Here is a 56522-nt window from a genome sequence, read left to right on the forward strand (position 1 = left end):
AGCGTGCCGGTGCCGAGCCAGTCGCTCATGCCCCGGCGGGCACGCGGTGCCCGGGTGGTGCGTCGTCGGGTTCGGACGAGGGTGCGTCGGCGGGGTCCGGTCGTCGGCCGATCGAGGCGAGCGGTTCGCGCAGACCCGCGCTGACGAAGGCACCGATGAGATAGACCAGCACCACCGCGTGCACCCACACGCCGAGGTTGACCCCGGCCATCACCCACCACTTCATCGGCTCACCGGACACATAGATGCCGAACAACCGGAAGATGGTGGTGTCGAGGATGAAATCGGCGATCAGATACGTCACGATGACCGGCCACCGTACCCGCAGCAGCACGAAAAACGGCAGAATCCACAGCGTGTACTGCGGCGAATGCACCTTGTGGAACACCATGAAACCGGCGAGCATCGCCGCACTGACGCCGATCCACGGGTAGAGCCCGGTCCGGTTGTACTGCCGCCGGCCGAGATACACCGCGATGACAAAAGCGCACACGATGAGAGTCGGCGACAGCACGCCGACGATCGAGTTGTAGGTGCCGTTCTGGCCGCCGGTGAGATGGCGTAGGCCCCAGTACCAGATGGAGTTGGTGTCCAGATCGGCGCGACGTTTGCCCTGAAAAGTCAGTGCCGCGCGCCACCCGTCATATCCCAGCACGATGAAGGGCAACTGGATGACGGCGACGGTGAGCGCAGCGGTCACGGCCACCCACACGGCGCCGACCCAGTCGAGTGCGCGGCGCCCGCCGGCTCCTCCGGTCAGCACGTAGATCGCCAGTGGCAGCACGAAGAACCCGGGATAGAGCTTCAGACAGAAGCCGATGGCCAGCAGGATCGACGCGAGTATCGCGCTGGTACGCAGGTTCATTCGCCGTTCGCCCGTCGACGGCTTGATACTCGCCCCCCACGCCATGACGGCGACGGCACCGACGGCCGTCGCCACCACCGGCAGCTCCCAGTTATGGAAGGCGTAGAGGACCAGCGGCGGGGTCATCGCCCACCACAACACATTCCAGCGGGTGAGCACGGCGAGCATCGCGGTGATCCCCACACCGAACGGCGCGAGCAGCGCTGCCGAATGGCGGAAGAAATCGACGTCAGTGTGCGCGCCGATCGCACCGAGCCACATCAGGATTCCCGAGAGCACCGGGTACTCCACGGAACCACCGAAGAGTTGGCCGTTGGCGCCGATACCGCCGTGGATGTAAGGAAAGACGTGGTTGTTGATGTCGCGGCCCACCCACAGGTACGCCAGATCCGAGTAGCAGGGGATGATCGAGTGCGGATCGCCGACCGGCCACTTGTGGCTGCGCCCGTCCGGGAAGAACGGTGGACCGACGCACGCGATCTTGGCCTCGTAGCTCCAATACATGAGCAGCAAGGTCAACAGCAGGGACACGGTCAGGATCAGGATCAGATCCCCTCGACGCGACAGGGCGACGCGCCCGTAGCGGAACGTCGTGCTCAGGCGGTCGGACATGCGCTACAGGGTAAGCGGAGCGCCCCGCGCATCATGAAATCGACCAGCCAACGGTGACCTGGCTCACTCCCAATCCCGACGGATCGGTCAGCGGCGGGATCGGTGCCGCTCCGACCCGGGGTCAGTCCGGTCGGTGAGAGACGTGGACGTTCACGAGGTGTCCGCCGGGATCGCGCAGGAGCAACGAGCGACTGCCCCGGCATACCGGTGGGCACATCTTTGACGAATCCGTCGACGGCGTCGCCCGCTGCCTTGATGGTCGTCGACGACGTGATGGCCAGGGGGCGGTAATCGGTGGTGAACCCGGCGAACAAACGAGGGCTGGCGGTCCGCGCGTAGGCCGGCGATCGCGTCGTAAAGCCGACCAGACCGTCGGCGTCGTGGGTGAGGAGGCGGGTGGCCGCGAAGTGCATGAGAGGGTGCGCCGGTTCTTGGATGTGATGTCGCCAGGTCTGGAGCGCGATTTCCCTGGTCAGGGGTACCTCGTGTATCTTAGGGCGGTTGCCGACGCAGGCGACCCTCCTGCCACGGACAGTCCGTGGCCGATGAGCCCATAGGAGGTGATGTGGTCACATGCGTCATTACGAATTGATGGTCATCCTCGACCCGAGTCTCGACGAGCGCACCGTTGCTCCGTCCCTGGACACGTTCCTGAACGTCGTCCGCAAGGACGGCGGCAAGGTCGACAACGTCGACATCTGGGGCAAGCGCCGTCTCGCCTACGAGATCGCCAAGCACAGTGAGGGCATCTACGCCGTCATCGACCTGAACGCCGAGCCGAATACCGTCAGCGAGCTGGATCGTCAGCTGAAGCTGAACGAGTCGGTGCTCCGCACCAAGGTTCTCCGGAAGTAGTACACAGGCTTTCTCCGATGTCCCGAGATAGTCGGTACCGGACCCTAGGGTGAATCACTAGTCCGGTGCACATCGACCATCGAGTGCCCAGCCACGACCAAGGGGAGACACATGGCAGGCGAAACCGTCATCACCGTTGTAGGCAATCTGACTGCTGAGCCCGAACTGCGGTTCACCCCCTCGGGTGCCGCGGTCGCCAGCTTCACGGTGGCCTCCACTCCGCGCACCTTTGATCGTCAATCCAATGAATGGAAAGACGGCGAGGCACTGTTCTTACGGTGCAGCATCTGGCGCGAAGCTGCGGAGAACGTGACCGAGAGCCTGACCAAGGGAACCCGCGTCATCGTGCAGGGTCGCCTCAAGCAGCGTTCCTACGAAACCCGCGAGGGTGAGAAGCGCACGGTTGTGGAACTCGATGTCGAAGAGATCGGCCCCTCGCTGAAATTCGCCACTGCGTCGGTCAATCGCGCCTCGCGTGGTGGATCGTCCGGCGGTGGAAGCTTCGGTTCGTCCGGTGGCGGCGCAAGCCGCGGCGGCGGATCGGGCCAGTCCGCACCCGACGATCCGTGGGGCAGTGCGCCCGCGAGCGGTTCCTCGTTCGGTGGTGGCGGCGGGGACGACGAACCACCTTTCTAAGAAACATTTTGACTGGAGCATCACATGGCTAAGCAAAAGAGCAGCCGGAAGGTGCGCGTCGAAAAGGTCACCAAGACCAAGGCGTGCTCCTTCTGCAAGGACAAGAACACCAGCACCATCGACTACAAGGACACCGCGCTGCTGCGCCGCTTCCTGTCCGACCGCGGCAAGATCCGTTCGCGTCGCGTGACCGGCAACTGCGTTCAGCACCAGCGCGACGTCGCCGTGGCCGTCAAGAACTCGCGTGAGGTGGCGCTTCTGCCGTTCACCTCGACCAGCCGATAAGCCGAAGGGAGAGAACACGATATGAAGCTCATCCTGACTGCTGCCGTGGAAAACCTCGGTGAAGCCGGCGATTCCGTCGAGGTCAAGGACGGCTACGGCCGTAACTACCTGCTGCCCCGCGGTCTGGCCATCAAGGCCACCCGTGGCGCCGAGAAGCAGGTCGAGACCATCCGTCGGGCGCAGGCTGCCCGCGAGGTCCGCGGCCTCGAGCACGCCAACGAACTCAAGCAGGCACTCGAGAACCTCTCCGAGGTCTCGCTGTCGGTGAAGACCCATGACTCGGGCAAGCTGTTCGGTTCGGTCACCGCCGCTGACGTCGCCGGTGCCATCCGTTCGGCCGGCGGCCCCGTCGTCGACAAGCGCAGTGTGGAGCTACCCAAGGGTCACATCAAGGCCACCGGTAGCTTCCCGGTCGTGGTGAACCTGCACCCCGACGTCGCCGCGACCGTGTCGCTGGCGGTCGTCGCCGGCTGATCAGGCTCGCGCGCAACAACTTTCGGCCCGCTGATCACGCTATAGGCGTGATCGGCGGGCCGAAGTGTATGTGGAACGATGGTCGAGGCGTCCCAGGCGCCGTGCCTTGAGACCGCGTAACCCTTACGCGGCAACGCAACTCACGCCGGAGCTACCGGCTCCGCCGGCAGTTGACTCGAACCCCGAAGCGCCGCAGGGAGATACTGCGACGCCGGATTGCCGTCGTGTGCCTGATCCCATGCGGGATAGAAGAACTTGTGCCACTCGGGCGCGAAGATCAGTGCGCGCGAGCCGGTTCGGCAGGCGACCTCGTTCGGCGCCGGCACCGTGCAGGTGACTCCGGCAATCGTCACCCGCTGGCCGACATGCAGGATCGGTGGACGAAAACCGGTCGTGGAGCCGAAACGATAGGTCGGTGCGAACGGCCAGTTGGTGCGCACCCAGGACGGCCCCTGCTGATCGCCGGCAATGGTCGCGCCGAGGGTCCGCGACGCCGGGGTGTCGGCGGGTGCGGTAGCCGGGCTGCCTGCACAGCCGACGTAGCGGTCCTGCGGGCCGACCTGACACATGTAGCGCCCGGTGGTGAAGTACGACCGCCCGTTGTCCTCGTAGGCCAGCGAACGGAACGCGTCGGGGTTCACCGGGGTGTAGCGGCTCAGGTCGAATTCTATGGGCAATGGGGGCGGCGGAGCGGCCGACGCCTCCGATGCCAGCGTGGAGGGCGCGGCGAGGGCGATGGTCATGGCAACACCGACCGTGGCGAGCGCGCGCGAGAACGTACCGAACGTGCGAATCCTGGACACGGCCTTCATTGCATCACAGTCGTGCGAAGGCGGGGGAGTGTTTGACCTCCGCCAGGGCCGACGCTCACTCGCGGGCGGTTCGAGAACCCCCCATCGTCGTGTCATGGCCGGCTCATGGACTGTTCACGGGCTGGTAAACGCCCAGTGGTTGCCGCCTCTCGCAACACGCCCGGCCGCCACATTGCAGCGACACGCCGAGGAAGGAGAGATCTCGTCTCTGTGGAAATCGTGCACATGGTCTGAAATGGGGCGATGAGACAAATCGCGTCAACTTTCCCCATCTTGTCCACAGGCCGTGGCCAGTGAACCACAGGCCGCGCGCCACGCGTCCACAATTGCTGCACAGATCGGTCCACAGGCGGGTTTGAACGTGCGCCGGTCTCCTCCTAGGGTCACCTCTCAGGGTGAATCGTCACCGGTGTCGGCGACGTGATCGCGGGTTCTGTCGGTGGCCGCGGGTAGTGAGTACGTCGGGTACGGGGTATGTCGGCTACTGAATACGGCAGAGATATCAAGAGGTGGATCCGTGGTGCGGATCTGCCGTGATCGGCGCGAGAGGTTGGGCATCGGTGGCGGTTGTCGATGATCGCGGGCACGGCGCCCGGAGTGATTCCGGACGCGGGGGGACCGGGGGTTTTGACGACGAAGCGCCGATCCCGACCGAAGAGTTCGGTCGCCAACCACCGCAAGACATGGCCGCCGAGCAATCGGTGCTTGGCGGCATGCTGTTGTCGAAGGACGCCATCGCCGACGTCGTCGAGAAGATCCGGCCGGCTGACTTCTACCGGCCTGCACATCAGGCCGTCTACGACGCCATCTTGGAGCTCTACGGCAAGGGTGAGCCTGCCGACGCCGTGACCGTCTCCGCCGAGCTGGAACGCGCCGGAGAGCTGCGCCGCGTGGGCGGTGCACCTTATCTGCATACCCTCATCTCCACGGTGCCCACGGCCGCCAACGCCGGCTACTACGCCGAGATCGTCGCCGAGAAGGCCATCCTGCGGCGACTGGTGGAGGCCGGGACCCGCATCGTGCAGTTTGGTTACTCCGGTGCCGACGGCCAGGACGTCGCGGAGGTCGTCGACCGCGCGCAGGCCGAGGTGTACGAGGTCACCGAGCGCCGTACCGCCGAGGACTACGTCCCCCTGGAGGAACTCCTGCAGCCGACGATGGACGAGATCGACTCGATCGCCTCGCGAGGCGGACTGTCGCTCGGTGTGCCGACGGGTTTCGCCGATCTCGACAAGCTCACCAATGGCTTGCATCCGGGGCAGATGATCATCGTGGCTGCGCGTCCTGGTGTCGGCAAGGCGCTGTCGCTGGATACGCCGCTACCCACGCCCACGGGCTGGACAACGATGGGCCGCGTCGCCGTCGGCGACAAACTGCTTGACGCCCACGGCCGCCCCACCACTGTCGTGGCTGCGACCGATGTCATGACCGAACGGCCTTGCTATGAGGTCGAGTTCGCCGACGGCAACACCATCGTCGCCGACGCCTGGCACGAGTGGGCCATCGAGGTCGACGGCAGCAGTCAGGTCGTCACCACCGAGGGCATGTGCGCCCACGTCGGCAGCGCGTTCATCCGCAACACCACGCCACTGGAACTGCCGCGCAAGCGATTTGCTTACGGTCCGTACACTGTCGCCGCGTTGGCCGGGATGGCTTTCGACGATCCCGAGATCGGGATGCGCATCGACGCCGAGGGGCCCGTCGATGTGATGACGTTGATGGCCGACCTCGGCGGGCACATTCCCTACGAGTACTTGCGCGGTTCCATCGCGCAGCGCCGCGCACTGCTCGCGGGTTTGCTGGACGCGCGCGCGACCGTCGACGACGACGGCTGGATCACGGTGCCCGCCGCCACCCGACACATGACCGCCGTGGTGGCCGACCTCGTCGCCGGACTCGGCTACACCTACCGGCGTTCGGCCACCGGGTGGCTGCGCGTCGACGCCGACGACGATGTGTTCACCGTTCATCACAAAGCGTTGCGGCACAAAGAACTCCGACGCCCGGCAGGCGTGCGACGCATCGTCGCGGTGCGTCCCGTCGACAGCGTCCCGGTGCGGTGCGTGCAGGTCGACAACGAGGATCACCTGTTCCTCGCCGGTGAGGCGATGGTGCCCACCCACAACTCAACGCTCGCCATGGACTTCCTGCGGTCGTGCTCGATTCACCACCACATGACCGGCGCCATGTTTTCCTTGGAAATGAGCAAGGTCGAGATCGTCATGCGACTCCTCTCGGCCGAGGCGAAGGTGAAGCTCGGTGACATGCGTGGCGGTTCGATGACCGACGACGACTGGACCCGACTGGCCCGACGTATGGGGGAGATCTCCGAGGCCCCGCTGTTCATCGACGACTCGCCCAATCTCACCATGATGGAGATCCGCGCCAAGGCCCGACGGCTCAAGCAGCGAAACGACCTCAAACTCGTTGTGGTGGACTACATGCAGCTGATGACCTCTGGAAAGAAGGTCGAGTCACGTCAGCAGGAGGTCTCGGAGTTCTCCCGCCAATTAAAGCTTCTCGCAAAAGAACTCGAAGTTCCCGTGGTCGCGATCAGCCAGCTGAACCGTGGTCCCGAGCAGCGGACCGACAAGAAGCCGCAGGTGTCAGATCTGCGCGAGTCGGGATCACTGGAGCAGGATGCCGACATGGTTATTCTGCTTCATCGGCCCGACGCATTCGAGCGCGACGACCCCCGTGCTGGTGAGGCCGACATCATCGTCGGCAAGCATCGTAACGGGCCGACCGCCACGATTACCGTTGCGCACCAACTACATTTGAGCAGATTCGTGGATATGGCGAGGGGCTGACGACTGCTGTAGGTTCTCTGTAGGTTCCACGTGAAATTGTCAGTTTCCGAGCTCGTGTCAGTGGAAATGCTAATAAATTCGGACTTTCCCAAGATCCGTGTCAGTAAGTCTGGGGAGAGTTCCAGGGGGTGGCGGGGTTTCGGTCCTGACGTCAGGCGAGTCGGTCGTGACTGGTCCGGCATGTTGTGGGACTTGGGGTGGGCTATCGCGTAGTGGTCAGTGAGTTGCCGGCCACAGTGACAGTCCGATCCTCCGCTGTTAACATCCCGCGACCCACCACAACCCCTGTCCACCAAAGTCTCTCAGCTACCGTTGTTTCGAGGGTGTGACACCGCCGCAACTTTCCTACACAGAGAACTTGACAAGCTCCCGGATGGGCAAAACCACGCCCATGAATTCAGCAGGTGAGTGCTGCACGAGACCCTGTATAGCGTTGACATTGGCGTTGTTGAAGTTCGGTGTCGACGGACTCGACTGGCGTGACAGCACGAAAGTCGTGAGCGCCGCGGCAATGATGAGGATGGCACCGAGTCCCAGCCCGAGTTGGACAGATCGTTTATGCAAATATCGAGTCATAAAAATGTGCCCCCGCACTGTAAGCCACCATATTCTCCATCCTGAAGGCTATGGACGTCTGGGTGAATCCGCCGTCCAGATCGCCGTACCACCCGGTGCCGTCGTTTCGGGCAGGATCGAGCGCGACCACTGGTCCGCGGTCAGCGACCACGACGAGTTCATGCAGATCCGGCGGCTGCTTCGTAGGAGAGCCATCTGCTTCACGGAACGTTGTCGGGTCTGGACGGTCCCAGTGGTCATACGCGGAGTGAAACCCCTGGATCGGAATGAGGCATGGGAAGTCGGTGCCGTAAAACCCGTTGTGCAGGCCGGTCACGAGATCGCCGGTTGCCGCGGCCATTGATTCCCAGTAGTCGGGCAGATCCCCCGTCCAGGGCGGTCCGCCGGACATGACCACCGTTGCCGCGTGATCATCGAGGTCGAGGCCATCAGGGACCACATACTTCAGGGTGATCACATTCGCGACGTCGGTGAGTGGGTCACCGATCATGGGGTCGACGACAGGCATTCTGGTGCGTGCCAAGAAGACACCGATCAGGCTGCGGTCCAGCCACTGCGGAATCCGCGGCATGGTTGGCGCATGTGCCCGCCACAGATCCGACACGACCGACAGATCGGACAACGCGTCAGACCATGCGGCAGGCACCATCGACGTCTCCTCACCGGTCAACTCTTCCGGTTCAACCCGGGTGGGACCGATATCGCGCAACCGTTCAGCGCTCAAACTCCTGAACCATTGCCGCCGATCCTCGATGTTCAATGAAGAATCCACGTCACCGCTCTCCCTTTGTCGTTCACCCCGCCGCCGCACCAACCGCAGCAATACCCAAGCATTCTGGGCAAACTATCGCGGTGCCAACACCGAGCACTGCAAGTCCACCGACAACGCCCACCTTGCACCATGTCCCGCACGACGTTGAGGACCCCTGCGGAGCAGGTGGGGTCTGTCTGGTGACATGCGAAAATGGAACCTACAAGGAGGAACGAGTGGCAGAAAATGCAGAGTCTCCCAGCATCGAAGAGTTGGTTCGGCGGGCAGTAGCCGCCGGAGCCGGCGTGGGTCTCGGGGCCGCGCCGGAACAGATCGCTGCAGCCGAGCAGCGTCTCGGAGTGCGGTTCGACCGCTCCTACCGGCAGCTAATGCGCATGTGCAACGGTATTGAGCGACTCGGCCCGATCAGCCTATTCACCCTTGACGAGCTCGGAACGTCACAGCGATGGCGAGATGCCCATCAATTCATGTACTTCGAGTACTTTCTGCATTACACGCCGACCTTCGAGATGCGCGGAGAGACCATGGTCGAGCCAGAGTTCTATCCGCCACCGGAGCGGAGGCGTCCGGTGGTGATCGGCTACGACGAAGAGTTTCCCACACAAGTGTTGTGCAACTTCTCCATCGACGACCGCGATGCGGTGCCCGGCGAGGTGGCCATGTGCCGCTACGAACCCTGGCTGATGGGCCAACTCGACCACTGCTTGGCCTCCTGGGTGGATGACGCCGAGAGTTGGTTTCGTGACGGCGATGCGCTGGCATCAGACCCCTTGCACGACACCATTATCACGCTCCAGCACGCAGTAGCCCTCGACAACGTCGTCGCAGCCCGCCGGTGTCTGTCCACACGCTGGCGCGCCACCTACGACCACCATGCGCCGGTCGTAATGCTCGACGACATCCGCACTCAGTTGTGGCCCCACGGCTCACGCCCAGCGCCCACCACCCCGGTGCCCGAACCGCCGAGTCCAGAAGCAACGATCACCGTCGAGTTCAGCCGTTCCGGTTGGGCCGAGCCCACCATCACCGCAATCATCGGTGCCATCGTCGAACACCACGTATGGCGCATCGATTCGTGGACATGGCAAACACCTTGAACCGGTGTTCGCTTCGGGCCACATTGCTCGGACAGCCTCAGCCCACCAGGTGTAGAACCGGTAGAGCCCGCGGCGGGTCTGCGATTTGTCGGCGTCGTCGTGGTCAGCGGAAAGTGGTTGACGTAGTGCCTCTTTCGTGATGTGTGTCGATATGATCTGCTCGGTGGGATCGTTGTCGGTCAACGCATCCTACATTTGCGCACATGATCTGCCCGACAGCGGCTCTCGAGTACTGAGCAGTCCTCGGCAGTTCACCCGTGCCCGGATCCGAAGATGATCGAATACGCCCCAAAGGGGGTACGGCAGCGCCGGGCGTGGTCGTCGGCATCCCAACGCCCCTGTGTGCTGTGAGGTCGGAGGGGTCATCTCAAAGACGATGGGGTCGCTCTCCGGGAAGCTACGCAGAGACAAGATATTTCGGCTCCGATCGCTTGACCCGAGCTGGCAAGTGGCTCAGATTGTGACGGAACAAGAACGGCTGGTCCGACGAGCAAGGCGGGTCGGTGATGAACTCCATCGGATTCGCCGGCGACAACCAAGGATTCGTCCTCGCCATCATGAACAACCTTGCGGGTCCAGGTGGTTCGACACAGGGTAAGGTCGCAGTATCCCAGGTGGCACGCGACCTCCTGGACTGACCTATTCGGTGGCGGCATGGCCGGCAGTTCGTCGCGGGCGCCTACCCGAGACCAGCGTTCGGACAGTCGCCTGGTTCGCCTCACGGGGGCCTGCTGGACCGACCGGCACGTTCTGCGACGACGACGCTGCGCTGCCGGAGGAGCACGCTCACCAACCAGAACGGCATCTGATTCGCTCGCGCTGCGACCTCGTTGACCTGGGCGTACGCTCCCGATATGGGCAAGTTGAGTCCGATGGTATCGGCGTTGGGCGCTGCACAGTGGCATCGTTGTCTGGAGCCGCACGTCCTCGAAGGGGAGACGATCACCGCGTTCGTCGCCGTGCGCCGCCTCAAACCGACCGTCGAGGGCGTGGCGATCACGAACGCCCGGATTCTCGGATTCAGCTCGGCCGCGGTGTCCGGTAGCGGAGTCATTACCATTCAGGTCGCCGCCGACGAGATCCTCGGCGCCGAATTTGTCGGTCCACGGCAGGTACCCACGCTGACACTGCGGACCGTCAACGGGCCGCGAGTGTTCGGGCAATTCCATAGGGACGAGAAGGAGTTCCTCACCTACTTTGTCGAGTCCCTGCACTGCGCCGGGGTGGGCGCCGATGTGGCGCCCGCGCTGACCAGGTGGCGACGGCAGCGCACCGAAGCCGCCGAGCGAACCCGACGGCGACGCGCGCAACGAGGGCGGGTGGCGGTGTACGGCGAACCGATGACCGAGGTGCAGTGGGAAGCCATCGACGAGCACGCCGGCGACGGTGACTACCCGTGGATGGTCCTCAATGCCGGGCGGCACGGATTGCTGGCAGCCTTCGGCGACCGCGTCGAAGTCCGCAAAACCGGCTGGGAGTCCGGGGCTGCCGCCGGAGTGCACGTCGAGGTGCTCGCGCTGACTGACATTACCGGCATCGAATATCGATGTGGCGCTTTGACCGGCTGTCTCGAATTCATGACAACCGATCATCCGGCGTCGGTCACAGGCGACTTCTGGCCGTGCTCGGTGCAGGATTCCGGGCATCACTCCGTGATGCGCCCCAACGTCATTCGGGTACCCAAACCGTACTATGCGGGTGCTAGGGCGGCGATCGAGGCGTTACGCGAGCAAGTCGGCATGGGGCTCTCGGCGTGAATGACGCCGTGACCGCGCTGCCGCATGGGAGGCTGTACCGTCACGACTCGCCAGGATCATTCCCTACCCGATGGCAGCACCAGTCGAATCGTTGAATTTCGTCCGCATGTCGGTGGCGGGATTGCGCGGTCGGTCACGCCGCGCAGTGGCGCTCGTGACGCCGCCCAGCGCGGGTGATCGTCACCCGTCGCATTTTGGCTGACCGTGAAGATTCCGCGATTGTTGATCGGCTTGATGTGGGGAACGGTGAGCGCCCTCGTCCCTTCGGTGGCGGTGGCGGTGGCGGTGGCGGTGGCGGTGGCCGTACAGACGTTGCGGCGGCGACGCCGGTGACGACCACAGCGATACCGATCGGGTGCTTCTTGTTCATGGCTGGGCCTTTCGAGGCGGGGTTCACTCGCGGTTGGCCCGGACTGGTCCGGCCGGACGAACTGTGCGCCGCGTAGCCTTCGACGTAACAAACAGTGCGGCAAACGGATCGGTCGAATCGGACCACTCGCCCGTGGTATTCGCGCAGGAAGAACTCAAATCGGACAGAGACTTGCCCCAGAGGGATGGTCGGCGGCAGAGTGCTTCGGGTGACGGAGAATGTGGTCGTGCGACTGTGGCTTTCGATCCTTTTGTCGGCGCTCGTCGGGTTTGGCGTGATGCTGGCGCCGACGGCCTCTGCTGCGCCACCGGCCACCAACGGCTTCACGGTGACATTGGATCGCAATCCCGGTCTCGGTGGCGTGATCTTGCTAGCACCCGCCGATCTGCTGAACAACCCCGCCGTACCGCGAGCGATCAGGGCCGCCGGTTCCCATGATCCGGTGACGCTTCAGGTCCGCGCCCGCAACGGGTCGTTGCTGCATCAGTGGGTCATCCCGCAAGGTCAGGAGGCCGGTAACTTCCAGATCCAGACCTACCGCGGGCAACGTGTGTACACGTGGTGGCAGGGCGCCAACGGTGTCGGTCACGGCGACGGGACGTACTTTGTCGCCGACCGCAACTTTCATGTGCTGCAACAGCTGCGGACGCCTGCGGGCACCTCCGGTGACCTGCACGAGTTCCGCATCCTGCCCGACGGGCGTCGCGCCGCGGTGACCAGCTACGCGCGTACCACCGCCGTGGTCAACCGAGCAAGGGTCCCCGTCGTCGACTCGCACTTCTACATCATCGACATCGGCAGCGGCAGAACCGAATTCTCCTGGGATGCACTGTCTCACGTTCCGGTGACCGCAACCACCACTCCGTTGCCCTTGCCGGGCCAGGGACTCGACTACTTCCACATCAACAGCATCTTCCCCGACGGGAAGGGCAACTACCTGGTCTCCTCACGCAACACCTCGGCGCTATACCTCGTCGACGGAACCACCGGCGCCGTGCGTGCGGTGATCGGCGGCAATCGATCCACCTTGCGGGTCGCCGACAATGCGACGTTCCGCAATCAGCACGACGCGGAGCTGTTGCCCGACGGCACGATTCGGCTCTTCGACAACAACTCCAGCCTCCCCGGCACCGGCGGTCCGTCGTCGATTCTCACCATCCGGCCTGACTGGAAGAAGGGCACCGTCGGCCTGGTGTCGCGATGGACTCATCCCGACCGCCTCACCGCTTGGGCGATGGGCAACGCCGAAACCCTGGCCGACGGTTCGGTGTTCGGCGGATGGGGCACCACCGGACACGTGTCGTCCTTCGACCGGACCGGGCACCTGATCTACGACGCGACGCTGTCGGGGATGTTGACCACCTACCGCGCGTTCTGGTATCCGCAGGGGTTGTGAATTCAGCGCGAGCGCGGATCGAGCAGCCCCTCGACCGCCTCGACTACCCGCCCGGCACCGTCCTCACGGCTGATCTCGAGACCGAGTTGTGCTGCGGCGTCGCGGTATCGAGACTGCTCCAGTGCCTCGACGATGGCCGCCGCAAGCCGGTCGGCGTCGAGGCGTGGCCGCGGCAGCGTTGCGGCACTGGCGCCGAGCCGCTGCAGGTGTCGGGACCAGAACGGCTGGTCGCCGCCGGGTGAGGGGATCCCGACGGACGGGATGCCTGCCCGTAGGGTTGCGGCCACGGTGCCCGCACCACACGAGTGCACCGCCAGCGACACCCGTGGGAACAACCACTCGTGCGGCACCGGGCCGACGCTGAATATGCGTTCGTTGTGGAAAGATTCGAGGTCGGTGCCTCCGCTCTGCAGCACGGCTCGGACGCCCGCCTTGGTGACTGCTCGGTGCACGAGCGCGGACAGATCTGCCGCCTCGTCCGGTGGGAGCATGAGGCTGCCGAACCCGACATAGACCGGCGGGGGACCGGATTCCAGGAAGGTGCGGAGATCGGAGTCCGGCACCCACTCCGAGGATCGACGGGGCCACCAGTATCCGGTCACCTCCAGCCCGGGCCGCCAGTCGGCGGGACGGGGCAGAACACTCGGTGAATAACCGTGCAGGATCGGCCATTGCGCCGACGTCCGAGCATTCCGAAGAGATCTGGCGGACCTCCGTGGCAACCCGAGGTCGGTACGCAGGTCGGCCAGGACCCCTCGGTAGATCCGGTCGAACCAGCGCCCGGCCGACCGGCCCACAGCGCGGTTCACGAACTTTCCGGCGGAGGAGGTACCGAGCAGTGACGGCGGGTAGGAGCCCGTCGCGGACAGCGGTTGCAGTCGTAGGCCGGCACTCGGAACACCCCGTGCTTCCGCGAGCGGATGGCCGGCGAGTTCGGCGAACGGCGTGAGGAGCACGATGTCAGTGGGCACGTCGTCGACGGCGGCGAGGAGATTACGGCCGAGCTGACGCATCCCGGCCGGTTTCACCATTTGCATGGCCAGTTTCCGTGGGTCCGTCGAGTCTGGATCGATCGCCGAATCGATCTCGAAATCAACAGGCTTGGCGTCGAGGCCGCAGGCTCGTACCTCGTCGGCGAGGTCGGTGTTGGTGGTGAGGACGACGTGGTGCCCGGCGTCGCGCAGCCGGCATCCGATGTCGGTCAGTGGCATGATGTCGCCGCGGGAACCGTATGCGGCGATGAGGATGTCGGCCATGGGTGGCTCCGTTCGGTGGAGGCCGTTCGATGGATGTGGGACGCCTACCGGGGATCGGGGGCGCAGGCACGGGTGAATGCCTCGATCAGATCGGTGCCGTAGTCGGTGAGGTCGAAGTCGGGCTGGGCGGTGACGCGCAGTAGCGCTGCGCCGATCGAGCCACGAACCGCGGTGGCCATCGATTCGACTGACACGCTGCGGAATTCGCCGGTGTCGACGCCGAGTCGGAAGATCACCTCGAGGTCGACCGCGGCGAGCCCGTCGCGATGCTCGGCGTCGATGGCGACGTCGGCGAGCCGTGCGCCATCGCGTCCGCGGAATCCCTGCGAGATCTCCATGATCGCGATCTGATGTGCGCGGTGTGTCTGCATGTATTGCAGGTGGGTGCGGATGTGCGCGGCAAGTTTTCCGATTGCCGTCGATTCGGCGCCGACCGCGGGGACCATCGCCTCCAACAGGGTTCGGTAGCACTCCGACACCACGGCCGCGACCAACTCGTCCTTGTTGCCGAAGTGATAGAGGACCACGCTCATCGCGACACCGCCACGCTCGGCGATCTTGCGGACCGAAGCCTGGGCGAACCCCAGTTCGGCGATCGCGTCGATCGCGCAGCCGACGAGTTGCCGACGTCGAGCGCGCTCGGTGAAGGTATCACCGTCTGTAGATCGCATGATCTGACTATAGATCAACTGATCTACGCGGGGAACAGTTCGACGCTCGGCACCTGCGGCCGACGTTCCGTAGCCGCCTGCGCCAACGCGTCTCGAGACGCACGCACGGCCGGATGGCCGGACCGGCCCGTGCGGACCGCGGTGAACAGACTCCGTTCCGGATCGCCGGGTAGGGAGTAGAGCCGAAATCGCGGGTCGTCGCCGGCGATCAACGCGGGAACGAAGGTAAGCGCGTGACCGTTGGCCACGAACCTCGAATGCAGCAGGGTGTCCGGGCCGTCGAACCGCACGCGCGGCTCGAAGCCGGCCGAACGGCACACTGCGCGTGCCCATTCGCCGCTGTCGGTCCCCGCGGGTTCGCGTGCCAACGGGAGTTCGGCGAGCTCGGCAAGTCCGGACGGCTCCACCGCCAGCGGTCCCCTGGTGGTGATCGGTCTGATCCTCGCGATTCTCGGTGCCACCGGCCGCGCGGTGGCGGACGCGCGCACTAGTTCTGACCGCGCCCCCGGCGCCCCCGAGTCATGACACCTTGCTGAAGGGGTCGTGTTCGGCGATCAACTTGTCCACCCTCGCCTCGTCGAGTCGTGCCCGCACCGACGTCTGCTCCTGCCGGTCGCGCACCACCTTGGCGAGGGTGAACGTACTGGATGTGAGGAACAGCAAGGTGATTGCGAGAAAACCGCGCTGCCAGGCGTCGATCGGCAGATAGAAGACGCCGACGACGGCGGTCGCGAGGCTGACGCCGAAGGCGATCGCGGCCTGCAGGAAGAATGCTGCGGTGGTGGGGTTCTGGGGAATCTCTGAGGTTGCCATGCCGACAACAATCGCAAGCGATCTCGGCAGCGCCATGAGTAGAATCACGCGACCCGCCTGGGTGATACAGCCAGGTTGCTGTCTACGTGCCCGGGTGCCACAGCTCCTCGAGCGCCACCGGACGGCCGAGGATGTTGCCCGCCGCCCGATGCCCCGACATCAGTGCTGCGGTCACTGTCGCCGGGTCGTCGGTCCACGTGGCCTCCCCGGCGATGTGGAGCACACCGTCGCCGACCGGGGTGGCGAGCACGTCGTGGTCGGCGGTCGTCGAGCCGACCGTCATATACGCATACGAGCCCCGCGCGAACGGATCGTCGCGCCATCGGGTGACATCGACACGGACCGGCTCGCTTACCTCGTCGCGGTAGATCTCGCGCAATGCGTCGAGCACCGAATCGGCGATCCGGCGATCGGACCAGCCGCGAAGTGCCCGAGCGCAGTCGGCGGCGGCAAAGGTCAGCAGCGTGGGGGTGCCGTGCAATGCGGACAGGTCGTAGAACGAATGCCACCAGCGGCCGGCCGGCCCCTGCCGCCGGATCGCGTACACACCGTCATCCCAGAATCGGTGCTCGAAGCGCAAAAAGATCTTCTCGAAATCGTTCATCTCCAGTCGGCTGAGTGCACCGGCGAGTGGCTCGGGCAGCGGTGGCTCGACGGTCAGATCATCCGATTTCAGCACGCCCAACGGCACGGTCAGCACGACCTGATCGGCGGTGAACTCCCCGGCATCGGATGCCACGATGACGCCATCCGCCGACCACCGGACCCGCGTCACAACGTGGCCCAACCGCACGTCGAGCCCCTGTGCCAGTGCCGACGCCAGTCGGTCGTAGCCGTCGGGAAAAACCACCTCGTCGCCGAGGGTCGCGTCGTCGTCGAGACCGTGGGCGTCGAGTTCGCCACTCTGGACGCCGTACTGCTCCTCGGTGCGGTGCGCCAAGTACTCCCGCACCCGCTCGGCGCGTTCGGGTGTCCAGTCGAGCCCGGTCAAGATGTGCTCGACGGCATCGCGATAGGAGAGGCCCGGACCTGCCGAGCCGATGGTGCCCGACAGCAGCGTGTCGACGGTCTGTATGTCCTCGACGAATGCGGCGACCTGTGCGTCGCTCAGTCGTGCACCGTCGGGGCCGTAGTAGGCGGTCGGCCGACTCAGTGACTGATAACTGCCGACGGTGAATTCGGCGGTCCGCATATCGAACGCGCGGATGGCGTCGTACAACGGAGCGCCATCGATGCCATGAATCCACGAGGCACCCAGATCGGTGACGTATCCGTCGGAGCGGTCTGTGTGGGTGCGGCCCCCGATCCGGTCGCGGGCCTCGAGGACGACGACGCGGTGGCCGTACCTGTGCAACAACCTGGCGGTGGTCAGTCCGGCGACGCCGGCTCCGACGACGACGGTGTGTGGCGACGGTCGTGACATCTGGCAGACGTTATCCTCCGGTGCGGAGTGTCGTGACACAATCACACGTGCCGGAACGTCGGGGGGAACGCGGAGGAGGAGTTGTGGACGAGGAAGGCGCGCTCACGGCAGCGGCGCGGGAACTCTCCGCACGACTCCTGGCCTCCGATCCGAACCGGCTCCGCCACGTGACCCGTGTGGCCGCCCAAGCCGCCCGCTACGCCCCAACCGTTGATCCGCGACGGCGTGACGCGTTGATCGCCGCCGCCTGGCTCCATGACATCGGCTACGTTCCGGCTCTGCGAGACACCGGCTTTCATCCCGTCGACGGCGCACGCTATCTCCGCGCGCAGGGCTGGCCCGACGAGGTCTGCGCTCTCGTCGCCCACCATTCCGGTGCGCGCTACATCGCGGCCGAACGCGGTATCGACGAGGTACTGCGCGACTTCACCTTCGTCGAGGACGAGGTGACCGACGCCCTGACATTGGCCGACCAGACCTCCGGCCCGACCGGCCATGCCGTGATGGACCTCGAGGACCGGATGCGCGACATGCTGGACCGGCACGGCCCGGACTCGCCGCATCATCGCGCCCACCCGCGCCGCGCGCCGTACTTTCGCGCCGTCCGCGAGCGCGTGGCGAGGCGGCTCGACACCGGTGGTCCAGGGGCGCCGAATCCGGTCTAGCGTCGGGGTGCATCCGGCTGGTGCCGTCCTCTGCCCTGTTGTAGCGCACTGCCGAGCCGGGTCATTGGATCGGCGATGATTGGCAGAGGTCAACGGTTCCGGCCCCATCCGTTGATGAGACGCGCGCACCCACCTGATCGGCTCACTTGCGCTCAGTGTTGGGTAAATGTCACGCGCGACTGCAGTACGGATTCGGCACCCTCGACGTCGACCACCCGAGCCGCGAGCGTTCGGCGCGCCAGGCCTTCCGGGAGCGCCGCCGAGAACTTCAGCCCGCTGATCGCGGCGCGATCAACATCCGGCAGAGGACGGTGCGAGCCGCCCCGCACCGAAGCCACGACGCGCGTGATGTCGTCGACTCGCAGGTCCGAGTGCAACCGGATCGACTCTCCGCTGATCCTCTGGCGCCCGGGCACCAGCTCTCGAGTCCAGGCGGCGAGAGTGCGGTTGGCTTTGGTTCCGGCCCACGTCCACCACCGCCAGTCGCCGCGCACATCTCGCTCGATGACCAGGTTAACCGGGTGAACGTGCGCCGAGCGCTGCGCACGGTAAGCATCGAGCGCCTCGACGGCACGGCGTGACAATGTCACTCCCGGAGGTGTGGCTCCCAGCAGCACGCTACGCACGCCGCGAGTGATCTCGAACGACAACCCGTCCGGTATCGATTGCCAGCGGGCAGTGCCGTGGATATCGGTGCCCTCCACGTACACCTGGCGCCGCTTCCAGTCGATGTGGGTCACCTTCCACGATCGACCACCTAACAGCAGTACACGAGGACCCTCCGTCGGCTGGGTTAGAACCCCGGCCTCCACCATCCCGATCTCGTTGCGGCCCTCGAAGACCCGAAACTCGGGAGCCGCGGTGAACACCGCGAGGAGTTCCAGGAAATGACGCCGCCCGAAGTGTCTTTCGGCTTCCAGTCCGATGAAGGCGCTACCGGCATCGTGGTCGAGGAACCCAGTGCTGAGCAGGTGGTCGAAGATCTCGTCGCCGTCTTCGGCGAACAGCGGTAGATCGGCCCACTGGTGCTGCCACCCGACGAGCGGAAGCCGTCGGGTCTGCAAGGCCGCCGCGAGGATCTGCTGCGCAGCAATGTGGCGAGGCTCGGGAGTGGCCACCACGGGCTCCACCCAGCCGGTCGCCCAGCAGTGCAGCATTCCCAGCGTCTGCGCGAGTGCGGCATCGTCGAGGGCCAAGAACAGACAGTTGCGGGTGGTGCCGGGTCGTCGGCCGGTCCGGCCGAGTCGCTGTACCGCAGTTCTCGCACCGCAGAACTCGTACCGCAGTTCTCGCACCGCAGAACTCGTACCGCAGACCTCGTGCTGCGGCTCTCCTACACTTGTGAAGTTCACCCGCACGATCTACGCGGGGCGCGAATCGACTCTCGACGAAAGAGCCTCATCATGGACGCAACCCTCACCCCCGAGGCTAAGGGCGCGGTCGCCGACATCGCCGCACGGGACAGACTCTCTCGCGATGCGGTGCTCGCAATTCTGTACCCGGTCAACAGTGGTGGCGGCACCATGGCCCAGTTCCGTATTCCCGAAGTCGGCGGTTTGGCCAGTGGATGCGCGGCGGCCTGACGATGATCGGCAACATGTTCGACAACAAGGCCGAACTGCTCGCCCGGCTGTAGGGGAAGCGCGATGGTGGTGGAACTAGAACCGGGCTTGGCGGCCTCGCTCCGCAAGATCGAGCGACGGGTACTCGCCGAGGTGCCGTTGCGGCCCCGATCGGTACGGGTGATCTGGTTGACGATCGTCGCGCTGGCCGTCTCCAGCGTCGGTGCGTGGGTGACCAGCGACGTCGGCGGCGACCGGACACTGCTCGGTCAGATCGCGATCGGGCTCGGCGTCGGCGGTGCCGTGCTCTCCGCGGCGGCGGCCACACAGCGTCGATTTGGGTGGTGTGTCCTGGCCGGTGCGATCAGCGGGATCGCCGTTCCGCTGTCGGTGCTCGGCTACTGGTCCACGCAGACCGGATTGGGTGTGGCGTCGGCCTGGTTTCTCGTCGCGGTGCTGTGCCACGCGGTTCTCGTGGGCAACTGGGTGCAGTGCGGGCATCCGCCCGTTTCGCCCCGACGATAGTCGCCCCAATTCAGACGGTGCCCTGCGGCATTCTCGACTGTGCTGGGTGGCATCACGGTCGAGTTCGATCCGCAGGACACCTGGCGAGACGTCGTTCCGGACGACGCCTCGGGGCTCATCGGAGTCAGCAGCCCTCTGTTGATCGGCCGTGGTGGTCCCGGCGCGGTGTTGCCCGAGCAGGTCTCGCGGTTGCACCGCATCGCCTCGACGTGGTTCAGCGATCACGGAATGCTTTCGGAGGCGATCGATCAGGCACTGTCGGCCGGCGACACCGGACGCGCGGTGCGGCTGGACGAGCGGGACGGTCGCACCCTGCTCAAACACTCGCAAAGGGTCACCGTTCTCGGCATGATCGACCAGCTCCCGCCGAGCGCGGTGATCACCAGCCCGCGCCTGCAATTGACCGCCGCATGGTCCGAGCCGCGCGGCCACTCGACGCGGCCGCCGATACCGCAGACCAGGTCGATGCGTCCCGTCTGCGGGCCTACGTCGAGAACGAAATTCTCGCCATGGAGGTCCGTACCAGCCGACAGCTGCGTCCGCACGACGCCTGCGAGAGCCGGCGGCCGCCCGTCGGCGGCTGGGCCGAGATCGTCGCACAAGCCAAGGAAGAAGCAGCGATCCGGTTGCTGCTCAGGGCGCCCGACGAGGTGGCTCTACGCGTTGTGCCTCGAGCCGCCTGGCCGGGACAACGAGGCGCAGCAGCAATCAGCGCGATGCTGATCGCCTGCGACGCAGCCGGAATGGTCCGGTTCGCGTTCGGTGTCGGCGCGGAGGTGTCGGCGGGTGGCTGCTGCCGCGCGCTCGGCGGTGGGTGGGCAAGTGTAGCCGAGTGCGCAGACAGGCCTCAGGCCGACGCGCCCGCCAACTCGTCGGCAACCGGGGCTTCCGCGCCAGGGCCGAAGTGGGCGAACTGTTCGATGTGCCGGTCCAGGGAGAGCGGGCTGGGCGTGCCATAGGTGAAATAGGTTTCCCACGGCAGCTTCGCGCCGCCCACGGCCAGGCCGGTGTCGATCTCGGCCATGTCCCAGGTCTTGGTCTGTGCGTCGGGATCGAGATGCAGGTATCCGGCCTCGCCGAAGAGCTCGATCCGGTTGCCTCCGGGTTCGAACACATAGAGGAACTGGCCCTGGGTGATCCCGTGGGTGTCGGGGCCCGCCTCGATCTGGATGTCGTAGTCGCGGAACATCTCCGCGGCGTCGACATTGTGCTGGCCGGTGCCGTAATAGAACGCGAGATGGTGCAGCTTGCCGCGCCCACCGGTCATGTCGCGCATACATGCGACCTCGTGGCCGAGGAGGTTCGAGCTCATCCACGCGCCGATCTCGACCTCACCGTCGACCACCCGCTCAGTGGTGCGGAAACCGAGATGCCGCTCGAACTCGTTCTTCACCGAGGTCACGTCCGACGCCATCAGATTCAGGTGATCGATGCGCTTGACCGGAATACCCTGCAACGGCTTCTTCGACGGCCGCGAGAGGATCTTGCTCTGCAACTCCGACGGGGCGAGATACTTCTCGGCCTCCCACAGCAGAGCGAAGTCGTGGCCGTCTGCGGTGTGGTACGCAAGTGTCTTTCCGTAGCCGAATTCGTCCTCGTGCCAACTGGTCTCGACGTTGCCGTCCTGCAGCGAGCGCGCGCGGCGCTCCAGGGCCTCCGGTGAGCTGGTGCGCAACGCCGCATGACCCATCCCGGCCTGCGCGGACTCGGTGATCTTGAGACTCCACTGGTAGGGGTCCTCGTACCCGCGCAGGTACACCGACTGGCCCTCACGCTTGGTCACATACATGCCGAGGAATCGGGTGAAGAAGTCTTCGGTCTCCTGCGGCTTGGGACTGAGCAGTTCGCAGCGCGCCAGGTGTGCGACGTCGAAACGGGCGGGATTCTCACTCATCGGATCTCCTGTGGTTCGTGCGGCGCCGATGACCGGCGCCATCCATGGGTGGATGACGCCGAGCATGACCGAGGTTTGTGATGGCCATCACTGCCGTTCGGCAATGCCGAACGAGGGTGTCGATGTGGCCGCATCGCGTCCGGGCACTCCGGCGACGAGCACGAGTACGCCCTCGACATCCCTACCGTCGCAGACACAGCGATCCAAGGGAGAACACGATGAGTCGGTTTACCGCCGCAATTGTCGGCTCGGGCAACATCGGGACGGACCTGATGTACAAGTTGCTCAGGTCCGAGTATGTCGAGCCGGTATCCATGGTCGGGATCGATCCCGACAGCGAAGGCCTCGCCCGCGCCCGCACCGAAGGGCTCGAGACATCGGCCGAGGGCATCGAATGGCTGCTGGCACAGCCGGATCTACCGGACCTGGTCTTCGAGGCCACCTCCGCGAGAATTCACGCGGCCGCCGCCCCGCGCTACGCCGACGCGGGAATCACCGCGATCGACCTCACCCCGGCATCGGTCGGTCCGTACGTGGTGCCCGCGGTCAACCTCGACGAGCACCTGGGCGCACCCAACGTGAACATGGTGAGCTGCGCCGGCCAGGCCACCATACCGATCCTGCACGCCATCAACGAGGTTGCCGACGCGTCCTACGGCGAGATCGTCGCCGCCATCGCCGCCAAGAGCGCGGGACCCGGGACGCGCCAGAACCTCAGCGAGTTCAGTGAGAAGACCGGGCGCGCCCTCGCCGCGGTCGCCGGCGCCGATCGCGCCAAGGCGATCTCGGTGATCAACCCGGCCGAACCACCGATGAACATGCGCGACACCGTCTATGCCAAGGTGCGCAACCCCGACGCCGACGCCATCGAGCGGGCCGTCCTCGACATGGTCACCCGGGTGCAGGAGTACGTCCCGGGCTACACCCTCAAACTCGTCGACGTCGACGGTGATCTCGTGACCGTGATGCTCGAGGTCATCGGAGCGGGAGACTTCTTGCCCACCTACGCAGGCAATCTCGACATCATCACCGCCGCCGCGGTCCGTGTCGCCGACGTGATGGCCCAACAGAATCTCGTGACAGGAGCACTCCGATGAACATGTCGAGCAACGACCGCACGGTCACCCTCGTCGACACCACCCTGCGTGACGGGATGTCCAGCGTCTCACACCAGTTCACCACCGAGAACGTGGCGGCGATCGCCGCCGGACTCGACCGCGCCGGGGTGTCGACCATCGAGGTCGCCCACGGAATCGGGTTGGGCGCCTCCTCGATCCAATACGGCTTCGCCGCGGCCACCGATCCCGAGTACGTGCGGGCCGCGGTCGATGCCGTCGACAACGCCGACATCGCGGCACTCTATGTTCCCGGGATTGCCACGCTGACCGAGTTGCAGGGCGCTGTGGACGCCGGCATCTCCACCGTGCGCGTCGCGGTCCATTGCACCGAGGCCGACTGCGGTCAGCAGCCCATCGAATGGGCAAAAGACCAGGGCCTCAACGTGATGACGTTTCTGATGATGAGTCACAAGCTCGAGCCTGAGGCACTCGCGGAGCAGGCGGTCAAGGTCGATTCCTATGGCGCCGACGTCGTCTACGTCGTGGACTCGGCCGGTGCGCTCGTCCCGCAGCAGGCCGGCGAACGTGTCGCAGCGCTGCGATCGGCCATCGGCGCCGACATCGGATTCCACGCACACAACAATCTCGGCGTCGGAATCGCCAACGCGCTCAACGCCGCCGAGAACGGCGCCACCTTCATCGACGGATCGTTGCGCGGACTCGGCGCCAGCGCGGGCAACGCCCAGACCGAGGTGCTCGCGGCCGCCTTCGAACGCGCGGGCTGGCATACCGGCGTCGACCTTTTCGGGCTCATCGACACGGCCGAACACGTTGTCGCACCGTTGATGAAGGAACCGCAGATCGTCGACGAGACGGCGCTGGTGCTCGGATATGCGGGTGTCTATTCGACGTTCTTCCATCCCACCAAACGGGCCGCCAAGAAGTTCGGAATTCCCACGCGCGAGATCCTGCTCGAACTCGGGAGGCGGGGCGTGATCGGCGGCCAGGAGGACATGATCATCGATGTGGCCGCCGAATTGGCCGGTCGCGTGTACGAGACCCCGGAGGTGGCCGCGGTATGACCACGACCGACATCCCGCGGACTGTTCGCCACCTGATCGGCGAGAACTGGGTCGACGCATCCGATGGATCGACCTTCGAATCCCTTGATCCGCATGATGGTTCGCTTTTGGCAACAGTCGCACGGGGAACAGCCGAGGACGGGTCCGCCGCCATCGACGCCGCGCGTGTGGCGTTCGACGACGGACCGTGGCCGCAGATGTCGCCGAAGGAACGTGCCGCGATCCTGCATTCCGTCGCCGATGCCGTCGACGATCACCGAGACGAGTTGGCACTGCTGGAGACCCGTGACGGAGGCAAGACCATCACGCAGTCGCTACACGCCGAGATCCCGCGGGTGGCGCACAATCTGAGATTCTTCGCCGACTACGTGTCGATGGCCGCCAACGAGGCCTATCCGGACGGTGACCTCCTCTCCTACGTGCTGTATCCGCCTGCCGGGGTGGTGTCGGCGATCAGCCCGTGGAATGCGCCGCTGATGCTGGCGACGTGGAAGGTGGCCCCCGCGTTGGCCTTCGGTAACACCGTCGTACTGAAGCCCGCCCCACAGACCCCGTTGACCGCGCACCGGTTCGCCGAGATCGCGCTGGAGGCCGGGCTGCCCGCGGGAGTGCTCAACGTCGTCCATGGCTTCGGTGGCGACGAGGTGGCCGGCCCTCTCACCGCGGACCCGCGGGTGGACCGCATCACCTTCACCGGGTCGAGCGCCACCGGCGTCCACATCCTGCGTGCCGCCGCCGCCAATCACACCCCGGTCTCGGCGGAGATGGGCGGCAAGTCGGCGAACATCATCTTCGAGGACGCCGATCTCGATGTGGCCGTGCCCATGTCGATCCGCGCGATCTTCGGTGGCAACGGGCAGGTCTGCCTGTCCGGCTCGCGTCTGCTGGTGCAGAACTCGATTCGCGAGGAGTTCCTGGCACGGTTCGCCGAGGAAGCGGGCAAGCTCGTCGTCGGCGACCCGAAGGACCCCGACACCTTCATGGGGCCGCTCATCGAGCAACGACACCTCGAGAAGGTTGCCGGCTACGTCGAACTCGCGCAGGAAGAGGGTGGCAAGGTGATCACCGGCGGTGAGCGTCTCACCGGCCCCGCACACGCCGGCGGGTTCTACTACCCGCCGACGGTGATCACCGGGCTCACCAACGACTCTCAGACGGCACGCGAGGAGATCTTCGGACCGGTCGAGACCGTCCTCGGCTTCGACACCGAGGACGAGGCTTTGCGTATCGCCAACGACTCGCCCTACGGTCTGGCCGGAATCCTGTTCACCGACAACCTCAATCGCGCCCATCGATTGGCGGCACGCTGGAAGGCCGGGACCGTCTGGATCAACACGTTCTTCGAACGCGACCTGCGGCTGCCGTTCGGCGGCGAGGGCATCTCCGGGCTGGGCCGCGAGGGCGGACAGTACTCGCGCGAGTTCTTCACCGAACCACGCGCGGTGACCATCCGGTTGCGGAGATGACCGCTACCGGCTCGGGCACCTGCGTCGTCGTCGGCGCCACGGGTGCCATGGGATCGGTCATCACCGAGCGGTTGACCGACCGCGGTCACCGTGTGGTCGCGGTGGCGCGTTCGGCGGGCGACCTGGAGGAGATCGCCGCAGGCAACCCGCTCGTCCACGCGTGCCCCGCAGACATCGGTGACGACGGGGCGGTCGACGACATCCGGGCGGCGCTCGCGCAACCGGCACTCCACGGGCCGTTACGCATGGCGATTTTCGCGGCCGGACTACCGGTCAAGGGGTCGGCCGATGCGATCGTGCCGACGGCGCTGGCGACCGCGGCCAACATCAAGGTCGCCGGCACGGTACGGCTGCTCCACGGGGTGCGCGAACGGATGGCTCCGGGGTCGCGGTTCGTCGCGATCGCCGGGTCGCTCGGCATCGAACCCGGACCGCTCGACGCTGGGCCGGGTACCGCGAACGCCGCGCTGCTGAATCTGATGCGTCAGATCTCGGTGCTCTACGGACCCAGGGGCGTGACGGTGCACACCATCGCCCCCGGACCGATCGACACCCCGCGGCTGCGTGCCCTCGTCGATTCCGAGGTCGAGCAGACCGGTCGCCGACCCGACGAGATCTGGGAGCGCTACCGCGCCAAGACGACGCTGGGCCGCCTGCCGGCTCTCGATGAAATCGCCTGGCTCGTCGAGATGCTTCTTGCTCCGCAGGCCGATGTACTGCACGGCGCGGTAATGACCGCCGATGGCGGTGTTCGTCACGGCGTTCTCTAGGGCCTACACCCAGGTTCTTACAGTCAGGGTTCGGTCCCACTACCAGGAGAGGAAAAGCCATGCCGGTGGCGCACTTTCATCTTCCCTCCGGTGCTGTGACACCGGAACAGGAGCGGCAACTGCTCGTCGAGGCGTCGCAAGTGTATGCGGCAGTGCTGGACTCGCCGATCGAGCGCGTTCGCACCTTCCTGGTGCCCCACGAGGCCACCCGGATGGCGGTGGCCGGGCAGCTCGTTGCCGACAGCGGCGTCGTCGCACCGTACTTCACCGCCATCGTGTTGGCCGGGCGCCCGGTCGCCCAGCGTCAACGGTTACTGCTGGCGTTCACCGATCTGATCGTCGGCGTCCTCGGCGTCGATCGCACGGCTGTCCGCGGACGGATCATCGAGGTCGCTCCGGAGAACTGGGGAATCGGCGGACAGCCTGCGTCGGGGGCCCGCGCCGAGGAGATCGCGGCGCGGGCGGGTTTCGCCGGCAGCGCTCGTGAGATATGTTGATGAGAGTCGACGTATCGGGTGCGACGGCCGGTGGATGATGATAAAGGGCAACGAGGCATGAGTGACACAGATCAGCAGAGTCGCGAACTTGTGTTCGCCGCGCTGGCTGATCATGTCCGTCGCCAGATCCTCGACACCCTCGCCTCGCACGGAGAATGCAGCGCGGGTTTCATCAGCGACCAGATCTCGTCGGTCGGTCGCACCACGGTCTCGACACACCTCAAGGCGCTGAAGATGTCGGGAATGGTCGTCGAACGCCGATCGGGGCGGCACCGATACTTCTCGATTGACCCGGCCGGACCGGCCAACGATGCACTACAGTTCCTGCAAGACATGCTCGAACGTGCACTTGTTGTCGGCGAGGAATCGACCAGCTCGTCGGAGGGTCACTCCGAGGACCGGAGTGCGCGAGTCCGTCGGCAAGCCTGATCGCCTGTCGGCTACCCGATGATCGTGGGTGATGGCGTGTGCCTGCACTTTCTGTGACCGCACAGATCTCGACTGCCGATCCGCCGGAGATCGCTTTTGCGAGGTTCGCCGCCGGTCAGTTCTTCGACCTCGAATGCACGAAGTTGGTGGTGGGTGCGGCCGTCTCGGTGTCGCTACCCGCGGGTGGCGGCTCCGGAGTCGCGGGAATGCCGATCACGCTGCTGGGACATGTGGGTGCGGTGCACCGGGGACGATCGGTGGTCATCACGCACCATCAGCCGTGGCGCGGAAAACTGACGGTGAGATTCTTCGCCGACGGCGGCGGATCGCGGATCGTGGTGGAGTCCAGCCTGGATCAGGACGGTGTCATGTGGCTGGCACAACGACGTGGCTTCGGACCGCCCGAACCGTTGCGCGACGACCTGCACCGCGTGGGTCTGCTCGTCAGCAAGTCCGGTTCGGCCGCGGTGTTCGCCCAGGCCACCGAGACCCTGGCACAGTTGGCCGTCGACGAGATCAACGCGGACGGGGGCATCGCAGGGGTTCCGATGGAATTGCTCATCGGGGACGACGCATCGGATTCGTTGGCCGGAGCGGCCGCGGCGACACGTCTGTTGCGTAGCGGCTGCCGGGTGATCTTCGCCTGTGTCACCTCAGCCACGTTCAGCGCAGCCGCGTCGGTGTTGCAGGGCAGCGGCGTCCTGCTCGTGCACACCGTGCTCAACGAGGGTGGCCGCCCGAATCCCGGAGTGGTCCGGCTCGGCGAGCGACCTCTGGCGCAGGTGCGGGCGGGCGTCCCGGCGCTGATGTCCCGGACCCGTGCTCGGCGGTGGTTCTTTGTGGGACATCGGTATTCGTGGTCGTTCGGTGCGCATTGGGCCGCTCGTCGAGTGGTCTCGGAAAACGGCGGTGCGGTACTCGGCGATGTCTACCTTCAGCTGGGCACCGGGGACTTTTCGGCGGTGATAGAGTCGATCGAGCATTCGGGGGCGGAACTGATCCTGTCGTCCCTGGTCGGTCATGATGAGGTCGTCTTCGAGCAGCAATGCGCACATTTCGGTCTGCGGTCTCACACCCGCACACTCGCGCTCGTACTGGACGAGGCGACGCAACAGCTGATCGGCGACTCGGCCGCCGATGGGGTCTGGGCCGCCTTCGCCTACTTCCAGGGGGCCATCGAGACCTATCGTGAACTGGAGGACCGCTACAGCCGAGATCTGGTGGGCCCGGCTCCGCCACTCAGTTCGTTGTCGGAAACGACATATGAGGCAATCCGGATGTACGGGCGCGTGATCTCGATGGAGCCGGATCTCGACCGAGAAGGTTTGCGCCAGAAGCTGATACAGTGCTCGATCCACTCCGAGGCCGGGCCGACACGGCCGATTCTGCTCGCCGAGTCGCGCCGAGGGGTTCTGCGCCCGCTCTGAACCTCGCACGAGTTGATATGTCGACACCTATTGACGGATCGACGTCCACTTCGTAGTCTTCTTGTCATTCACCTCGTCGGCAAGAAGGAGATGGCATGGTAGTCGAGCGTCCTGATGCGGGGGCAATCGAGTCCGCAGCAACACATTTCGGATTCGATCTGAACGAGTCCGGCCGAACGGAATTCGTCGCGTTGGTCGACGGTGCATTGGGCTCCTACGACGTCGTCGACGACGTCTATGCACGCTCCGCGATGCCCGACGCGCCGGTCCGGCGGTACGAGTCCGCACGTGCCGACGACTCGAATCCGCTTGGCGCCTGGTACATGAGGACGTCGATCAACGCGGAAGCCCCGCCTGATACCCGACTGTCCGGTCGGAAAGTGGCCATCAAGGACAACGTGTCGGTGGCCGGGGTCCCGATGATGAACGGCTCGCGGTCGTTGGAGGGATTCATTCCTTCTCGTGATGCCACCGTCGTCACCCGTCTACTCGACGCAGGTGCCGAGATCGTCGGCAAAGCGGTGTGTGAGGATTTGTGCTTCTCCGGGTCGAGTTTCACGCCGGCCTCCGGCCCGGTGCTCAATCCCTGGGATCGGACGCGTGAGGCCGGCGGATCATCCGGCGGCAGTGCGGCTTTGGTCGCCAGCGGCGAGGTCGACCTGGCCATCGGCGGCGACCAGGGTGGGTCGATCCGGATCCCGGCGTCCTTCTGCGGGGTGGTGGGACACAAACCGACCTTCGGACTCGTCCCGTACACCGGTGCATTCCCGATCGAGCGCACCATCGATCACGTCGGTCCAATCACGCGGACCGTCTCCGACGCGGCGGCGATGCTCTCGGTGATCGCCGGCCGAGATGATCTCGATCCGAGACAGCCCACAACAATCGAAGCGGCCGATTACCTCACAGGGCTCGACGACGGAGTGACCGGGCTCCGGATAGGGGTGGTCTCCGAGGGATTCGGTCACGAGGTCTCCCAACCCGACGTCGATGACGCCGTCCGGGCGGCGGTGGAGCGGTTCACCGAGGCGGGGGCGGTGGTCGAGCAGACCAGTATCCCCTGGCACCGGGATGCGTTTCATGTGTGGAACGTGATCGCCACCGACGGCGGCGCTTACCAGATGCTCGACGGGAACGGCTACGGCCTCAATGCGGATGGCTTGTACGATCCCGAACAGATGGCCTACTTTGCGCGACGGCGAATCGACTACGCCGACGACTTGTCCGAGACGGTCAAACTCGTTGCGCTGTGCGGATATCACGGTGTGAACAGGCTGGGCGGAGCCAGCTACGGCAAGGCGCGCAACCTGGTACCACTCGCTCGAGCAGCTTACGACGCGGCACTACAACGATATGACGTTCTCGTCATGCCGACCCTGCCGTATGCGGCGACGGTACTGCCCGAGCCACCCATCGATCGGGCGACCTATCTGACCAAGGCGCTCGGAATGATCGTCAACACCGCGCCTCTCGACGTCACCGGACATCCGGCACTGTCGGTGCCCGCCGGCCTCGTCGACGGCCTCCCGGTCGGAATGATGATCATCGGCAAGCATTTCGACGACGCCACTGTTCTGCGAGCCGGTCACACCTTCGAACAACTCCGGGGCGGATTCCCCGCACCGCAGACCGCATCCGCACTGACCTAGAAAGGATTTCTGCTCAATGGAATCCGCGATCGACACCCATCTCACCTGTCCACGCAGTATCTCCCGTCGCGTCCCCGACGACTATCAGCCGCCCTTCCCGATGTGGGTGGGTCGCGCCGACACGGAGATCGAGCAGATCACCATGGGATACCTTGGCGTTCAGTCCCACGGAGAGGCTCACCGGGCGCAGGCGTTGACCGCGGTCGCCGAGATCGTCGCCCATCTCGACCATCCGCACGGTCCATCGCATCACGATGTCACCCACCACGTCGATGGTGAGGGCTACGACAATTTCATTGTTGTCGGCTACTGGGCTGATCCGCAATCCTGCACGCGGTGGCTGGGTTCGCCCGAGGTCGACCGCTGGTGGTCCTCCGACGACCGTCTCACCGATCCGGTCGGCTACTTCCGCGAGATCGTGTCACCACGAGTGGACCAGTTCGAAACCCTGTATGCGTTCCAGGACAGGTTGCCCGGCGTGGGCGCGCTGATGAGCGACATCAGCGGCGATATCAACGAGCACGGCTACTGGGGATCGATGCGCGAACGATTCCCGTTGTCACAGAACGAGTGGATGCAGCCGCCCCGCGACGCCACCCTCCGGATCGTGTCGGGAGATCCCGCTGCCGGTGGACGAGTGGTGGTCGCGGGTCACGACAACATCGCACTGATCCGGTCCGGACAGGACTGGCGCGAGGCCGTTGAGCCCGAGCGCTCGCTGTATCTCGACGAAATCCAGCCCACCCTGCATCAAGGGATGGACTTCTTGCGTGACAACGGCGCAGACGTCGGCTGCTACAGCAATCGGCTGGTACGCAACATCGATCTCGACGGCCGTCCGCTTGACGAGACCTACAACATCGGGCACTGGCGATCGCTGGAGAAACTCGAGCGGTGGGCCGAATCGCACCCCACGCACCTGCGGATCTTCACGACATTCTTCAAAGTCGCCACGGAACTGGACAAACTTCGCCTCTATCACGAGGTTTCGGTATCCGATGCGCAGGACCAGATCTTCGAGTACATCAATTGTCACCCCGGTACCGGCATGATGCGCGATGCGTCGCCGGCCGCAAATCAGTGAGGAGAGTCAGATGAATGGTGTCTTTGACCTCGGCGGAACCGACGGCCTCGGTCCGGTCTCGGTCGTCGAGGACGAACCAACCTTCGTGGCAGAGTGGGAAAAGCCGATGTTCACCATGTTCCCGGCGTGCTTCCGCGCGGGCTACTTCGGTGTGGACTCGTTCCGCCACGGGATCGAGAAGATGGACCCGGCGGTCTACCTCAAGGCGCCCTACTACGAGCACTGGCTGTACTCGATCGAGAACGCCGCCATCGCCGCCGGCGCCATCGACCCGGCCGAACTCGACCGTCGAACCGAGCATTATCTGCATAATCCGGAGGCTCCGCTGCCCGATCACGAACAGTCGCAGGAGTTGATCGACTTCGTGAACGCGGTCGTGCCGGCGGGCGCTCCGGCGAAGCGGGATACCGACAAGGCCGCCCGTTTCGTCGTCGGTGACGTGATCCGGGTGACCGACGTGAGCCCATACGGCCACACACGGCGCGCCCGGTACGTACGCGGAAAGGTGGGAACCGTTGTCGCCCAGCATGGTTCCTTCATCTATCCCGACACCGCCGGCAACGGCCTCGGGGAGAACCCCGAGCACGTCTACACGGTGAGATTCACCGCCGAGGAGCTATGGGGTACAGGTATCGGCGATCCCAACGGCTCGGTCCACTTCGATGTCTGGGACCCCTACATCGAACTCGTCACAGAAGGAGCACAGGCATGAGCTTTCAGACCCCGAGCCAAGAGGAGATCGCCGCGCGCGTCAAAGCCCTCGAATCGATGTTGATCGAGAAGGGCGTGATGACGACATCGATGGTGGATCGCATCGTCGACATCTATGAGAACGAGGTCGGACCGCAACTCGGGGCCAAGGTCGTCGCCAAGGCCTGGGCGGACCCCGACTTCAAGCAGCGTCTGCTCACCGATGCGACCGGAGCCTGCAAGGAACTCGGAATCAGCGGACTGCAGGGCGAGGACATGGTGGTGCTCGAGGACACCGGCACCGTCCATCATGCGATCGTGTGCACCCTGTGCTCGTGCTATCCGTGGCCGGTCCTGGGGCTTCCGCCCAACTGGTACAAGGAACCGCAGTATCGCGCGCGGATCGTGCGGGAGCCGCGCAAGGTGCTGGCCGAGGACTTCGGCTACGAGATCCCCCGGACCACCGAGATCCAGATCTGGGATTCCAGCTCGGAAATGCGGTACTGGGTGCTGCCGCAACGCCCGAGTGGTACCGACGGTTGGAGCGAAGACCAGCTCGCGGCGCTGGTGACCCGCGATTCGATGATCGGTGTCGGCCCGGTCAAGGAGGTGGCGGCATGAGTGTGACCGCACCACATCCGCAGCAACGGGCCGCCATAGACAGCCTCGTCTGCGACCTGCCGGCCCCGCGTTCGGGCGATACCGCCTTCGATTCCCCCTGGGAGATCCGCGCTTTCGCGCTCGCCATCGTCGCTCACCAGAGCGGACAGTACGACTGGAGGCAGTTCCAGGGTGCGCTGATCTCGTCGATCCAAGAATGGGAGACGGCGGTGGGTGATCTCACGGACGACTCGTGGTCGTACTACCGGCACTGGGTGAGCGCACTCGAGCAGGTGCTCGCAGAGAGTGGTCATCTACCGGCCGACGAGTTCGCCGAGCGCACCGCCGAGATCCTTTCCGCACCGCCGAATCGCAACCATCACAGGGCGATCCTCGAGCCGATCGCCATCGACAAGGCATCCGGGTCCTGACGATGAGCTCATCGGTGAAGCGGTGGACCCGGAAGGATTACCTGGACGCGTCCGTCCAACTCGGCATCATCGTGGTGATGCACGTGGTGGCGTTCGGGGTGCTGTTCGCGGTCATCGTCCCGCAGCACTACCAACTCGGCACCCAGGTGTTCAGCGTGGGACTGGCCGTCACCGCATACACCTTCGGGTTACGGCACGCCTTCGACGCCGACCACATCGCTGCGATCGACAACACCACCCGTAAACTCATGAATGACGGCCGGCGACCCAAGTCGGTCGGATTCTGGTTTGCCATGGGGCATTCGACGATCGTGTTCCTCCTCGCGATTCTCGTGGTCGTGGGTGCACACGTGGTGTCGGTGCTGACCCAGGACGACTCACCGGTCCGCCAGGCGCTGGGCACGATCAGCACGGTTGCCTCCGGCACCTTTCTGTATCTCATCGCGTTCATCAACATCGTTGCCCTGATCGCCATCTGGCGGGTGTTCGGCAAACTCCGGGCGGGCCACTTCGATCACGACGAACTCGAGGGCGCGCTGCACGACCGTGGATTCCTCGCTCGGTTGCTCGGCCCTCTGATGCGGCGGATCAAGCGTCCGTTCCAGATGTATCCCGTCGGAGTCCTGTTCGGGCTCGGCTTCGACACGGCGACCGAGGTGGCACTTCTCGCCCTGGCCGGCACCGGCGCCGTGGCCGGATTGCCGTGGTATGCGACCCTTGTGCTGCCCTTGCTGTTCGCCAGTGGTATGAGCCTGATGGACACGCTGGACGGGATGTTCATGACGGTCGCCTACGATTGGGCGTTCGCGCATCCGGTGCGCAAGATCTACTACAACCTGACCATCACCGGCCTCTCGGTGGCGGTGGCCCTGCTCATCGGGACCATCGAGTTGGTGAGTGTGCTCCACGACGACTTCGGTTGGACCGACTCTGCGAGCAACTGGATCAGCGGAGTCGATCTCAACACGGCCGGAATCGCCATTGTCGTCATGTTCGTGGTCGCGTGGGTGATCGCGATCGCCTACTGGAAGTTGGCCAAGCTCGAGGACCGGATTCCGGCGCCCGAAGCCGAACGCCTGCCCTCCTGATCACCGTGGCTGCCCCGCCTCCCGCTCGGCGATGGTGACATCACCTGCCGCCCAGTGGGTTGCGGGAACCTCGCGGACCACCACCCGAATGTTGGCGATGGGTGCTCCCAGGGCGCGGTGGGCGGCCTCGGTCAGTTGATGCTGTAGGTCGCGGATCTGCTCGGGTGTCCGTCCCGCGGAGAGGGTCACGTCGATGAACGGCATCGCACTCACCCGCCCGCGACGGTGACGGTGCCCAGGGATGTGAAGTGGGCGGCCACCCGGCTTCCGGGCGAGACCGGTACGGCATCGGTCATACCGCCGGTCAAGACCACCCACTCCGGTTCCAGGGTGATTCCGCGCGCACCGAAGGTATTGGCGGCGAAGGCAAGTGCCTCACCCGGGTGTCCGAGAACCGCCGACCCGGTGGCACTGTCGACGACGTCACCGTCAACCTCCAGCAGACACGCCTCGAGTCCGAGGTCGAGGTCGTCGATGCGCCGGATGACCGGTCCGGTGACGTAGACGCCCGACGAATTATTATCGGCCACCGCATCTTCGAGGCTGAACTTGAATCCCCAATAACGGCTGTCGATGATCTCGATCGCTCCCATCGCGTGGTCGACGGCCGCGAGCGCCTGTGCGGCCGTCACACCCGGGCCCCGCAGTGCACGCCCCAGCACGAAGGCGATCTCCGGCTCGGCGCGCGGATGGATGAGACGATCCCGCGGAACCGCAAGTCCGGCAGGCAATGCCATGGAATCGGTCAACCAGGCCACCGACGGCGAGTCGACGCCCATCTGCTGCTGTTTGGCGCGGGAGGTGAGACCGAGCTTGATGCCGGTGACCACCTCACCGTGCGCGAGCCGGTCGGCGAGCGCGATGTCCTGGGCGGCGTAGGCGATGTCGAGGCTCAGATCGGGCCACTCGGCGCGGATCGACGTCCGTGGTGTGCGCGAGCGCTCGGCGGACAGGAGGATCTCGGCCACGCGTCCTGCGCTCCATGGCGAGGCCGCGGGTGGTGCGGCGGTGGGTGGCGCAGCAGTGGGTGGGGTGGTCATCGTGGTCCTTCCAGAAGTGCGGTGACGCTGCCGATTCCGGCGAAGTCGGCGACGATCGTGTCGCCCGGGGAGATGGGCACGGCCTTGGTCATCGAGCCGGGCAGCACCACATGTCCGGGTTCGAGGGTGACGCCGAGCGGCCCGACCGTGTTGGCCAGCCATACCAGTGCGTTCAGCGGCGAACCGAGCACGGCGCCACCGGCTCCGGTCGCGATGAGTTCGCCATTGACGTGCAGGTTGACCCCGGTCAGCCGCAGGTCGACGTCGGTGAGCCTCGTCGGCCGGCTGCCCAGGACGACCCCACCCGACGACGCGTTGTCGGCGACGGTGTCGAAGATCCCGATCGCCCAGTCTCGGATGCGGGAGTCGACGATCTCCAGTGACGGCAACACGAAGTCGACGGCCGCGGCCGCGTCGGCGATGGTGACCCCCGGCCCGCGCAAAGGCTTTCCGAGGACGAAGGCCACTTCTGGTTCGATCCGCGGTTGGATGAAAGTGCCCGTCGGGATGGGGGCATTCTCGAGGTGGAACATGCTCGCCGTGAGATGACCGAAATCGGGCTGGGACACCCCCATCTGGCGTTGGATGGCGCGGGAGGCCAACCCCACCTTGTGTCCCTTGATGGTGTCGCCGTGCTTCACCCAGTCCTCGACCTGAGCGAGGGCGATCTCGTAGGCGAGAGACAGTGGGGCGTCCGCGAATCGATCGGCGACGGGTTCGATCGGCTGCCTGTTGCGATACGCACCGAGTAGGTCCTCGGCGGTCCGTCCAACGTCATCGGTCATCTCTTGTGAGCTCCTTCTCGTCTCATCCGGCGATCGCGTGGAGTGCGGACACCTGGGTGTCGGGGGCGATCTCCGTGGGTACCGATGCCGTGAGGGACTTGGTGACCGCATTCGCCGCGCCGATCACCGCGCGCCGGAACTCTTGTTGCGCGGGCACGAACCGGATGGCGGGCGCGGTGATCGAGATCGCCGCCACCACCACGCCCATCTCGTCGCGGATGGGTGCGGCCACACAATTCACGTCGGCGACGGCCTCGCCGTTGTCGAAGGCGCAACCATGACGCAGAACGGCTTTGAGCTCCCTGGTGAGCTCGGCAGCACTGGTGATCGTCGACGGGGTATAGCGGTGCAACGGACTGTTGAGGACGTTGCGTTCGATCTCACCGGGATGGCGGTGGGCCAGCAGGGCCTTGCCGACCGCGCTGCAGTGCGCGTCGAGGTGTGCGCCGATCCGCGCGCCGGACACATTGATCACGTGTGTGCCGATGACCTTGTCGACATACATCACGCGATAGCGCTCCATGATCGCCAGATGTGCTGTCTCGCCATACTTCTCCGACAGTGCCCGCAAGATCGGCGCGGCGCAGGTTCGCACATCGACGGAGCCCTGCAGGGTCTGATTGAGTTCGACGATTCGCCAGCCGATGCGGTACCTGCCACGCGAGCGGCACTGCAACAGTCCGATGTCGACGAGCGACGCCAACAGTGCGTGTGCGCTCGAGCGGGGGACGCCGATGGCCGAGGCGACCTCGGTGACACCCCACTCCGGGCGTTCGACGGTGAAGAGGTCCAGGACCGGACCGATCTTCTGAACCGTTTGTAGTGCTGCCATGATCCACCTTTCGTGATTTGGTGTGTGGGGGGGCTCAGAAGCCCCAACCGTGTTCGCCTTGCAGTTCGAGCGCTCGAAAACTGCCGGTGTAGAACAGGAGTGGATGACCGTCGTCGAACCAGAGTTCCTCGAACCGACCCACGTGCAGTGTGTGATCGCCTGCGGGGTGGGAGTCGGTGACGGTGCACGGCAGGTGGACCAGCGCGCCGTCGAGCAGCGGGACGCCGCGACGCCAGGTGAACCTGACCAGATCGGGTTCGCTTGCCGCGCCGGCGAAATGCAGAGACAGCGGTGCCTGATCGCTGGCGAGGATCGACACCCCGTATCGGCCGGTGTCGGCGATCTTGGCGTTCATCTTCGCCCGGTTCGCGATGGAGACGAGGACCAGCGGCGGATCGAGGGAGACCGAGGTGAACCGGTCGGCGATCTGCACGTCAGCTCCATCCGCTGTGATGCGCAAACCGTGATCCGGACCCCGGCGATGATCGAATCCGACTCCTGCCCAGACTTTCTGGTGTGTGTGGTGACCGAGGGTCAGGTAGAGGTGCGCCGGAACGGCAGGAGTGCGGTCGTCTCGGGCGGAGCCTTCGTGCTGATGGACCTGGCCGCGCCGTTCGTCTTCGACGCCCCGACCCGGTTCCGGCAAGTGGTGGTACGGGTACCGGGCCGGCTGGTGGAGGGGCGGTTGCCCGAGGCGCTCGCCGCGCGGGTCACCGCCCGCGCCTTCGACCCTGCCGACGACGGGGCATCGGCGATCATCGGCCGGGTGCTGACCGACATGGCGGCCACCGAGTTGCCTGCGGCCACCGCGGTCCCGTTCGCGTCGTCGGCGATCAGCATGCTCTCGGCGACGATCCTCGAGTCCGCGCCCATCGTGCGCCCGGGTGACGGATATCGCGCGCAGGACCTCGCCCGCATCGAGAAGGTCATCGCCGACAACCTCCACGACGCCGACCTGACCGTCTCCGACGTTGCTCGCCTCAGCGGGATGTCGCTGCGCAACCTGCAAATACTCGCGCAGGGGGCGGGGCGCACGGCCAACGGCTGGCTGTACGAGGCCCGGATCGAGCGCGCCAAGCACTTGCTCGCGACGACCGGGGATCCGGTGGCCACGATCAGTGAGTACGTGGGACTTCGTGACGTGTCGCATTTCGGTCGTCTGTTCCGTAAGCAGGTGGGTACGAGTCCGGGCCGGTTCCGAACCGGGTGAGCGTCGTGGGGCCGGGTCTCAGGCGGGGGCCTCGCCGAAGAGCATGGTGGCCCCACCGGTGGCGAAGTTTGCGACATCACCTGCGGCTGCTTGTCCCTCGGGCGACGAAAGGGCTGCGAGCGCAACGTCTTTGGTTTCGAAGATCAAGCGGGCGATCGCGTACTCGGCGGGTGGTGACTCGTCGAGCGATTCGCATCGGCTCACCGACAGAGCCGTGAGGCCGTTGATCGCCTCGGCAAGGGGCCGATGCGTCGAGGCGTAGTACTCGTCGAAGGCGGCGGGATCGTCGGGATGATGGTAGATGACGGTGATGACGTACATGGTGCTCACTCCTGGGGTGTGGTCGCCGGGATGGCGGGGAATTCTTCGCGGAAGATCATGCGCGGCGCCATCCGCCGGCGCTTGAGTGCTTTGACACCGGCCTGCACCATCGGTGGTGGGCCACAGAGGAATCCACTCATGCCCTTGCATGAGGAGAAGTCGGCGAGGACGGCGTCGGTGACCAGACCGGTGGCACCGTCCCACTCCTGCTCACTGAGCACCGGGTGGTAGTGGAACCGGCTGTCGGTGGCGGCGAGCACGGTGAATCGTTCGACGTCGTAGAGGTCGGCGCGCCGACGCCCGCCGTGATAGAGGTGGATTTCGGGAATCAGATTGTGCTCCAGCGCGTGTGAGGCGATGGAGCACAGCGGTGCGAGCCCGGTGCCGCCGCCGATGAGGATGCCGGGTCCGGTCTGCTCGGCCACGAGATGGAACTGCCCCAACGGCCCGCGCAGCCGAAGACGATCACCGACGGCCAGGGTCGAGAAGATCCACCGTTCGGTGGCTACCCCGCCGGGGGTGAGCTTGATGTGGAACTCCAGTCTGCGCGTTTCCGACGGCGGGTTGGCCATCGAATACTGCCGTGTCACAACGGTACCCGGGGTTGTGCCGGTGGACGGGACGACGAGTTCACAGTACTGGCCGGCGTTGAACGCCATGTCGTCGTCGAGGTCGACCACCAGCCGCCGCGTGTGGTCGGCGATCTCGGTGATCTCGGCGACGGTGCCGCAGTGATCGCGCAGAGGTTGCCGTGGGATCGATTCGTCGATCGCGCCGATCGGTTCGACCGTCACCTCGCCGCACGGAGTGGCCATGCACGCCAACGCCATTCCACGTTCGCGTTCTTCGGCGGTCAAGGTGTATTCGGGGGAGTCGCGGTGATCGACGCGCCCGCACACCACCGACAGCTTGCACGACCCGCACGTGCCCTGCGTGCAGGAGTGCGGAATCCAGGCGTTCGCGCGTAGCGCTGCGTCCAGGATGGTCTGGTCCGGGGCCACCTCGAGAGTGGTTGTGCCGACCCGCACCCGGTGGGTGGCGGTGGTGGAGGCGGTCACCTCAGACCTCCCACTGCACGTGCAGCTGCTTGGGTCCGCGGAATCCCCAACCCCAGAAGTCGATCTCGTGAGCGGTGTCCCGTTCGATGTTGGGGATCGACTCGAACAGCTCCTCGAGTGCGATCCGCACTACCGCGCTGGCGAAATAGGTTCCGGCGCAGGCGTGTACGCCACCACCGAATGTCAGATTCGGGATGACGGCGCGGTCGAGGTCGTAGGAGGTGGGTGCGTCGTAGGCGTTCTCGTCGTTGTTGGCCGAACCGTAGGAGAGCATCACCAGTGACCCCTGCGGCAGGGTCACGCCACCGACTGTCACCTTTCTGGTGGCGACCTTCACCGCGGCCGACCAGATCGGTGCCACCCAGCGCATGCCCTCGGCGACGGCCCTGGTGATCAGGGTGGGGTCGTCGATGACCCGCTCGAGTTGATCGGGCCGGCTGAACAGGCCGGCGAGGGTGGTCCCCATCGCGTGGCCCGGCTCCTGCATCGCGCCGAGCAGGAAGACGTAGAGATTCGGGTAGATGACCTCGCGGCTGCGGGTCTGCCCCTCGGGCATGCCGTCGTGGAGCCAATGGGAGATCGCGGTGTGATCGGGGTGCTCGATCCAGTGGTCGATCTTCGGGTCGACGTGCGCGATGATCTCGGCCTTGGCCTCGTCGCCGGGGATGAACCCGTCCGGATTGGCGAACTCGCCGTCGGCTGTCATGTCGGCATTGGTGAACGAGTCGCTGAGCTTGTGGAACCATTCGCGCAGCTTGTCGGTGCTGACGTCGCCGAGGCCGAGGAGGTCACCAAGCGCGCGCACGCTGACCGGTTCGCAGTATTCGGCAACGATGTCGGCGGCTCCGTTGTCCTCGAAGTCGGCGAGTCTGCTGCGTGCGAAGGGCCGGACGAGGTCGTCGATGTAGGTGTCGACGGCCGATGGCTGTAGGTGCGGCTCGACCATCCCGCGCAGTTCACGGTGCTCGGGCCCGTTGGAGTTGAGGATTGCCCCGGAGCCGAAGGTCCGGCCACCCGCCGGGGAGATCACCGCGGGCCAGTTCTCGGAATCCTTCGAGATCTCCAGGCACAACTCCCTGGTCGAGACGATGTGCAGACCCAGCTGCGGGACGAACGCGACAGGTGCTTCACGCCGCAGGCGTTCGTAGAACGGGCGCGGGTCGGCCTCCAGCTCGGCCATCGTGATGTCGGTGATCCAACTCGGTGTTGCCGCGGATGTGAGCGTCATGATCGTCCTTACGTATGGATATTCCGAACAGGCGGGGGTCGGGGTGCTCCCGTATCCGGAATGCCTCTGGTGTCTGCATGGAAAAGGTTGTGATCTGGAACACTAAAGAGGGAGGTGGCGGCTGAGAATGACCGAGAGTGCACCGAATCTTGACCCGGACGGCACGGCCGTTGTTGACCCGGACGGCACGGCCGTTGTTGTCCCGGACGGCACGGCCGCGGGTGTTTCAGACGGCACGGCCGCGGGTGTTTCAGACGGCACGGCCGCGGGTGTTTCAGACGGCATGGCCGTTGCCTTGAGTACGCGTGAGCTGGCCTCGTCGGAGGGGCGTGAGTTGTGGGCGGAGACGCTCGACATGACGTTCTGCGAGATGGATGTCGACTGGCCGCGGCTACATTCGTCCTTCGACGCCGACATCACGGCGCGACCGGTCGGCGAGATGGCGTTGAGTCTGGTGCGCGCCGACCCGCATACCGTGGTACGCACACCCGACATGATCGCTTCGGATCCCGTGGACGCACTGTTGTTGTGCCTGGTGACGAAGGGTGCCGCGACCATCACTCAGCAGCGGCGGACTTCGACACTCGACTCCGGTGCGTTCGGTTTCGTCGATTCGCAGCGCCCGTTCATCGTCAGTGGGGTGACCGAGTTCGAGCAGGTCGTTCTGCGGGTGCCGCGGGATCTGTTCGCCTCACGGGTCGGGGTGAGTATCGATAACGCCGTCGGGCTCCGGATCGATGCGGGCTCCGGTGTGGGCCGGGTCGCGTCGAGCATGCTGGTGGATCTCGCCGTTCACGACGATGATCTCGGTGCGGGAGCCGTCGCGGCCGTCGCATCGGCGTTGCTCGACGTGGTCTCCGCGGCGGTCGACCATCGGATGCCGCAGCGTTCGCTGACCGATCGCGTGCACGCCGACGACCTGCGCACTGTGCAGCAGTCGATGCTGCGCCACATCGGCGATCCCGACCACACGATCGCCGACGTGGCCACCGAGTTGGGTATGTCCGTGCGCTACATCCACAAACTGTTCAGCGCCGCGGGCACCACACCGCGAACATGGTTGTACGGCAAACGCTTCGAACGAGCCCGCTCACTGCTCTCGGATACCGATCAGAGCGTGCACGAGATCGCCGAGCGCCTCGGTTTCCGTGACGTGTCACACTTTTCGCGGTCGTTTCGGCGCACGGTAGGAGTGAGTCCGCGGAGTTTTCGGAATGCGGGGGTGATCGCCCCTACTTGCCCTTGAACGGCGCGGTCCCAAGGACCAGTTGAAGCCCGTCGATCCCGGAATTGGCTCGTGCATACTGCAATTCGTGACTGATGTCGCCGATGTTGTTGAGCGGGGGCAACGCCAGGCCGATGGTCGAAAGCACGCCGAGGGCGCGACCCTGCGCGTCGAGGTAGGCGCTGCCGCTGTCTCCGGGGATGCCGGGGAAACGCATCTCCACGATGTGCGACCAGCCGTTGTCGGCGGGTTGGTCTGCCTTGCTGACGCCGTGTTGCTTGGACAGCTTCTTGAATCCGAACTTCAGGCTCGAACTTCCGTAGCTGTAGATCTTCGTGTCGGGTGTCGTGCCGTCGGTGGCGATGCCGGTGGGTCCGCCCCAGAACGGTATCGACGGATTGACCTTACCGACGTCGTCCGGGTTCACCTTGATCAGTGCGAGATCGTTGAAATTACAGGTGTTCTGATCGGTTTCGCCCTTCTGACGCATGGTGAGCCAACTGTTGTAGACCAGGGTGCCGGCACCGAGTTGTCTGCCCACACCGGTGATCGGGTTGCCGCCCTTGTTGAAGGTAACAACGGTGCCGATCGGCAGGCTGTTGTTGTGGCAGCCATTGGTCTCGGTGTCCTTACCCGTTCCCGAGCAGTGTGCGGCCTGTCCGAGGTAGACGTTGCCGGATTTGTCGACGAAGACGTAGTTGGTGGTGCATTGCGCATCGCCGGTGTAGGTCTGCACGCCGGGGGTGATCGTCGCCGAATCAGCGGACGCGAAATGGACTTTCGCGGCATCGGCCGCCACCGTCATCTGCGGTGCCGCCGGGGTAGCGGATGTCGGGGTAGTGGAGGTGCCGCACGCGCTTGCGGCGATCGCGACGAAGGCGGCCGCCGCAACACCGGCCACGGCCATGCGGCGGCGGGGCTCGGCGATGTTCGTTCTCATCTGAGTGAGAATATCTGGGCCGGTTGCCCTGCGACGTCGTTCGATGGTGCGGAGTCGTTCGGCCGGTGTAGGCGAAAACCGGCACGTCACTCCCCGAGCGGTGGGCACCGGACACCGTCGGTCACGTTGCGCTCGGCGATGCCCCGCAGCACCCGACCCGAAGCCGTCCTCGATTCACCACGGTGCCGCCTTTCAGCAGGATGGCAGCGAGCGGAAATTCAATGCGGCCGTGTGGAACAACGGCGCCACGGCCTCGGCCGCAGCGGTTTTCGCCACGTCCGACAACGCCCCTGGGAGCGGATCAGCACCGTGACACCGGAATCTATCAGGGCGGAGGTGACCTCGGGAGCGGCCAGCCGGGCCTCGGGCGGCACCAGGACGCCCGCCGAGCACGGGGGTTGTCAGCGGGAGCGCCACTTCGCTACCCGTTCGGTGTGCTCGGGTGAGAGATGGGCCAGGGGTTGCATCGCCGCGGCCATGCCGAGGACCGATTCCAAGGGGCTGGTGCGTGATTCCTGGAGCAGCCGTTTGGCCATCCGCAGCGCCTCGGGCGGGTTCTTGGTGATGCGTTCAGCGAGCGAACGGGCCTCGTCGAGAAGATCGTCAGGGCCGACCACGCGGCTCACCATGCCCCACTCGGCCGCCGTGGCGGCATCCACGCGGTCGCCGGTGAACGTCATCTCCGCGGCCCGCTCATATCCGACGGCACGCGGCAGGAACCACGTTCCGCCGTCGCCGGGAATCAGGCCCACCTGGACGAAGCTCTCGGCGAAGGACGCGCGCTCGGAGGCGATCCGGATATCGCACATCATCGCCAGGTCGCAGCCCGCGCCGACCGCCGCACCGTTGACCGCGGCGATGATCGGCACCTCGAGGTGAGCCAGGGCACGCGGCAGACGTTGGATGCCCGCTACGTAGGCACGTCGCTGAGCTCGCTCATCGACGCCGAACATGCCCGTTCGGTCGGCCATCTCCTTGACGTTGCCGCCTGCGGAGAAGATTGTGCCCGCCCCGGTCAGGATGATTGCCCTGATGTCGAGGTTGGTGTTGGCGGCGTCGACCGCCGCCTCGAAGGCCTCGACGAACTCCACGTCGGTGATCGCGTTGCCGACCTCGGGCTTGTTGATCGTCCAGATCTGGGTCGCCCCGGTGGTGGCGATGTCCAGCGGTGAATGCATATGGGAGACCTTTCGCGACGGTGAGAACAGCGCGGGTCGAGCGTGACCGGCACGTTCCACCGTAATCGCCGGTCGATGACGGAGGAACCGACGATGTGGCGCATCGGATGGGTGATCGTCGCCGTGCGCCGTGCGCCGTGCGCCGTGCACCGTGCGCGGTGCGCCGTGCGGAGTCGGTGCGGACCGGCTTGCGTGGTCCGGTCGTTGGTAGCGGCACATGGGTGACGGCGGTGGCGGCGAGCATCGCCTTCCCCCACGCGCCCAGGAACGTGCGAGGCTCGGCGACGAGATCGGCGGTGCCCATCTGCGCCGACCAGCGCACACAACGGGAGATCGCAGTGCGCTCGGAGACCGCCGGCACGCTCGTGGTCGCACCGAGCCCGCGGCATGTCGTATTGCCTGGTCGGGGGCTCGGCACGTGGCGCGGCCAGCACATCGACGGACGACCCGCCGTGTTATTGGCTCTCTCAACCGCGCACGCATCTGGCGGGCACGGTACCGATCGGCTTCGTCATCCCGTCCTCATGGTGACCGTTCTGAGATTCCCGGCCGGCACCGACGATCTGCGTCTAGTCGCCCAGAGCCCTGGACTCATACTCGGCCCGTGTTGTTGAATTATGAACCGCAGCAACTTGGTTGGGCACCATCCGGCGCATCAACAGATCTCGGATCGCCTGCGGGAGCAGCCCTGCCGCCCGCACCGCGGGGCCCACGAAGGGCGGCAGGGTCACCTCGAAGCGTGGCTTCTCGATCGCCGCGACGACGGCGGCGGCGACATCGGCCGGCTGCAGCATGGCTGCCGAACCGGTCGCGGTGCCCGCGGCGAGTGGGGTGTCGACGACGGTCGGCATGACGGCGGTCAGGAGAACCCCGGAGCCGCGGAGCTCCTCACGGACCGCGGTCAGGTAGCCGAGCACGCCGTGCTTGCTCGCAGCATATGTCGCCTCGCCGGGAGGTGCGAGTTTGGAAGCGGCAGAAGCGATCGTGACGATGTGGCCGTGTCCGCGGTGGCGCATGCGCGGTGCGGTGAGCCGCACCCCGCGGATCACGCCGTGCAAGTTGACCGCCAGCATGGCGTCGGCCGCCGCGTCGGTCTCGGCGTCGAAGGGGCCGACCCACATGACCCCGGCGTTGTTCACCAGGACGTCGATCGGTCCGACGGACGACTCGACCGCATTGAGAAACGCCGTGAAAGACTCGGTACTGGTGACATCGAGCGCGAAAGCGTGTGCCTCGCCCGGTATCTCACTCGCCGTGACACGTGCACCGGCAAGGTCGCGATCGCCGATGGCCACCCGTGCCCCAGTGTCGGCGAGGTGCCGGGCGATCTCGCGTCCGATACCCGCTGCGCCGCCGGTGATGGCGATGACCTTGCCCGCTATCGGTGTGCCCTTGCTCATGACCAATCAGTCTGTCACATCGACGGCGCCGGTACTCCCGGGTTGCAGTCGGGCGGCAACCTCGTCGAGGACGTGGTCGGCAGCCAGGTAGGGCTCCGCGGATCTCGGCCAGTGCACAATGACGTCGGTGAATCCCAAAGCCGCAGCGCGGCCGACCATTTCGTCGAAGAGGCCGACGCTCTCCAGGGCGTTGCGTGGCGAGGCGTCGAGGCTCAGATAGCGGGGGAACTCCTCGGTGATCCCGTCCTTGCCGAGTGTCTCGGTGAGCACATCGCAGCTCGCGCGGACGCCGTCGAACCAGTCGTCGACGGTCTCCGACTGGGTGCCGGTGGTGATCCAGCCGTCGCCGTGACGTGCGGCGAAGCGCACTGATCGGGGACCGTTGCCCGCCAACAGGAATGGCACGCGCGGCCGCACCGGATCGCCGACCAGTCGCATGTCACGGGCGCGGTAATACTGCCCGTCGGCATCGACGTGATCGTCACGAAGGGTGCGGTCGAGCAAAAGGGTGAACTCCTGCAGGCGGTCGACGCGTTGCTTGGGTGGGAGGCGGTCGCCCCCGAGGACGGTGTCGTCGGGGGTGCCGCCGGCGCCGAGGCCGAGCAGGAAACGGCCGTCGGAGATGTCGACCAGGGTAGCGACTTCGCGACTGAACGCGACCGGATGGCGGAAGTTGGGGGAGACGACGAACGCACCGAGGTCGATGTGTCGGGTGACGGTCGCGGCGGCGGTCAGCGTCGGGATGCAGGAGAACCAGCGGGAGTCGGGCAGACCACCCCAAACCAGGTGATCGTAGGTCCAGGCGTGGTCGAAGCCCATCTCCTCGGCACGTTGCCACCGGGACCGCGACTCTCGCCAGGTCAGATCGGGCAGGATGCAGATACCGAAACGCATGGCGCCCAGACTAGCCGGTCATGAAGTCTAGGACGAGAGGCACTGTCTGCGAACGGTATTCGTCGAAGTAGGCGTGTCGGGCGCCGTCGAGGATGTGTGCGCGAGCGTCGGGGATGCGCTCGCGGAGTATCTCGGCGTTGGCCACCGGCGCCATCAGGTCATCGGTGCCGTGCAGGATCAGGGTGGGACTCGTGATGTCGGGCAGGACCGCCCACGCATCGTGTCGATTGCTCGCCAGCAGGTGTGCCCGCCGGTTGGAGTCGGACATGTCCGGATCGCCGAGTACGTGATATGGGCCGGGGTTGGCGGCACGCCACTGCGGCGAATACATGTAGTCCAACAGCGCCGCGGTTGCGTCCGGACCGGCCAGGGCACGACGCACCGACTCGTCTCGTTCGACGGCATGAACCCCACCGGGTGTGGTGCATCCGAGGACCAGCCGCCGCGCTCGACGTGGTGCCGATGCCGCCAGGAACTGCGCGGCACGACCGCCCATCGACGTGCCATACACCGCGAACTTGTCGATGGCGAGCGAATCCATCACCGCCAGAGCATCTTCGGCGAACAATTGCGTGCTGTAGCGTTCGCCACCGGAACCGCTTGCGCCGGTCCCGCGGTAGTCGAAGGTGACCGTGGTGTGGTGGGCGTCGAAGTCGCCGCGCGTGCGATCCCACCAGTGGTGATTGTTGGCCTGCCCGGGCAGGAGTAGCAGCGTCGGGCCGGACCCGCGCACCTGCACCGCCAGCCGCACCCGGTCTCGGGTGCGGGCGATCTCGTGATACTCGGCGGCGGGCACGTGGGTGAGCCTAGTGGCGTTGCCCGCGGCACCCCACCCGCCGTATTGCGCCCTTACTGCGTCGGCGTCGGCGGTCTCGAGGTTCGTCGCCCGGTCACCGCCCGCGGCGGGAAGATTTCTCGGATGGCTCTACCCGCTACGCCTCAGAGCCGCCCTGGCGAGGCGTCATTCCGAGTGCCGTGATCGCACCCGCTGCTGCGACCACGGCCAGTGTCCACCACGCGTGCTGGAAGACCGCATGTACGGCGTCGTAGCCGACGGGACTGCCGATGATGGCGACCAGGACGCTCACACCCAACGCCATCCCGATCTGGCGACTCATGTTGACCACGGCGCTGCCCGTCGCCGATTGTGTGGCAGGCAGATCCGCGGTTGCCGAGGACAGGATCGCCGGCAGCGCCAGGCCCACCCCGACTCCGCCGATCAGCCAGCCCGGCAGTAGTGCCGTCGCGTAGGCGGGTGTGGACGAGATCGACAGCGAGATCAGCAGACCACCGAGGCCGAACAGTGCACATCCGGCAGCGATGACCGCACCGACCGGAATCCGGGCGGTGAGCCGGTGGCCGACGGCGGCGAAGATCGGGACCATCAGTGGTCCGGGCGAGACCGCGAATCCGGTCTTGATCGCCGAGTACCCCCACACCTGCTGCATCCACAGGATGTTCGCGAGCAGCGCACCGGCGAACGGGATGGAGAAGAGCACGGCGGTGATGTTGGCGAAGGAGAATGCGCGCACACGCAACAGATTCGGGTCGATCACCGGTTCTCGGTGTCGTGCCGAACTGACCAGGAAACCGATCAGTCCGATGACGGTGACGGCCCACGCCAGCAGAATCCGGTTGTCGGTCCATCCCCAGGTCGGTCCCTCGACGAGGCCGAGAGTCAACGCGCCGATGGTGATCGCGAGCAGGCCGGCGCCGAGCAGATCCGGTAGGTGATCGGCGGCCTCGTTGCGCGATCGTGGGAGCAACATCGCGCCCCCAACGAGCGCGAGCACGCCCACGGGCAGGTTGACGAGGAAGACCCACCGCCAGGACGCCTCCACCAGCACACCACCGACGGCCGGTCCGAGTGCCGCGGCCACTGCGCCGGTTGCGGCCCAGATCCGCACCGACCGCGCACGGATCTCCGTCGGCATGGCGGCGACGACGAGCCCGAGGCTGGCCGGGGTCAGGATCGCGGCACCGACGGCCTGCAGGGTCCGAAAGGTCACCAACCACCAAATACCCTCGGCGGCAGCGCATGCCGCGCTGGCGAGTGTGAAGATCGTGACGCCGATCAAGAAGCCCGCCTTGCGTCCGTAGCGGTCGGCGATCCGGCCGGCGGGTACGAGCAGCGCCGCGTAGAGGATGGTGTAGGCGTTGAGCACCCACGACAGTTCCGACAGGGAGACGCCGTGAAAGTCGCGTCCGATGTCGTCGAACGCCACGTTCACGATGAACACATCCAGGCTCGCCATGAACGCTGCAAGCGACAGCAACGCCAGGATCAATGCCGGACGCCGAGGGACCGACGTCGCGCTGGGTTCCTGGGCATGAGCCACGTCGGTCATTGTCGATCCTCGATTCGCGAATCCGGGCGCGAGAACCAGCGCCCGGTGAGTTGTATGACGAAACCTAGGAAAGCAGATTGAGTTGCCTGACGCAACCCACTAGACTCGACGCATGCGCCGCGCCAGCTTCTCCGGAATGAATTGTTCGGTCGCGCAGACCCTCGAGGTCGTCGGCGAGTGGTGGACGCTACTCATCATCCGCGACGCACTGTTCGGGGTGACGCGCTTCGACGCCTTCTCGACCCGGCTGGGTATCGCTCGCAACGTGCTCACCCAGCGACTCGACACTCTCGTCGAGCACGGAATCCTGGTCCGGGATCCCTACCAGGACAATCCGGTTCGCTACGACTACCGGCTGACCGACAAAGGCCGCGACCTGTGGACGGTGATCAACGCCCTGCGTCAATGGGGCGACAAGTGGTCGGCACCCGACGGCGCTCCGGTCGAGCTCGTGCACACCGGCTGCGGTCACACGACGACGCTCGAGCCGGTGTGCTCAGAGTGTGGTGAGCACGTTGATCGGGGGTCGGTGACAGTGCGCCGAGGGCCGGGCGCCGGCGCGAATGCCCCGCTGCCGGCGTGAGCAATCCGACGTCCAGCCGGCCGCAGTCAGGCGGGAGCCTCGGCCGCCGGTGATCCGTTGCGGGTCGGGACCACGATGTTGCCCACGGACGTCTGAACGGGTTTGTCACCCTGGTTGAAGGTCACCGTGCGGAGCTTGACGATCTGCGCGATCTCGATTGGCGTGCGCTCGTCGGTGTCGAGTGTGGCGCGCGAACCCGACGCTCAGAGATCCAACCCACCTCGTTTGACGAGCTGCTTGGCGATGACGTTCTGCTGGATCTCATTGGTCCCCTCGCCGACGATCATCAGCGGCGCGTCGCGGAAATACCGTTCGACGTCGTACTCGGTGGAGTAGCCGTATCCGCCGTGGATGCGCACCGCGTCGAGGGCGATTTCCATCGCCGTTTCCGAGCAGAACAGTTTGGCCATACCAGCCTCCATATCGGCGCGCTTGCCGGTGTCGACGCGTTCGGCGGCGTCGAGCAGCAGGCTGCGGGCGGCGGCGAGCTTGGTGCCCATCGTGGCGAGCATGTTGCCGACGGCCTGGTGCTTCCAGATCGGCTGGCCGAAGCTCTCTCGGTCCTGTGCATACTGCAGGGCGTCGTCGAAGGCGGCGCGCGCCACGCCGGTCGCACGGGCGGCCACCTGAATGCGGCCGGTTTCGAGACCCTTCATCATCTGAGCGAAGCCCTTGCCCTCCACGCCACCGAGCACGGCGTCGACGGGAACGCGGGCGCCGTCGAAGTTGAGTTCGCAACTCTCCACGCCCTTGTATCCGAGCTTGGGTAGATCCTTGGAGACGGTGAATCCGGGCACCTTCTCGACCAGCAGGATCGAGACGCCGGTGTGGGCGGGCTGCGCGGCGGGATCGGTCTTGCACAGTAATGCGACGAGCCCGGACTTGCGGGCGTTGCTGATCCACGTCTTGGACCCGTTGATGACGTACTCGTCACCTTCCTTGGCCGCGACGGTCCGCATGTTCTGCAGGTCCGAGCCCCCGCCCGGCTCGGTGAGCGCCATCGTCGCGCGCAGCTCGCCGCTGGCCATGCGTGGCAGATACTTCTGCTTCTGCTGCTCGGTGCCGAAGGTGAGCAGCAGCTTCGCGACGACGGTGTGCCCGCCCATCGCCCCGGCCAGGCTCATCCAGCCGCGGGCCAACTCCTCGGTGACCTGCGCATAACAGGGCATCGACACCTGCGCGAAGCCGTAGGGCTCGGGGATGGCGAGACCGTAGATTCCGATCTCCTTCATCGTTTCGATGAGCTCTTCGGGGTAGGTGTTGGCGTGCTCGAGTTCACGCACCACCGGACGCACCTGCTTGTCCACGAAGTCGCGAACGGTCTTGACGATGGCTTCTTCCTCGACGGACAGCTTGATGGCCATGGCAGTGTTCCTCTCAACTCTGTAAAAAATATTCTATGGAAAATTGAGAGATGCGCAAGCTTGGCGTCGGTCCGCTCAGGAGAGGATCACCAGCTGCCGGGTGGCGCGGGTCATTGCGACGTAGCGGTCGACGGCGCCGGTGATGCCGGCACCGAAGCGATCCGGCGCGACGAGAACCACCAGGTCGAACTCGAGACCCTTGACGCGCTCGGGCGCGAGCGTCCGCACACGCGGGCGGTGGATCGGGGCGGGCAGGCTGCTCGGATCGCCGATGACGCAAGCGACCCCCTCGGGATGGGTCCGCTCCCACTCGTCGAGGATCGCAGCGAGGTCGGCGACGGTGCCGTGGCCGACCTCTCTGCCGGTGCTCCGGATGGAGGTCGGGACATTCGCGTCGGGTATCGCTGCGGTGATCACCGGCGCGGCCTGCGCCATGATCTCCTCGGGCGTGCGGTAGTTGATCGACAGACCGGCGACACGGACCTCGCCGAATCCGACCCGGCGCAATCGGTCCGGCCAGGTTTCGGTGAATCCGCGCCGCGACTGGGCGCGGTCGCCGACCACGGTGACGCTGCGAGACGGGCAGCGTGCCACGAGCATCGACCACTGCGCGTCGGTCAGCTCCTGCGCCTCGTCGACGATGATGTGGGCGAACGGCCCGGCCAACGGATCATGGTCGGCGACAGGCGGATCGGAGTCGTCGACCAGTGAGTCCCGCAGATCCTCGCCGCGCAGCATCGGCGCGAGACCCTCGCCGTCGTCGAAGCTATGCGCGGCGAGGAGGTCGTCGACAACGCGATCCATCGCGTCTCGACCGGCTGCCAACATAGCCTCACGCCGGCGTCGGCGTCGGGAGAAGCCGGGATCGCCGAGCCGACGCCGCGCCGCATCGAGGAACGGGATATCCGAGGTGGTCCACGCGGTCGGGTCTGCCCGGTACAGGGTTCGGACCGCGGCGGCGCTCAGCTGCGGTGCGGCCAGACGCAAGTACGCCGGCACCGACCACAAATCGCCGACCAGGGTGGGAGCGTCGAGAGTCGGCCATGCTGTGGTGTATGCGGAGACGAGGTCGTCGTTGCCGACCAACGCTCGACGGAGCTGGGGCAGATCACGAGTATCGAGAGCGGCGGCGATGATGTCGGTGAGTGCATCCCACACCTGTTCGCGTGCCTCATGATGGCTGGCGCCGGACTCGGGGGCACTGAAGGCCTCGGCCCATTCCACGGCGGTGAGTTCCACTTCGCCCCAAGGGGTCTCGACTTCCAGGGTGCTCGCGGGCGGTTGTTCGTAGAATGCGACGGCCCGCTCGATCAGGGCAATCGGATCGAGGCCGTCCTTGAGTGCGGCGACGACGGGATCGGATTCGTTTGTCGCACCATCACCTTCGGGCACGAGATCGTGCAGGGTGCAGGTGCGGACGCCGTCCTCCCCGAGGCTGGGCAGGACGTCGGAAATGTAGCCAAGGTATTCCTCGTGAGGACCCACGACCAGTAGTTGCCCGCGATCTCCCGCCAGCCGCGGGTCGGCGTAGAGCAGATACGCCGCACGATGCAGCGCGACCACGGTCTTTCCGGTGCCGGGGCCACCGTCGACGACGAGGGCACCGTGACTGTCGGCCCGGATGATGGCGTCCTGGTCGGCGGCGATGGTGCCCAACACATCTCGCATACGCGGCTCGCGGGAGGCGTCGAGGACGGCGAGGAACGCCGAATCGTCGTCGAGGGCCAGATGTGCGACCTCACCGTCGAATGATTCGTCCCAGAAGTCGACGACCTGTCCATGACTCCATCGGTACCGCCGCCGACTCGCCAACCCCTGGGGATTGGCGTGGGTGGCGGCGAAGAACGATGCGGCCGCCGGGGTGCGCCAGTCGACCAGTAATTGTTCGCCACGACCATCGGTCATCCCGATGCGGCCGATGTAGCTGATGGCGCCATCGGTGCGCACGGTACGTCCGAGGCACAGATCCTGGCGGTACCGACGCAACACGCGGAGCCGTCGATTCGTCTCGTGGATTTCCAGGTCACGGTCCAGTGCGCGGCGGCCGCCACCGCCGTCGGTGAGACGTAGTGCGTCGAGGCGTGCGGTGAGGTCGGCGATGGTGTGGGTGAGGTGGGCGGTGATGACGGCGAAATGCCGATCGTCGTCACCGATGACGGCGGGATCGTACGAGGCGCGAAAAACCATGGGCGCCATTGTGAAACCGAGGTGGGGCCTTGCGGCAAGCCCCCACCGGCGGGTTACAGTGAAAGGGGAAGGCGAGAGGTCGTTCCATCGTCAGATCCCGCCCGGCGATCAGGGTCGCGCAGCCTGCGCGAGAAGCGGGATCGCGGGACCCGACCGCGATGTTGTCAACGATCCGGTCGAAGCAACTAGGGTGTGTCTCCCAATTCCCTTTGCGAGGGATTGGCGGCCCGATTGCGCCCTGGCCGCGTTGTCGTCGGTCACGATGGCTGCCGCTATCGCTTCCTCCTCCGCCTTGCCAGAACGCAATCGTTCGCGCCAATCCCTCGCAGAAGAATTGGGCGACACACCCTAGGCCGAGTCCCTCCGCTGCAGATGTAGCACGCGTAGTTCCGCGGCGATGCGGCCGGAGTCCGGTCCGTGCTTCCAGGACCGATTGTCGCCGACCACGAGACCGGCGAGGAGCCCCAGCGGAATGGGTTGTGCATCATCGACTTTACGGTGAACGCGGTAGATGATGACGACGGTCGGGACGACGACGAGTATGGCGAGGACAACGATGAGTGTGGTCATGACAGAAACACTGCGCCCACAAGTTTCCGGCCACCAGTGGCGGAAGTGACACGCTTCGCAAATTATCTGCCAGACTGGTGGGGTGTTGAATTCCGTTGCCGTTCTGCTCTACGGGCGCGTCGCACTCTTCGAGTTCGGGGTGCTGCACGAGGTGTTCGGACTCGATCGCACCGACGACGGCGTCCCCGCCTTCGACTTCCGCGTCGCCTCACCGACTCCGCATGCTGCCCTGCAGGTTGATGGCGGCGTGACGATTGCCGCGCCGTACACGCTCGACGATTGCCTCGACGTCGACCTCGTTGCGATTCCCGGGGGCAGTACGTCCGGTGAGTATCCGCAGGAGATCCTCGACACCTTGCGTACGGTGGTCGACCGCGGTGGCCGGGTGCTGACGGTCTGCTCCGGAGCATTCACTGCCGGCGCTGCCGGACTTCTCGACGGGCGACGCGCCACCACGCATTGGCGCTATGGCGACAAGCTCGCGCGGATGTTCCCCGAAGCCGAGGTCGACACCGACGTCCTCTTCGTCGACGACGGCCCGATCACCACCAGTGCGGGTACCGCCGCGGGTATCGACGCCGCGCTGCACCTCGTCCGCGAGGACTGGGGATCGACCGTCGCCAATCGCATTGCCCGCCGAATGGTGGTCCCCCCACACCGCGACGGCGGGCAACGGCAGTTCATCGATGCGCCCATGCCCACGTGCGCCGACGAGGGCTTCGGCGAGCTACTGGACTGGATGGTCACGCACCTCGACAGCGACATCTCCGTCGATGCCCTCGCTGCTCGAATGCACATGTCGGGACGAACTTTCGCGCGTAGATTCGTCGATGAGGTCGGCATTCCGCCACGTCGGTGGCTCACCGAACAGCGCGTCCTGCACGCCAAGAACCTGCTGGAATCGACTGAGTTGTCGGTGGAGGAAGTGGCCCGGTTGTCGGGATTCGCATCGGCGACGTTGCTGCGCCACCACTTCACGACGACTGTGGGGGTGGCGCCGGTCGTCTATCGCAGACGATTCGCCGGCGGTATCACCGACCATGCGGTGGGACAGGAGTGAGCATGTTCGATCTTCGGGATCTCGAGTTGCCGATCATCGCGGCCCCGATGGCGGGTGGTCCGTCGACGCCGGGTCTGGTGATTGCGGCCGCGCACGCCGGCGGGATCGGCTTTCTGGCCGCGGGATACAAGTCGCCCGAGCTCCTGGAATCGGAGATCACCGAGGTCGGCGAGGTGGGAATACCGTTCGGCGTCAACATCTTCACGCCGGGACCACCGATCCGTGATCGTGGTGCCGTGCAACGCTACCGGGATGCGCTGGCTCCGGTGGCCGAGCGCTACGGTGTGCCTCTGCCGGTCATCGTCGACGCCGACGACGACCATTTCGGTGCGAAGATCGATCTCGTCATCGAGAGACGGGTTGGGTTGGTGTCGTTCACCTTTGGACTTCCGTCGGTCGACACCATTCAACGGCTGCACGATGCCGGAATCACGGTGATCGCGACCGTGGCGAGCGTTGACGACGCCGATCGCGCGGTGGCCGTCGGTGTCGACCTGCTGTGCGTGCAGGGAACCGAGGCGGGCGGGCATCGGGGCACCCTGGATCTCGATGCGGTGCCGAACGACACGCCGACGGTGGATCTGGCCCGAGACGTGGTGTCCAGGGTGGATATTCCGGTCATCGCCGCCGGAGGTGTGGGCGACGGCGAAGCTGTCGGAGCGGTGCTCGCATCGGGGGCGGTGGCCGTGCAGATCGGGACCGCGCTCCTGGACTCCGACGAGGCAGGGACCAACGGGGTGCACCGCACCGCTTTGCGGTGCCCGCCATCGGCGGAGACCGTTGTCACGCGCGCATTCTCGGGCCGTCCGGCGCGAGCCTTGCGTAACAGCTTCGTCGATACCCATGACGCGCTCGTCCCGGCCGAGTACCCTGCCGTCCACCATCTGACAAGCCCGCTTCGTAAGGCAGCAGTTGCCGCAGGTGAGCGCCAGGACGTGAACCTCTGGGCCGGAACCTCATTCGCCTCCATCCGCGGCGGGTCGGCGACCGACATCATCGCGGAGTTGTGGTCGGACGCTCACGGTGGTCCGGAATCAGCGCCCTAGCAGGCGTTCTCGAGGCTTCGTCGCTGGCACTCCTACGCACCTCGAGACCGCCGTCAGCCGAGGCCGTCGGCCCGACGATCGGAGCGTAGCGCGCGGTACAGCATATGCATGGCGATGGTCACCGCCCGCTCGCGCACCGCGGCGCGGTCACCGGGGAGGTGTAGCGTCCGTGTTCGCGGTGCCGTACCGGCCAGTGCAATACCGAAGCAGACGGTGCCGACCGGTTTGCCGGGGGTTCCGCCCCCCGGGCCGGCTATCCCACTGGTCGACACGGCGATGTCGACAGCGAAGCGGCCCACCGCGCCCTGCGCCATCGCCGCGGCGACGGGCTCACTCACGGCGCCGTGTTCGGCGATCAATTCAGCTGGGACGTCCAGCATTGCGGTCTTGGCATCGTTGGAGTAGGAAATGACCCCGCCCATCACGTAGCCCGAGGACCCGGCGCGGTCGGTGAGGCGCGCCGCGATCAGGCCACCGGTGCACGACTCCGCCGTGGCGACGCTGCGGCCTTGCAGTGCCGTGGCTACGAGGTCGTCGATGCTGGAGCCGTCGACCGAAAAAATCTGTGTCCGATGGTGTTCGAGCAACCCGCCGGCGAGGGCATCGTAGGCGGCTTGGGCGTCGATCGGATAGCGAGTCACGATTTCCACTTCGCCTCGACGCAGGCAGGTGGTGACCTCCAACTCGTCGACGCCGTCGATCCCGGGCTCGATGGTGCGCAGGGTGGCGGCCAGTTCGGACTCCGAGAGCCCCAAGGCACGGATCGTCTGTTCGCGGAAGTCGCCCCGGCCGGCGATCGCCGCCGCGATCGGTTCGATACCGATTGCCGTGTCCCACATTGCCTGCAACTCGCGTG

At 65.7% G+C, this 56522-nt stretch carries 58 protein-coding genes and 2 pseudogenes (2 of these 60 running past the window's edge); 31 read left to right on the plus strand and 29 right to left on the minus strand.

Features of this window, described 5'->3' with window-relative positions; translation table 11 throughout:
* Both EF294_RS06685 and EF294_RS06690 read right to left on the minus strand, forming a co-directional pair.
* Nucleotides 1–29, minus strand: the 5' portion of a protein-coding gene (locus EF294_RS06685; protein ID WP_123927183.1) for a GNAT family N-acetyltransferase. Its footprint begins 553 nt before the window's first position; only the first 29 of its 582 coding nucleotides appear in the window; it begins with the start codon at nucleotides 27–29; its stop codon lies off the left edge, out of view.
* Entirely contained in the window at nucleotides 26–1477 is a 1452-nt protein-coding gene (locus tag EF294_RS06690; protein WP_123927185.1) for a hypothetical protein, read from the minus strand. The genes EF294_RS06685 and EF294_RS06690 overlap by 4 nt, the downstream gene beginning before the upstream one ends.
* A 573-nt stretch (nucleotides 1478–2050) precedes the next feature.
* On the opposite strand from EF294_RS06690, the gene rpsF reads away from it, so the two are divergent.
* The 4 genes from rpsF (at nucleotide 2051) to rplI (ending at nucleotide 3727) form a co-directional block, all read left to right on the plus strand.
* On the plus strand, nucleotides 2051–2332 hold the full coding sequence (rpsF, locus tag EF294_RS06700) for a 30S ribosomal protein S6 (protein WP_006373164.1): 282 nt from the start codon (nucleotides 2051–2053) through the stop codon (nucleotides 2330–2332).
* A 111-nt stretch (nucleotides 2333–2443) separates the two neighbouring features.
* Nucleotides 2444–2968 (plus strand): single-stranded DNA-binding protein, encoded by a 525-nt coding sequence (locus EF294_RS06705; protein WP_123927188.1) that lies wholly within the window; start codon nucleotides 2444–2446, stop codon nucleotides 2966–2968.
* A 24-nt stretch (nucleotides 2969–2992) separates the two neighbouring features.
* On the plus strand, nucleotides 2993–3253 hold the full coding sequence (gene rpsR / locus EF294_RS06710) for a 30S ribosomal protein S18 (protein ID WP_006373162.1): 261 nt from the start codon (nucleotides 2993–2995) through the stop codon (nucleotides 3251–3253).
* A 21-nt stretch (nucleotides 3254–3274) separates the two neighbouring features.
* The gene (rplI, locus tag EF294_RS06715) at nucleotides 3275–3727 is read left to right on the plus strand and encodes a 50S ribosomal protein L9 (protein WP_123927191.1); all 453 of its coding nucleotides are present in this window, start codon (nucleotides 3275–3277) and stop codon (nucleotides 3725–3727) included.
* 140 nt (nucleotides 3728–3867) lie between these two features.
* Here the strand turns inward: rplI and EF294_RS06720 are convergent, their stop codons facing one another.
* Nucleotides 3868–4539, minus strand: a complete 672-nt coding sequence (locus EF294_RS06720) for a hypothetical protein (RefSeq protein ID WP_123927194.1) — start codon at nucleotides 4537–4539, stop codon at nucleotides 3868–3870.
* 560 nt (nucleotides 4540–5099) lie between these two features.
* Between EF294_RS06720 and dnaB the strand changes: the two genes are divergently transcribed.
* Complete coding sequence (gene dnaB, locus EF294_RS06725) at nucleotides 5100–7349, plus strand: replicative DNA helicase (protein WP_123927197.1); 2250 nt, start codon at nucleotides 5100–5102, stop codon at nucleotides 7347–7349.
* 556 nt (nucleotides 7350–7905) lie between these two features.
* Here dnaB and EF294_RS06730 read toward each other — a convergent pair.
* Entirely contained in the window at nucleotides 7906–8697 is a 792-nt protein-coding gene (locus tag EF294_RS06730; protein WP_123927200.1) for a hypothetical protein, read from the minus strand.
* 215 nt (nucleotides 8698–8912) lie between these two features.
* On the opposite strand from EF294_RS06730, the gene EF294_RS06735 reads away from it, so the two are divergent.
* From EF294_RS06735 to EF294_RS06755, 5 genes are all read left to right on the plus strand, one after another.
* On the plus strand, nucleotides 8913–9794 hold the full coding sequence (locus tag EF294_RS06735; protein ID WP_246007726.1) for an SMI1/KNR4 family protein: 882 nt from the start codon (nucleotides 8913–8915) through the stop codon (nucleotides 9792–9794).
* 503 nt (nucleotides 9795–10297) lie between these two features.
* Entirely contained in the window at nucleotides 10298–10432 is a 135-nt protein-coding gene (locus tag EF294_RS22420; RefSeq protein ID WP_281275985.1) for a hypothetical protein, read from the plus strand.
* 216 nt (nucleotides 10433–10648) lie between these two features.
* The gene (locus EF294_RS06745) at nucleotides 10649–11551 is read left to right on the plus strand and encodes a hypothetical protein (RefSeq protein ID WP_246007727.1); all 903 of its coding nucleotides are present in this window, start codon (nucleotides 10649–10651) and stop codon (nucleotides 11549–11551) included.
* Between the two features lie 204 nt (nucleotides 11552–11755).
* Nucleotides 11756–11884, plus strand: a complete 129-nt coding sequence (locus EF294_RS22425; protein WP_281275986.1) for a hypothetical protein — start codon at nucleotides 11756–11758, stop codon at nucleotides 11882–11884.
* A gap of 245 nt (nucleotides 11885–12129) precedes the next feature.
* Nucleotides 12130–13317, plus strand: a complete 1188-nt coding sequence (locus tag EF294_RS06755; protein ID WP_246007728.1) for an arylsulfotransferase family protein — start codon at nucleotides 12130–12132, stop codon at nucleotides 13315–13317.
* Nucleotides 13318–13319: 2 nt separating this feature from the next.
* Here EF294_RS06755 and EF294_RS06760 read toward each other — a convergent pair whose 3' ends face one another.
* The 5 genes from EF294_RS06760 to EF294_RS06780 all read right to left on the minus strand — a co-directional run bounded on the left by EF294_RS06760 (nucleotide 13320) and on the right by EF294_RS06780 (nucleotide 17480).
* Nucleotides 13320–14573: a glycosyltransferase gene (locus EF294_RS06760; protein ID WP_123927209.1), complete on the minus strand. Its 1254-nt coding sequence runs from the start codon at nucleotides 14571–14573 to the stop codon at nucleotides 13320–13322.
* A gap of 44 nt (nucleotides 14574–14617) precedes the next feature.
* Entirely contained in the window at nucleotides 14618–15244 is a 627-nt protein-coding gene (locus EF294_RS06765) for a TetR/AcrR family transcriptional regulator (RefSeq protein WP_123927212.1), read from the minus strand.
* Nucleotides 15245–15267: 23 nt separating this feature from the next.
* Nucleotides 15268–15651, minus strand: a complete 384-nt coding sequence (locus EF294_RS06770; protein WP_246007729.1) for a LysR substrate-binding domain-containing protein — start codon at nucleotides 15649–15651, stop codon at nucleotides 15268–15270.
* A 112-nt stretch (nucleotides 15652–15763) separates the two neighbouring features.
* Entirely contained in the window at nucleotides 15764–16057 is a 294-nt protein-coding gene (locus tag EF294_RS06775) for a YiaA/YiaB family inner membrane protein (RefSeq protein WP_035727355.1), read from the minus strand.
* Nucleotides 16058–16139: 82 nt separating this feature from the next.
* Complete coding sequence (locus tag EF294_RS06780) at nucleotides 16140–17480, minus strand: flavin monoamine oxidase family protein (RefSeq protein ID WP_185090964.1); 1341 nt, start codon at nucleotides 17478–17480, stop codon at nucleotides 16140–16142.
* Nucleotides 17481–17563: 83 nt separating this feature from the next.
* Here EF294_RS06780 and EF294_RS06785 point away from each other — a divergent pair, with 83 nt between their 5' ends.
* The gene (locus EF294_RS06785; RefSeq protein WP_123927214.1) at nucleotides 17564–18145 is read left to right on the plus strand and encodes an HD domain-containing protein; all 582 of its coding nucleotides are present in this window, start codon (nucleotides 17564–17566) and stop codon (nucleotides 18143–18145) included.
* 152 nt (nucleotides 18146–18297) lie between these two features.
* Here the strand turns inward: EF294_RS06785 and EF294_RS06790 are convergent, their stop codons facing one another.
* Entirely contained in the window at nucleotides 18298–19440 is a 1143-nt protein-coding gene (locus EF294_RS06790) for a hypothetical protein (protein WP_246007730.1), read from the minus strand.
* Nucleotides 19441–19548: 108 nt separating this feature from the next.
* Here EF294_RS06790 and EF294_RS06795 point away from each other — a divergent pair.
* Nucleotides 19549–19754, plus strand: a pseudogene (locus EF294_RS06795) (SHOCT domain-containing protein); the annotation flags it as partial.
* A 37-nt stretch (nucleotides 19755–19791) separates the two neighbouring features.
* Nucleotides 19792–20232, plus strand: a complete 441-nt coding sequence (locus EF294_RS06800) for a hypothetical protein (RefSeq protein WP_246007731.1) — start codon at nucleotides 19792–19794, stop codon at nucleotides 20230–20232.
* Between the two features lie 847 nt (nucleotides 20233–21079).
* On the opposite strand, the gene EF294_RS06805 is transcribed toward EF294_RS06800, so the two are convergent.
* Nucleotides 21080–22126: a VOC family protein gene (locus tag EF294_RS06805; protein WP_123927217.1), complete on the minus strand. Its 1047-nt coding sequence runs from the start codon at nucleotides 22124–22126 to the stop codon at nucleotides 21080–21082.
* Nucleotides 22127–22344: 218 nt separating this feature from the next.
* Here EF294_RS06805 and EF294_RS06810 point away from each other — a divergent pair, with 218 nt between their 5' ends.
* The 13 genes from EF294_RS06810 to nicT all read left to right on the plus strand — a co-directional run bounded on the left by EF294_RS06810 (nucleotide 22345) and on the right by nicT (nucleotide 34397).
* Nucleotides 22345–23223, plus strand: coding sequence for an acetaldehyde dehydrogenase (acetylating) (locus EF294_RS06810; protein ID WP_123927220.1), 879 nt, complete (start codon nucleotides 22345–22347; stop codon nucleotides 23221–23223).
* 2 nt (nucleotides 23224–23225) lie between these two features.
* Nucleotides 23226–24266, plus strand: coding sequence for a 4-hydroxy-2-oxovalerate aldolase (gene dmpG, locus EF294_RS06815; RefSeq protein WP_185090974.1), 1041 nt, complete (start codon nucleotides 23226–23228; stop codon nucleotides 24264–24266).
* On the plus strand, nucleotides 24263–25732 hold the full coding sequence (locus tag EF294_RS06820; RefSeq protein WP_123927225.1) for an aldehyde dehydrogenase: 1470 nt from the start codon (nucleotides 24263–24265) through the stop codon (nucleotides 25730–25732). The genes dmpG and EF294_RS06820 overlap by 4 nt, the downstream gene beginning before the upstream one ends.
* The gene (locus EF294_RS06825) at nucleotides 25729–26502 is read left to right on the plus strand and encodes an SDR family NAD(P)-dependent oxidoreductase (protein ID WP_123927228.1); all 774 of its coding nucleotides are present in this window, start codon (nucleotides 25729–25731) and stop codon (nucleotides 26500–26502) included. The genes EF294_RS06820 and EF294_RS06825 overlap by 4 nt, the downstream gene beginning before the upstream one ends.
* Before the next feature lie 59 nt (nucleotides 26503–26561).
* Entirely contained in the window at nucleotides 26562–26999 is a 438-nt protein-coding gene (locus tag EF294_RS06830; protein WP_123927231.1) for a tautomerase family protein, read from the plus strand.
* A gap of 57 nt (nucleotides 27000–27056) precedes the next feature.
* Nucleotides 27057–27428 carry an ArsR/SmtB family transcription factor gene (locus EF294_RS06835; RefSeq protein WP_123927234.1) on the plus strand — a complete coding sequence of 124 codons (372 nt, stop codon included), beginning with the start codon at nucleotides 27057–27059 and terminating at the stop codon, nucleotides 27426–27428.
* Nucleotides 27429–27466: 38 nt separating this feature from the next.
* Nucleotides 27467–28855 (plus strand): ABC transporter substrate-binding protein, encoded by a 1389-nt coding sequence (locus EF294_RS06840; protein ID WP_123927237.1) that lies wholly within the window; start codon nucleotides 27467–27469, stop codon nucleotides 28853–28855.
* Nucleotides 28856–28950: 95 nt separating this feature from the next.
* On the plus strand, nucleotides 28951–30504 hold the full coding sequence (locus EF294_RS06845; RefSeq protein WP_123927240.1) for an amidase: 1554 nt from the start codon (nucleotides 28951–28953) through the stop codon (nucleotides 30502–30504).
* Nucleotides 30505–30520: 16 nt separating this feature from the next.
* The gene (oxdA, locus tag EF294_RS06850) at nucleotides 30521–31588 is read left to right on the plus strand and encodes an aliphatic aldoxime dehydratase (protein ID WP_123927243.1); all 1068 of its coding nucleotides are present in this window, start codon (nucleotides 30521–30523) and stop codon (nucleotides 31586–31588) included.
* A gap of 10 nt (nucleotides 31589–31598) precedes the next feature.
* Nucleotides 31599–32300 carry a nitrile hydratase subunit beta gene (nthB, locus tag EF294_RS06855; RefSeq protein WP_123927246.1) on the plus strand — a complete coding sequence of 234 codons (702 nt, stop codon included), beginning with the start codon at nucleotides 31599–31601 and terminating at the stop codon, nucleotides 32298–32300.
* Complete coding sequence (nthA, locus tag EF294_RS06860) at nucleotides 32297–32899, plus strand: nitrile hydratase subunit alpha (protein ID WP_123927250.1); 603 nt, start codon at nucleotides 32297–32299, stop codon at nucleotides 32897–32899. Before nthB ends, nthA begins: the two co-directional genes overlap by 4 nt.
* A complete protein-coding gene (locus tag EF294_RS06865; protein WP_123927253.1) occupies nucleotides 32896–33309 on the plus strand; it encodes a nitrile hydratase accessory protein in 414 nt (137 codons plus the stop codon). The genes nthA and EF294_RS06865 overlap by 4 nt, the downstream gene beginning before the upstream one ends.
* Before the next feature lie 2 nt (nucleotides 33310–33311).
* On the plus strand, nucleotides 33312–34397 hold the full coding sequence (gene nicT, locus EF294_RS06870) for a Nickel transporter NicT (protein WP_123927256.1): 1086 nt from the start codon (nucleotides 33312–33314) through the stop codon (nucleotides 34395–34397).
* Here nicT and EF294_RS06875 read toward each other — a convergent pair whose 3' ends face one another.
* The 5 genes and pseudogenes from EF294_RS06875 to EF294_RS06895 all read right to left on the minus strand — a co-directional run.
* Complete coding sequence (locus EF294_RS06875; RefSeq protein ID WP_123927259.1) at nucleotides 34398–34601, minus strand: tautomerase family protein; 204 nt, start codon at nucleotides 34599–34601, stop codon at nucleotides 34398–34400.
* A 5-nt stretch (nucleotides 34602–34606) separates the two neighbouring features.
* The gene (locus tag EF294_RS06880; protein WP_123927263.1) at nucleotides 34607–35437 is read right to left on the minus strand and encodes a 2-keto-4-pentenoate hydratase; all 831 of its coding nucleotides are present in this window, start codon (nucleotides 35435–35437) and stop codon (nucleotides 34607–34609) included.
* Nucleotides 35434–36222: a 2-keto-4-pentenoate hydratase gene (locus EF294_RS06885; protein WP_123927266.1), complete on the minus strand. Its 789-nt coding sequence runs from the start codon at nucleotides 36220–36222 to the stop codon at nucleotides 35434–35436. Before EF294_RS06885 ends, EF294_RS06880 begins: the two co-directional genes overlap by 4 nt.
* 22 nt (nucleotides 36223–36244) lie before the next feature.
* On the minus strand, nucleotides 36245–37054 hold the full coding sequence (locus EF294_RS06890) for an IclR family transcriptional regulator (RefSeq protein ID WP_123927269.1): 810 nt from the start codon (nucleotides 37052–37054) through the stop codon (nucleotides 36245–36247).
* Between the two features lie 34 nt (nucleotides 37055–37088).
* Nucleotides 37089–37499: pseudogene (locus EF294_RS06895) on the minus strand (flavin reductase family protein); the annotation flags it as partial.
* A gap of 18 nt (nucleotides 37500–37517) precedes the next feature.
* On the opposite strand from EF294_RS06895, the gene EF294_RS06900 reads away from it, so the two are divergent.
* Nucleotides 37518–38264, plus strand: a complete 747-nt coding sequence (locus EF294_RS06900) for a helix-turn-helix transcriptional regulator (RefSeq protein ID WP_246007733.1) — start codon at nucleotides 37518–37520, stop codon at nucleotides 38262–38264.
* 18 nt (nucleotides 38265–38282) lie between these two features.
* Here EF294_RS06900 and EF294_RS06905 read toward each other — a convergent pair whose 3' ends face one another.
* The 3 genes from EF294_RS06905 to EF294_RS06915 are packed head-to-tail and all read right to left on the minus strand — an operon-like array spanning nucleotide 38283 to nucleotide 40871.
* Entirely contained in the window at nucleotides 38283–38585 is a 303-nt protein-coding gene (locus EF294_RS06905; protein ID WP_123927578.1) for an EthD family reductase, read from the minus strand.
* A gap of 5 nt (nucleotides 38586–38590) precedes the next feature.
* On the minus strand, nucleotides 38591–39643 hold the full coding sequence (locus EF294_RS06910; RefSeq protein ID WP_246007734.1) for a 2Fe-2S iron-sulfur cluster-binding protein: 1053 nt from the start codon (nucleotides 39641–39643) through the stop codon (nucleotides 38591–38593).
* A 1-nt stretch (nucleotide 39644) separates the two neighbouring features.
* Complete coding sequence (locus EF294_RS06915; protein ID WP_123927275.1) at nucleotides 39645–40871, minus strand: cytochrome P450; 1227 nt, start codon at nucleotides 40869–40871, stop codon at nucleotides 39645–39647.
* A 127-nt stretch (nucleotides 40872–40998) separates the two neighbouring features.
* On the opposite strand from EF294_RS06915, the gene EF294_RS06925 reads away from it, so the two are divergent.
* Entirely contained in the window at nucleotides 40999–42117 is a 1119-nt protein-coding gene (locus EF294_RS06925) for an AraC family transcriptional regulator (RefSeq protein ID WP_425459403.1), read from the plus strand.
* On the opposite strand, the gene EF294_RS06930 is transcribed toward EF294_RS06925, so the two are convergent.
* The 6 genes from EF294_RS06930 to EF294_RS06965 all read right to left on the minus strand — a co-directional run bounded on the left by EF294_RS06930 (nucleotide 42104) and on the right by EF294_RS06965 (nucleotide 48856).
* Entirely contained in the window at nucleotides 42104–43036 is a 933-nt protein-coding gene (locus tag EF294_RS06930; RefSeq protein ID WP_246007735.1) for a hypothetical protein, read from the minus strand. The genes EF294_RS06925 and EF294_RS06930 overlap by 14 nt on opposite strands.
* A gap of 401 nt (nucleotides 43037–43437) precedes the next feature.
* Complete coding sequence (locus tag EF294_RS06940; RefSeq protein WP_123927278.1) at nucleotides 43438–44214, minus strand: crotonase/enoyl-CoA hydratase family protein; 777 nt, start codon at nucleotides 44212–44214, stop codon at nucleotides 43438–43440.
* A 569-nt stretch (nucleotides 44215–44783) separates the two neighbouring features.
* Nucleotides 44784–45614 carry an SDR family oxidoreductase gene (locus EF294_RS06950; protein WP_185090966.1) on the minus strand — a complete coding sequence of 277 codons (831 nt, stop codon included), beginning with the start codon at nucleotides 45612–45614 and terminating at the stop codon, nucleotides 44784–44786.
* A 6-nt stretch (nucleotides 45615–45620) separates the two neighbouring features.
* Complete coding sequence (locus EF294_RS06955) at nucleotides 45621–46508, minus strand: LLM class flavin-dependent oxidoreductase (protein WP_123927285.1); 888 nt, start codon at nucleotides 46506–46508, stop codon at nucleotides 45621–45623.
* Nucleotides 46509–46518: 10 nt separating this feature from the next.
* A complete protein-coding gene (locus EF294_RS06960; protein WP_123927288.1) occupies nucleotides 46519–47304 on the minus strand; it encodes an alpha/beta fold hydrolase in 786 nt (261 codons plus the stop codon).
* Nucleotides 47305–47440: 136 nt separating this feature from the next.
* Nucleotides 47441–48856, minus strand: coding sequence for an MFS transporter (locus EF294_RS06965; protein WP_123927291.1), 1416 nt, complete (start codon nucleotides 48854–48856; stop codon nucleotides 47441–47443).
* A gap of 112 nt (nucleotides 48857–48968) precedes the next feature.
* On the opposite strand from EF294_RS06965, the gene EF294_RS06970 reads away from it, so the two are divergent.
* Complete coding sequence (locus EF294_RS06970) at nucleotides 48969–49439, plus strand: winged helix-turn-helix transcriptional regulator (protein WP_123927294.1); 471 nt, start codon at nucleotides 48969–48971, stop codon at nucleotides 49437–49439.
* Between the two features lie 203 nt (nucleotides 49440–49642).
* Here EF294_RS06970 and EF294_RS06975 read toward each other — a convergent pair whose 3' ends face one another.
* The 3 genes from EF294_RS06975 to EF294_RS06985 form a co-directional block, all read right to left on the minus strand.
* The gene (locus EF294_RS06975) at nucleotides 49643–50803 is read right to left on the minus strand and encodes an acyl-CoA dehydrogenase family protein (RefSeq protein WP_185090967.1); all 1161 of its coding nucleotides are present in this window, start codon (nucleotides 50801–50803) and stop codon (nucleotides 49643–49645) included.
* A 75-nt stretch (nucleotides 50804–50878) separates the two neighbouring features.
* Nucleotides 50879–52999, minus strand: coding sequence for an RNA polymerase recycling motor ATPase HelR (gene helR / locus EF294_RS06980; protein WP_281275988.1), 2121 nt, complete (start codon nucleotides 52997–52999; stop codon nucleotides 50879–50881).
* A gap of 339 nt (nucleotides 53000–53338) precedes the next feature.
* Nucleotides 53339–53560 (minus strand): hypothetical protein, encoded by a 222-nt coding sequence (locus EF294_RS06985; RefSeq protein ID WP_123927300.1) that lies wholly within the window; start codon nucleotides 53558–53560, stop codon nucleotides 53339–53341.
* Between the two features lie 82 nt (nucleotides 53561–53642).
* On the opposite strand from EF294_RS06985, the gene EF294_RS06990 reads away from it, so the two are divergent.
* Together EF294_RS06990 and EF294_RS06995 are read left to right on the plus strand one after the other, a co-directional pair.
* Nucleotides 53643–54620 carry a GlxA family transcriptional regulator gene (locus EF294_RS06990; RefSeq protein WP_123927303.1) on the plus strand — a complete coding sequence of 326 codons (978 nt, stop codon included), beginning with the start codon at nucleotides 53643–53645 and terminating at the stop codon, nucleotides 54618–54620.
* Nucleotides 54621–54622: 2 nt separating this feature from the next.
* Complete coding sequence (locus EF294_RS06995) at nucleotides 54623–55666, plus strand: NAD(P)H-dependent flavin oxidoreductase (RefSeq protein ID WP_123927306.1); 1044 nt, start codon at nucleotides 54623–54625, stop codon at nucleotides 55664–55666.
* 53 nt (nucleotides 55667–55719) lie between these two features.
* Here EF294_RS06995 and EF294_RS07000 read toward each other — a convergent pair whose 3' ends face one another.
* Nucleotides 55720–56522, minus strand: the 3' portion of a protein-coding gene (locus tag EF294_RS07000) for a competence/damage-inducible protein A (protein WP_484103579.1). The gene runs 505 nt beyond the window's last position; only the last 803 of its 1308 coding nucleotides appear in the window; its start codon lies off the right edge, out of view; its stop codon occupies nucleotides 55720–55722.

This window comes from Gordonia oryzae, assembly GCF_003797185.1.
GTDB classification, from domain to species: Bacteria; Actinomycetota; Actinomycetes; order Mycobacteriales; family Mycobacteriaceae; genus Gordonia; species Gordonia oryzae.

Excerpts from the sequence above, each read along its gene's own strand:
- EF294_RS06845 (WP_123927240.1), top strand. The coding sequence starts at position 28,951 with ATGGTAGTCGAGCGTCCTGATGCGGGGGCAATCGAGTCCGCAGCAACA.
- EF294_RS06955 (WP_123927285.1), bottom strand. The coding sequence starts at position 46,508 with ATGCGTTTCGGTATCTGCATCCTGCCCGATCTGACCTGGCGAGAGTCG.
- nicT (WP_123927256.1), top strand. The coding sequence starts at position 33,312 with ATGAGCTCATCGGTGAAGCGGTGGACCCGGAAGGATTACCTGGACGCG.
- EF294_RS06905 (WP_123927578.1), bottom strand. The coding sequence starts at position 38,585 with ATGTACGTCATCACCGTCATCTACCATCATCCCGACGATCCCGCCGCC.
- EF294_RS06830 (WP_123927231.1), top strand. The coding sequence starts at position 26,562 with ATGCCGGTGGCGCACTTTCATCTTCCCTCCGGTGCTGTGACACCGGAA.
- EF294_RS06800 (WP_246007731.1), top strand. The coding sequence starts at position 19,792 with ATGGTGGTGGAACTAGAACCGGGCTTGGCGGCCTCGCTCCGCAAGATC.
- EF294_RS06865 (WP_123927253.1), top strand. The coding sequence starts at position 32,896 with ATGAGTGTGACCGCACCACATCCGCAGCAACGGGCCGCCATAGACAGC.
- EF294_RS06930 (WP_246007735.1), bottom strand. The coding sequence starts at position 43,036 with ATGAGAACGAACATCGCCGAGCCCCGCCGCCGCATGGCCGTGGCCGGT.
- EF294_RS06940 (WP_123927278.1), bottom strand. The coding sequence starts at position 44,214 with ATGCATTCACCGCTGGACATCGCCACCACCGGGGCGACCCAGATCTGG.
- EF294_RS06835 (WP_123927234.1), top strand. The coding sequence starts at position 27,057 with ATGAGTGACACAGATCAGCAGAGTCGCGAACTTGTGTTCGCCGCGCTG.
- EF294_RS06880 (WP_123927263.1), bottom strand. The coding sequence starts at position 35,437 with ATGACCACCCCACCCACTGCTGCGCCACCCACCGCCGCACCACCCGCG.
- EF294_RS06970 (WP_123927294.1), top strand. The coding sequence starts at position 48,969 with ATGCGCCGCGCCAGCTTCTCCGGAATGAATTGTTCGGTCGCGCAGACC.
- EF294_RS06690 (WP_123927185.1), bottom strand. The coding sequence starts at position 1,477 with ATGTCCGACCGCCTGAGCACGACGTTCCGCTACGGGCGCGTCGCCCTG.
- oxdA (WP_123927243.1), top strand. The coding sequence starts at position 30,521 with ATGGAATCCGCGATCGACACCCATCTCACCTGTCCACGCAGTATCTCC.
- EF294_RS06805 (WP_123927217.1), bottom strand. The coding sequence starts at position 22,126 with ATGAGTGAGAATCCCGCCCGTTTCGACGTCGCACACCTGGCGCGCTGC.
- helR (WP_281275988.1), bottom strand. The coding sequence starts at position 52,999 with ATGGCGCCCATGGTTTTTCGCGCCTCGTACGATCCCGCCGTCATCGGT.
- EF294_RS06810 (WP_123927220.1), top strand. The coding sequence starts at position 22,345 with ATGAGTCGGTTTACCGCCGCAATTGTCGGCTCGGGCAACATCGGGACG.
- EF294_RS06760 (WP_123927209.1), bottom strand. The coding sequence starts at position 14,573 with ATGGCCGACATCCTCATCGCCGCATACGGTTCCCGCGGCGACATCATG.
- EF294_RS06995 (WP_123927306.1), top strand. The coding sequence starts at position 54,623 with ATGTTCGATCTTCGGGATCTCGAGTTGCCGATCATCGCGGCCCCGATG.
- EF294_RS06825 (WP_123927228.1), top strand. The coding sequence starts at position 25,729 with ATGACCGCTACCGGCTCGGGCACCTGCGTCGTCGTCGGCGCCACGGGT.
- nthA (WP_123927250.1), top strand. The coding sequence starts at position 32,297 with ATGAGCTTTCAGACCCCGAGCCAAGAGGAGATCGCCGCGCGCGTCAAA.
- EF294_RS06925 (WP_425459403.1), top strand. The coding sequence starts at position 40,999 with ATGACCGAGAGTGCACCGAATCTTGACCCGGACGGCACGGCCGTTGTT.
- EF294_RS06765 (WP_123927212.1), bottom strand. The coding sequence starts at position 15,244 with ATGCGATCTACAGACGGTGATACCTTCACCGAGCGCGCTCGACGTCGG.
- EF294_RS06780 (WP_185090964.1), bottom strand. The coding sequence starts at position 17,480 with ATGTCACGACCGTCGCCACACACCGTCGTCGTCGGAGCCGGCGTCGCC.
- EF294_RS06965 (WP_123927291.1), bottom strand. The coding sequence starts at position 48,856 with ATGACCGACGTGGCTCATGCCCAGGAACCCAGCGCGACGTCGGTCCCT.
- EF294_RS06975 (WP_185090967.1), bottom strand. The coding sequence starts at position 50,803 with ATGGCCATCAAGCTGTCCGTCGAGGAAGAAGCCATCGTCAAGACCGTT.
- dmpG (WP_185090974.1), top strand. The coding sequence starts at position 23,226 with ATGTCGAGCAACGACCGCACGGTCACCCTCGTCGACACCACCCTGCGT.
- EF294_RS06885 (WP_123927266.1), bottom strand. The coding sequence starts at position 36,222 with ATGACCGATGACGTTGGACGGACCGCCGAGGACCTACTCGGTGCGTAT.
- EF294_RS06915 (WP_123927275.1), bottom strand. The coding sequence starts at position 40,871 with ATGACGCTCACATCCGCGGCAACACCGAGTTGGATCACCGACATCACG.
- EF294_RS06875 (WP_123927259.1), bottom strand. The coding sequence starts at position 34,601 with ATGCCGTTCATCGACGTGACCCTCTCCGCGGGACGGACACCCGAGCAG.
- EF294_RS06985 (WP_123927300.1), bottom strand. The coding sequence starts at position 53,560 with ATGACCACACTCATCGTTGTCCTCGCCATACTCGTCGTCGTCCCGACC.
- EF294_RS06775 (WP_035727355.1), bottom strand. The coding sequence starts at position 16,057 with ATGGCAACCTCAGAGATTCCCCAGAACCCCACCACCGCAGCATTCTTC.
- EF294_RS06720 (WP_123927194.1), bottom strand. The coding sequence starts at position 4,539 with ATGAAGGCCGTGTCCAGGATTCGCACGTTCGGTACGTTCTCGCGCGCG.
- EF294_RS06820 (WP_123927225.1), top strand. The coding sequence starts at position 24,263 with ATGACCACGACCGACATCCCGCGGACTGTTCGCCACCTGATCGGCGAG.
- EF294_RS06705 (WP_123927188.1), top strand. The coding sequence starts at position 2,444 with ATGGCAGGCGAAACCGTCATCACCGTTGTAGGCAATCTGACTGCTGAG.
- rplI (WP_123927191.1), top strand. The coding sequence starts at position 3,275 with ATGAAGCTCATCCTGACTGCTGCCGTGGAAAACCTCGGTGAAGCCGGC.
- nthB (WP_123927246.1), top strand. The coding sequence starts at position 31,599 with ATGAATGGTGTCTTTGACCTCGGCGGAACCGACGGCCTCGGTCCGGTC.
- EF294_RS06745 (WP_246007727.1), top strand. The coding sequence starts at position 10,649 with ATGGGCAAGTTGAGTCCGATGGTATCGGCGTTGGGCGCTGCACAGTGG.
- EF294_RS06950 (WP_185090966.1), bottom strand. The coding sequence starts at position 45,614 with ATGAGCAAGGGCACACCGATAGCGGGCAAGGTCATCGCCATCACCGGC.
- EF294_RS06890 (WP_123927269.1), bottom strand. The coding sequence starts at position 37,054 with ATGGCAGCACTACAAACGGTTCAGAAGATCGGTCCGGTCCTGGACCTC.
- rpsR (WP_006373162.1), top strand. The coding sequence starts at position 2,993 with ATGGCTAAGCAAAAGAGCAGCCGGAAGGTGCGCGTCGAAAAGGTCACC.
- rpsF (WP_006373164.1), top strand. The coding sequence starts at position 2,051 with ATGCGTCATTACGAATTGATGGTCATCCTCGACCCGAGTCTCGACGAG.